This is a genomic window from Neobacillus terrae (assembly GCF_011393025.1).
GTDB lineage: Bacteria > Bacillota > Bacilli > Bacillales > Cytobacillaceae > Neobacillus_A > Neobacillus_A terrae.
The window spans coordinates 115,343-173,013 of sequence record NZ_JAAOEO010000005.1; the positions used below are offsets into that span (position 1 = coordinate 115,343).

At 36.9% G+C, this 57,671-nt stretch carries 54 protein-coding genes, 4 pseudogenes and 2 riboswitches (1 of these 60 cut by a window edge); of the genes and pseudogenes, 23 read left to right on the top strand and 35 right to left on the bottom strand.

Going from position 1 to position 57,671, the window contains the following annotated elements:
* The first annotated feature begins 97 nt into the window (after positions 1–97).
* The 11 genes and pseudogenes from G8761_RS08910 to G8761_RS08960 all read left to right on the top strand — a co-directional run.
* Positions 98–394 carry a hypothetical protein gene (locus tag G8761_RS08910; protein ID WP_166025736.1) on the top strand — a complete coding sequence of 99 codons (297 nt, stop codon included), beginning with the start codon at positions 98–100 and terminating at the stop codon, positions 392–394.
* Between the two features lie 521 nt (positions 395–915).
* Complete coding sequence (locus G8761_RS08915; protein WP_166025738.1) at positions 916–1,554, top strand: response regulator transcription factor; 639 nt, start codon at positions 916–918, stop codon at positions 1,552–1,554.
* Positions 1,555–1,566: 12 nt separating this feature from the next.
* On the top strand, positions 1,567–2,673 hold the full coding sequence (locus G8761_RS08920) for a sensor histidine kinase (protein WP_166025740.1): 1,107 nt from the start codon (positions 1,567–1,569) through the stop codon (positions 2,671–2,673).
* Positions 2,674–2,904: 231 nt separating this feature from the next.
* Entirely contained in the window at positions 2,905–3,840 is a 936-nt protein-coding gene (locus G8761_RS08925) for an ABC transporter ATP-binding protein (protein ID WP_166025742.1), read from the top strand.
* Between the two features lie 13 nt (positions 3,841–3,853).
* On the top strand, positions 3,854–4,981 hold the full coding sequence (locus G8761_RS08930) for an ABC transporter permease (protein WP_166025744.1): 1,128 nt from the start codon (positions 3,854–3,856) through the stop codon (positions 4,979–4,981).
* Position 4,982: 1 nt separating this feature from the next.
* Positions 4,983–6,128 carry an ABC transporter permease gene (locus G8761_RS08935; RefSeq protein ID WP_166025746.1) on the top strand — a complete coding sequence of 382 codons (1,146 nt, stop codon included), beginning with the start codon at positions 4,983–4,985 and terminating at the stop codon, positions 6,126–6,128.
* Positions 6,129–6,288: 160 nt separating this feature from the next.
* On the top strand, positions 6,289–6,492 hold the full coding sequence (locus tag G8761_RS08940) for a hypothetical protein (protein ID WP_166025748.1): 204 nt from the start codon (positions 6,289–6,291) through the stop codon (positions 6,490–6,492).
* A gap of 191 nt (positions 6,493–6,683) precedes the next feature.
* Entirely contained in the window at positions 6,684–7,745 is a 1,062-nt protein-coding gene (locus G8761_RS08945) for an LLM class flavin-dependent oxidoreductase (RefSeq protein ID WP_420800235.1), read from the top strand.
* 285 nt (positions 7,746–8,030) lie between these two features.
* A complete protein-coding gene (locus G8761_RS08950; protein WP_166025750.1) occupies positions 8,031–8,855 on the top strand; it encodes an alpha/beta hydrolase in 825 nt (274 codons plus the stop codon).
* Between the two features lie 646 nt (positions 8,856–9,501).
* Positions 9,502–9,604: riboswitch (purine riboswitch) on the top strand.
* A 178-nt stretch (positions 9,605–9,782) separates the two neighbouring features.
* A complete protein-coding gene (locus G8761_RS08955) occupies positions 9,783–10,964 on the top strand; it encodes a nucleoside transporter C-terminal domain-containing protein (protein ID WP_420800242.1) in 1,182 nt (393 codons plus the stop codon).
* A 136-nt stretch (positions 10,965–11,100) separates the two neighbouring features.
* Positions 11,101–11,235: pseudogene (locus tag G8761_RS08960) on the top strand (nucleoside hydrolase); the annotation flags it as partial.
* 246 nt (positions 11,236–11,481) lie between these two features.
* On the opposite strand, the gene G8761_RS08965 reads toward G8761_RS08960, so the two are convergent.
* From G8761_RS08965 to G8761_RS08990, 6 genes and pseudogenes are all read right to left on the bottom strand, one after another.
* Positions 11,482–12,489 (bottom strand): ABC transporter substrate-binding protein, encoded by a 1,008-nt coding sequence (locus G8761_RS08965; protein WP_166025754.1) that lies wholly within the window; start codon positions 12,487–12,489, stop codon positions 11,482–11,484.
* Positions 12,490–12,512: 23 nt separating this feature from the next.
* A complete protein-coding gene (locus G8761_RS08970) occupies positions 12,513–13,280 on the bottom strand; it encodes an ABC transporter permease (RefSeq protein WP_166025756.1) in 768 nt (255 codons plus the stop codon).
* The gene (locus G8761_RS08975) at positions 13,270–14,016 is read right to left on the bottom strand and encodes an ABC transporter ATP-binding protein (protein WP_166026188.1); all 747 of its coding nucleotides are present in this window, start codon (positions 14,014–14,016) and stop codon (positions 13,270–13,272) included. The genes G8761_RS08970 and G8761_RS08975 overlap by 11 nt, the downstream gene beginning before the upstream one ends.
* A gap of 7 nt (positions 14,017–14,023) precedes the next feature.
* On the bottom strand, positions 14,024–14,695 hold the full coding sequence (tenA, locus tag G8761_RS08980) for a thiaminase II (RefSeq protein ID WP_166025759.1): 672 nt from the start codon (positions 14,693–14,695) through the stop codon (positions 14,024–14,026).
* A gap of 4 nt (positions 14,696–14,699) precedes the next feature.
* Positions 14,700–15,992, bottom strand: a complete 1,293-nt coding sequence (locus G8761_RS08985; protein ID WP_166025761.1) for an acetylornithine deacetylase — start codon at positions 15,990–15,992, stop codon at positions 14,700–14,702.
* Positions 15,993–16,088: 96 nt separating this feature from the next.
* Positions 16,089–16,189: riboswitch (TPP riboswitch) on the bottom strand.
* Positions 16,190–16,399: 210 nt separating this feature from the next.
* Positions 16,400–16,611: pseudogene (locus tag G8761_RS08990) on the bottom strand (GMP reductase); the annotation flags it as partial.
* 77 nt (positions 16,612–16,688) lie between these two features.
* Between G8761_RS08990 and G8761_RS27820 the strand changes: the two are divergent.
* Positions 16,689–17,738: a 5'-nucleotidase C-terminal domain-containing protein gene (locus tag G8761_RS27820; RefSeq protein WP_166025763.1), complete on the top strand. Its 1,050-nt coding sequence runs from the start codon at positions 16,689–16,691 to the stop codon at positions 17,736–17,738.
* Positions 17,739–17,971: 233 nt separating this feature from the next.
* Here the strand turns inward: G8761_RS27820 and G8761_RS09000 are convergent, their stop codons facing one another.
* From G8761_RS09000 to G8761_RS09010, 3 genes are all read right to left on the bottom strand, one after another.
* Positions 17,972–19,858: a S53 family peptidase gene (locus G8761_RS09000; protein WP_166025765.1), complete on the bottom strand. Its 1,887-nt coding sequence runs from the start codon at positions 19,856–19,858 to the stop codon at positions 17,972–17,974.
* 280 nt (positions 19,859–20,138) lie between these two features.
* Positions 20,139–21,116, bottom strand: coding sequence for a glycosyltransferase family 2 protein (locus G8761_RS09005; RefSeq protein WP_166025767.1), 978 nt, complete (start codon positions 21,114–21,116; stop codon positions 20,139–20,141).
* Positions 21,117–21,183: 67 nt separating this feature from the next.
* Positions 21,184–21,735 (bottom strand): hypothetical protein, encoded by a 552-nt coding sequence (locus G8761_RS09010; RefSeq protein ID WP_166025769.1) that lies wholly within the window; start codon positions 21,733–21,735, stop codon positions 21,184–21,186.
* Between the two features lie 704 nt (positions 21,736–22,439).
* Between G8761_RS09010 and G8761_RS09015 the strand changes: the two genes are divergently transcribed.
* The gene (locus G8761_RS09015) at positions 22,440–24,371 is read left to right on the top strand and encodes an LTA synthase family protein (protein ID WP_166025771.1); all 1,932 of its coding nucleotides are present in this window, start codon (positions 22,440–22,442) and stop codon (positions 24,369–24,371) included.
* An 86-nt stretch (positions 24,372–24,457) separates the two neighbouring features.
* Here G8761_RS09015 and G8761_RS09020 read toward each other — a convergent pair whose 3' ends face one another.
* Positions 24,458–24,706, bottom strand: coding sequence for a hypothetical protein (locus tag G8761_RS09020; RefSeq protein ID WP_166025773.1), 249 nt, complete (start codon positions 24,704–24,706; stop codon positions 24,458–24,460).
* Between G8761_RS09020 and G8761_RS09025 the strand changes: the two are divergent.
* Positions 24,688–24,858, top strand: a pseudogene (locus tag G8761_RS09025) (IMP dehydrogenase); the annotation flags it as partial. The gene G8761_RS09020 and the pseudogene G8761_RS09025 overlap by 19 nt on opposite strands.
* 345 nt (positions 24,859–25,203) lie before the next feature.
* On the opposite strand, the gene G8761_RS09030 reads toward G8761_RS09025, so the two are convergent.
* The 3 genes from G8761_RS09030 to G8761_RS09040 all read right to left on the bottom strand — a co-directional run bounded on the left by G8761_RS09030 (position 25,204) and on the right by G8761_RS09040 (position 29,119).
* Positions 25,204–26,367: an MGDG synthase family glycosyltransferase gene (locus G8761_RS09030; protein ID WP_166025775.1), complete on the bottom strand. Its 1,164-nt coding sequence runs from the start codon at positions 26,365–26,367 to the stop codon at positions 25,204–25,206.
* 380 nt (positions 26,368–26,747) lie between these two features.
* Positions 26,748–27,335, bottom strand: a complete 588-nt coding sequence (locus G8761_RS09035) for a VTT domain-containing protein (RefSeq protein ID WP_166025777.1) — start codon at positions 27,333–27,335, stop codon at positions 26,748–26,750.
* Positions 27,336–27,427: 92 nt separating this feature from the next.
* On the bottom strand, positions 27,428–29,119 hold the full coding sequence (locus G8761_RS09040) for a DUF6044 family protein (RefSeq protein WP_420800243.1): 1,692 nt from the start codon (positions 29,117–29,119) through the stop codon (positions 27,428–27,430).
* Positions 29,120–29,610: 491 nt separating this feature from the next.
* On the opposite strand from G8761_RS09040, the gene G8761_RS09045 reads away from it, so the two are divergent.
* The 3 genes from G8761_RS09045 to G8761_RS09055 all read left to right on the top strand — a co-directional run bounded on the left by G8761_RS09045 (position 29,611) and on the right by G8761_RS09055 (position 32,708).
* Complete coding sequence (locus G8761_RS09045; RefSeq protein ID WP_166025779.1) at positions 29,611–30,084, top strand: divergent PAP2 family protein; 474 nt, start codon at positions 29,611–29,613, stop codon at positions 30,082–30,084.
* Positions 30,085–30,657: 573 nt separating this feature from the next.
* The gene (locus tag G8761_RS09050; protein WP_166026192.1) at positions 30,658–31,566 is read left to right on the top strand and encodes a VanW family protein; all 909 of its coding nucleotides are present in this window, start codon (positions 30,658–30,660) and stop codon (positions 31,564–31,566) included.
* Between the two features lie 32 nt (positions 31,567–31,598).
* On the top strand, positions 31,599–32,708 hold the full coding sequence (locus G8761_RS09055; protein WP_166025781.1) for an AbrB family transcriptional regulator: 1,110 nt from the start codon (positions 31,599–31,601) through the stop codon (positions 32,706–32,708).
* A gap of 29 nt (positions 32,709–32,737) precedes the next feature.
* On the opposite strand, the gene G8761_RS09060 is transcribed toward G8761_RS09055, so the two are convergent.
* From G8761_RS09060 to G8761_RS09130, 16 genes and pseudogenes are all read right to left on the bottom strand, one after another.
* Positions 32,738–33,253, bottom strand: a complete 516-nt coding sequence (locus tag G8761_RS09060) for a phosphatase PAP2 family protein (RefSeq protein ID WP_338000932.1) — start codon at positions 33,251–33,253, stop codon at positions 32,738–32,740.
* A gap of 450 nt (positions 33,254–33,703) precedes the next feature.
* On the bottom strand, positions 33,704–34,399 hold the full coding sequence (locus G8761_RS09065; RefSeq protein WP_243449952.1) for a polysaccharide deacetylase family protein: 696 nt from the start codon (positions 34,397–34,399) through the stop codon (positions 33,704–33,706).
* 66 nt (positions 34,400–34,465) lie between these two features.
* Entirely contained in the window at positions 34,466–35,605 is a 1,140-nt protein-coding gene (locus G8761_RS09070) for an MGDG synthase family glycosyltransferase (protein WP_166025785.1), read from the bottom strand.
* Between the two features lie 96 nt (positions 35,606–35,701).
* Positions 35,702–36,100, bottom strand: coding sequence for a phosphatase PAP2 family protein (locus tag G8761_RS09075; protein ID WP_243449953.1), 399 nt, complete (start codon positions 36,098–36,100; stop codon positions 35,702–35,704).
* 368 nt (positions 36,101–36,468) lie between these two features.
* Entirely contained in the window at positions 36,469–37,068 is a 600-nt protein-coding gene (gene uptA / locus G8761_RS09080) for an undecaprenyl phosphate transporter UptA (RefSeq protein WP_166025789.1), read from the bottom strand.
* 98 nt (positions 37,069–37,166) lie between these two features.
* Entirely contained in the window at positions 37,167–37,856 is a 690-nt protein-coding gene (locus G8761_RS09085; protein ID WP_166025791.1) for a response regulator transcription factor, read from the bottom strand.
* Positions 37,834–39,309 carry a sensor histidine kinase gene (locus tag G8761_RS09090; protein WP_166025793.1) on the bottom strand — a complete coding sequence of 492 codons (1,476 nt, stop codon included), beginning with the start codon at positions 39,307–39,309 and terminating at the stop codon, positions 37,834–37,836. The genes G8761_RS09085 and G8761_RS09090 overlap by 23 nt, the downstream gene beginning before the upstream one ends.
* Positions 39,310–39,330: 21 nt before the next feature.
* Complete coding sequence (locus G8761_RS09095; protein ID WP_166025795.1) at positions 39,331–40,065, bottom strand: ABC transporter permease; 735 nt, start codon at positions 40,063–40,065, stop codon at positions 39,331–39,333.
* Positions 40,066–40,791, bottom strand: a complete 726-nt coding sequence (locus G8761_RS09100; RefSeq protein ID WP_166025797.1) for an ABC transporter ATP-binding protein — start codon at positions 40,789–40,791, stop codon at positions 40,066–40,068.
* Positions 40,792–40,925: 134 nt separating this feature from the next.
* A complete protein-coding gene (locus tag G8761_RS09105) occupies positions 40,926–41,825 on the bottom strand; it encodes a hypothetical protein (RefSeq protein WP_166025799.1) in 900 nt (299 codons plus the stop codon).
* A 754-nt stretch (positions 41,826–42,579) separates the two neighbouring features.
* Positions 42,580–42,837: a DUF2382 domain-containing protein gene (locus tag G8761_RS09110; RefSeq protein WP_166025801.1), complete on the bottom strand. Its 258-nt coding sequence runs from the start codon at positions 42,835–42,837 to the stop codon at positions 42,580–42,582.
* A gap of 481 nt (positions 42,838–43,318) precedes the next feature.
* Positions 43,319–43,683: pseudogene (locus G8761_RS28040) on the bottom strand (YsnF/AvaK domain-containing protein).
* A gap of 2 nt (positions 43,684–43,685) precedes the next feature.
* Positions 43,686–43,835 (bottom strand): hypothetical protein, encoded by a 150-nt coding sequence (locus G8761_RS09120; RefSeq protein ID WP_166025803.1) that lies wholly within the window; start codon positions 43,833–43,835, stop codon positions 43,686–43,688.
* 90 nt (positions 43,836–43,925) lie between these two features.
* Positions 43,926–44,051, bottom strand: a complete 126-nt coding sequence (locus G8761_RS27620; RefSeq protein ID WP_275940691.1) for a hypothetical protein — start codon at positions 44,049–44,051, stop codon at positions 43,926–43,928.
* Between the two features lie 160 nt (positions 44,052–44,211).
* The gene (locus G8761_RS09125; RefSeq protein WP_166025805.1) at positions 44,212–44,763 is read right to left on the bottom strand and encodes a CBO0543 family protein; all 552 of its coding nucleotides are present in this window, start codon (positions 44,761–44,763) and stop codon (positions 44,212–44,214) included.
* Between the two features lie 201 nt (positions 44,764–44,964).
* Complete coding sequence (locus tag G8761_RS09130; RefSeq protein WP_166025807.1) at positions 44,965–45,435, bottom strand: GNAT family N-acetyltransferase; 471 nt, start codon at positions 45,433–45,435, stop codon at positions 44,965–44,967.
* Positions 45,436–45,665: 230 nt separating this feature from the next.
* On the opposite strand from G8761_RS09130, the gene G8761_RS09135 reads away from it, so the two are divergent.
* On the top strand, positions 45,666–46,352 hold the full coding sequence (locus G8761_RS09135; RefSeq protein ID WP_166025809.1) for a Dph6-related ATP pyrophosphatase: 687 nt from the start codon (positions 45,666–45,668) through the stop codon (positions 46,350–46,352).
* A gap of 373 nt (positions 46,353–46,725) precedes the next feature.
* On the opposite strand, the gene G8761_RS27095 is transcribed toward G8761_RS09135, so the two are convergent.
* Positions 46,726–46,935 carry a hypothetical protein gene (locus G8761_RS27095; RefSeq protein WP_166025811.1) on the bottom strand — a complete coding sequence of 70 codons (210 nt, stop codon included), beginning with the start codon at positions 46,933–46,935 and terminating at the stop codon, positions 46,726–46,728.
* 507 nt (positions 46,936–47,442) lie between these two features.
* Here G8761_RS27095 and G8761_RS09145 point away from each other — a divergent pair.
* Together G8761_RS09145 and G8761_RS09150 are read left to right on the top strand one after the other, a co-directional pair.
* On the top strand, positions 47,443–47,814 hold the full coding sequence (locus tag G8761_RS09145; protein WP_166025814.1) for a cyclic-phosphate processing receiver domain-containing protein: 372 nt from the start codon (positions 47,443–47,445) through the stop codon (positions 47,812–47,814).
* 168 nt (positions 47,815–47,982) lie between these two features.
* Positions 47,983–48,189, top strand: a complete 207-nt coding sequence (locus tag G8761_RS09150; RefSeq protein WP_166025816.1) for a hypothetical protein — start codon at positions 47,983–47,985, stop codon at positions 48,187–48,189.
* A 189-nt stretch (positions 48,190–48,378) separates the two neighbouring features.
* Here G8761_RS09150 and G8761_RS09155 read toward each other — a convergent pair whose 3' ends face one another.
* From G8761_RS09155 to G8761_RS09175, 5 genes are all read right to left on the bottom strand, one after another.
* Positions 48,379–49,260, bottom strand: coding sequence for an RNA polymerase sigma-70 factor (locus tag G8761_RS09155; RefSeq protein ID WP_166025818.1), 882 nt, complete (start codon positions 49,258–49,260; stop codon positions 48,379–48,381).
* A gap of 18 nt (positions 49,261–49,278) precedes the next feature.
* Positions 49,279–50,442, bottom strand: coding sequence for an NAD(P)/FAD-dependent oxidoreductase (locus G8761_RS09160; protein ID WP_166025820.1), 1,164 nt, complete (start codon positions 50,440–50,442; stop codon positions 49,279–49,281).
* 521 nt (positions 50,443–50,963) lie between these two features.
* Positions 50,964–52,139, bottom strand: coding sequence for a M20 family metallopeptidase (locus tag G8761_RS09165; protein ID WP_166025822.1), 1,176 nt, complete (start codon positions 52,137–52,139; stop codon positions 50,964–50,966).
* Positions 52,136–53,371 carry a Zn-dependent hydrolase gene (locus G8761_RS09170; protein WP_166025824.1) on the bottom strand — a complete coding sequence of 412 codons (1,236 nt, stop codon included), beginning with the start codon at positions 53,369–53,371 and terminating at the stop codon, positions 52,136–52,138. Before G8761_RS09170 ends, G8761_RS09165 begins: the two co-directional genes overlap by 4 nt.
* A gap of 19 nt (positions 53,372–53,390) precedes the next feature.
* Positions 53,391–54,596 carry a hypothetical protein gene (locus G8761_RS09175; protein ID WP_166025826.1) on the bottom strand — a complete coding sequence of 402 codons (1,206 nt, stop codon included), beginning with the start codon at positions 54,594–54,596 and terminating at the stop codon, positions 53,391–53,393.
* A gap of 885 nt (positions 54,597–55,481) precedes the next feature.
* On the opposite strand from G8761_RS09175, the gene G8761_RS09180 reads away from it, so the two are divergent.
* From G8761_RS09180 to G8761_RS09190, 3 genes are all read left to right on the top strand, one after another.
* A complete protein-coding gene (locus G8761_RS09180; protein ID WP_166025828.1) occupies positions 55,482–55,985 on the top strand; it encodes an Lrp/AsnC family transcriptional regulator in 504 nt (167 codons plus the stop codon).
* Positions 55,982–57,190 (top strand): aminotransferase, encoded by a 1,209-nt coding sequence (locus G8761_RS09185; protein WP_166025830.1) that lies wholly within the window; start codon positions 55,982–55,984, stop codon positions 57,188–57,190. Before G8761_RS09180 ends, G8761_RS09185 begins: the two co-directional genes overlap by 4 nt.
* Before the next feature lie 263 nt (positions 57,191–57,453).
* On the top strand, positions 57,454–57,671 hold the beginning of the coding sequence (locus tag G8761_RS09190; protein WP_166025832.1) for a GNAT family N-acetyltransferase. The gene runs 229 nt beyond the window's last position; 218 of the gene's 447 nt are visible here — the first part of the coding sequence; it begins with the start codon at positions 57,454–57,456; the stop codon falls past the right edge of the window.

Sequence of the window (57,671 nt, forward strand, 5' to 3'; positions counted from 1 at the left end):
ATTCAACATTTAATTGGTTAACTGTTAGTTATTTCAAACCCTGTTAAATTATACAAATCATTTTATTGTATAATTAAAATACAAGGGAGGGCTGTGAATGAGAGTTATATTAGAATTAATACGAATCATTTTGATATTTGGATTTTTTGAAGGTTTATTTTATACTGTTCTAAACAATATGTACAAATCATTTGGCGTAACCCAATATGAATGGTTTGGTTATTTAGGTACTTTGTTATTGTTGTTTATTATTTACAGGAACAAATGGCAATTTACAGGTTACTACAATGGAAAAGGAAGAGTAAAGCTACCCCCGAAAGTTACTAATTTTCTAGCATCCTTCTCTGTACTACTATTAATTTTGCCTCCCATTGTCAAATACATTTTACGGTAAATCAAGAAAAGTCAGGGTAAACCAGCTAAATGCGGGTTTACCAAAATTTTTGTAGAAAAATCAACATTAAAGTTTAACAGAGCCATTTTAGTTAAAAATAATTTCAATGGATCAACAACTAGCTGTCTTAAGAGTAAAAATCTATGTGAATCAGAACTTTAAATATATAAAACAATCAAACTCCTCCACCATCTTCAACTATACCACTTCCAATACATTTTATCTAAATTTTCTGTGTTTTTAACTTACACTCAAAATATTTCATTAAAAGTCCTGTATTTTTCATTCAATCTTTCTTATACAAGTCAATAAAAGTAACATTTCCTTTAATTTAATGAATAAATACCTTTCATTTTTGCCCTTTTTTTATACAAATTCTCTTGTTCTTCAGCTGTTCTGTTCAATTTTACTTCTTCTTATTTATTTCTGTAAATACTCCTCAAAAAACCTTCTTTCTGTTATGTTAAAGGTATATAATACCAATTTTTAAGGATGTGACTGGCAGGGCTTCCTGCTGATGTATGAAGATTAAAATTTTGATAGCCGATGATAATTCTTTTATACGGGAAGGTATGAAGATCATTTTAAGTACCTATGGTGACTTTGAAGTATTGGCAACGGTGGGTGATGGCAGCGAGGCAGTCAATTACTGTCAAATCCATGACGTAGATATTGCCCTGCTGGATATAAGGATGCCTAATATGAACGGTGTTGAAGCAACTAAAATCCTGACTGAAACAACGAAAACAAAACCGGTAATTCTTACGACATTTGATGATGACGAATACATATTGGATGCAATTAAAAATGGCGCGAAGGGCTATTTATTGAAAAACACAGATCCGGAACGGATTCGTGATGCGATTAAAAGTGTGTTCTTTGGAAATACAGTTATGCAGGATGTTGTTCTAGATAAGATTAAAACAAATATGACTTACGGCAGGAAGAATGAAACAAAAGTAGATAAGAGTCTTTTTACCGAGCGGGAAATGGAAATTATGTCCCTGATTGCAAAAGGCTATTCCAACAAAGCGATTTCTAAACAAGTGTTTATATCTGAAGGAACGGTTGCCAACTATATTACCTCAATCTTAGGAAAAACAGGGCTGGAGCACCGAACACAGATTGCCATTTACTATCTCACCGGTTCAGTAGAATAAGAGGTTTGGATTATGGAAATATGGATCATTTTCAGTAAACTCATTATTATCCTATTTATTGGTTTTTCCTATGTTCATTCTGAAACTGGCAATCTCGCGTGGAGTATACTATTAATTCTTCTATATATTAGCATGAATATTCCCCTCTATCTGGTACGAATGGAAAAAATAAAACTCTGTATACACTTGGGATCGTTTATTCTCATTTGTTATTCCATTCAGGAAGTGAACCCGCTGTTCCTGCTGCTGCTGCCAATGAATTTTTATGAAGTGTCAGCAGCTTTCTTCGAGAAAAGGTGGCCTCTTTTGCTGGTGGGACTGCTGCCTCTTTTTTTCATGGAAGGAAATCAGGCTGTTTACGGATTAACGGCCCTCTTTAGCTTTTTAGTCTTTTTTATGACCGGCCGATATACTGAACGCCTGACCACATATGAGAACAAACTCGACAAGATGAGGCTTGATATGCAGCGACTTTCGAAAAGCCTGAATGAAAATCAGGAATATGTTAGGCAGTCGGAATATACTTACCGCCTCGAGGAACGGAACCGCATCTCCCAGGAAATTCATGACAGCATTGGCCACTCCATGACTGGCGCACTGATTCAAATGGAAGCCGCAAAGACTTTAATGGCCATCGACCAGGCCAAAGCTGCCGAACTCCTTCAAAATGCCATTAACATCTCCAAGGAAGGCATTGAGGATATCCGGATTACTTTAAAAAATATGAAGCCACCAACTGAGCAAATGGGCTTGCAGCGTTTAAAGCTGCAGCTAGAGGAATTTTCTATCCAGCACCAGCTGCGGATGCCGTTTGTGTATAAAGGTAATATTGATTTGATTACGCCGATTCAATGGAAGATTATCACTGAAAATATCACCGAAGCACTGACAAATTCATTAAAATACTCAGGTGCTACTGAAATTTCTATTGATATCCATGTGTTAAACAAGCTGGTTCGGGTCGAAGTCAGGGATAACGGTAGTGGGATTGGTTCGGGTAAAGTGGTTAAAGGGCTTGGGATTGTCGGAATGGAAGAACGGACAGCCTCCATCAAAGGCACCATCATAGTAGATGGTACCAATGGATTTTCGGTTACCACCCTCCTTCCGATTGTCTAATGAACATTATCATTTGAAAGACATGAAATTTCTCATGTGAAAAGGGTGAACTAATGCACTTATGCTGGTTCACCCTTTTTCCTTATAATGACAATACATAGAACAAATTAACATTGAAAACACATGGAGTGTGAAGAACTAAACACCGGTGAACCGCCAGTTCTTCATCTGGTGTACGAAGGTCAAGAATGCTAATTGGCGCGGCACGATAAAACTATATGAGGTGAAATTATGAATGTGTTAGAGATTAAAAATTTAACGAAGAAATTTGGCGATTTTATTGCTGTTGATAATATGTCGTTGGCAGTTCAGGAAGGAGAGATTTTTGGTTTCCTAGGATCAAATGGTGCTGGAAAGAGTACGACGATTAATATGATTGCCGGTCTCCTCCAAACCAACGGAGGGGAAATTAAAATTCTAGATAAAAACATTGCTTCTCATAGCAAGCTTGCCAAAATGAATATCGGGATAGTGCCACAGGATCTGGCCATTTATGAAGATATGACAGCTTACGAGAATGTAAGATTCTTTGCAGGGTTATACGGACTCCGGGGTGCAGAACTGAAGGAACGAGTTGAGGAAGCACTGGTGTTTGTTGGTCTCCTCGATAAGCAAAAAAGCTTACCGAAGGACTTTTCTGGGGGGATGAAACGCAGGCTGAACATCGCTTGTGCTATTGCCCACCGTCCAAAGCTAATTATTATGGATGAACCAACGGTTGGGATTGACCCACAGTCAAGGAACTACATCCTGACTTCGGTCCGTAAGCTCAACGAGATGGGCTGTACGGTCATTTATACAAGTCACTATATGGAAGAAGTTGAAGAGATTTGTTCCCGTATAGCCATCATGGATCACGGCAAGGTCATTGCTGAAGGAACAAAAGAGCAGCTGAAAGCCATTATTACTGATACAAGAGATATCTGGGTTGAAGTGAAAAATACTGAAAACCTCGAAGAAGCAGCTTTAAAGGAAATTAAAGGCGTTAACTCCATTTCTATTGAGGAAAACGTAATCAAAATTAATTCCCAATCTGAGGTAAATAACCTGAACCATATTATTCAATTTTTTATAAGCAGATTGATTGAAATCCGCTCACTGCAGGAACAGGCGCCTAACCTTGAAACGGTCTTCCTTACTTTGACCGGCAGAAATTTAAGGGATTAAGGAGGAAACCATTATGAATATCTTTAATATTGCGCTGATTGAATTTAAACATACCATCCGAGATGTGCGGACTTTGGTATTTATGCTTGCCTTTCCCATTGTGATGATGCTGATCCTTGGCACTGCTTTATCTACCACCTTCGACAAGAACATCAAAATTGGCAAAATCAATGTATTATATACCGAAAAAACTGACATCAGCTTCTCTTCCCCCTTCCATGGGTTTATAAAAGAAGCGAAAAAGCAGGATATCCATTTTAAAAAAGCTCCACACGGTTTGGATGGAAAAAAGGCAGTAAAGCAAAACCATTATGATGCCTACGTTGTCGTCACAGATAAAGGTGTCCAATTTTACGGCAGTGAGCGGAACAGCATTCAGGCAAGTATCGCAGAAGGTATGCTATCCGCTTTTACAGATAAATACAACCTGATTACGGAAGTAGCAAAGGAAAAGCCTGACCAGGTGCAAACCGTCATGGCAAGTGTCAGCACCACTCCAGGCAGTTATGTAAAGGAAACTTCCCTAAATGCTGATAAAGCACCCGGTTCCATGGACTATTATGCTGTAGCGATGACCACCATGATTGCCTTATACAGTGCAATATCTGCCAGTAACCTTATTAGAGGTGAAAGAATCCGCAACACTGCGGTACGTTTAGTCATTGCACCCATCAACAAAATGGAGATTTTCCTGGGTAAAATTCTTGGCAGTCTTGCACTTAACCTGGTTTGCATCATGCTTGTAATGGCGTTCAGTCGTTTTGTTTTCGGCGCAGACTGGGGGGTCCATCCTGGAATGGTCCTACTGATTCTTTTTACAGAAGTGTTCCTGGCAGTCAGCTTCGGACTAGGAATTAGCTATATCATCAAAGCTGACCAAGGTACACGAACTATTCTCATGATCATTCTTCAGCTTTCTTCCTTCTTTGGCGGCGCATATTTCAGAATTGAAAACGCGGATGGGATTTTAAGGTTTATCATGAATTTATCTCCCCTTACCTGGGCAAGAGAAGCTTTAACCAAAATTATTTATAACAACGATTTAACTGCCGCACTGCCTGTCATTTCATTAAATTTAGGTATTTCACTGTTATTCCTGCTGTTCGCAGTTGTTGCATTTAGACGTCGGGAGGGCCTATAAAATGAAAGAAGTTTTATGGCTAGTAGCCAATTCATTACGTTCGATCTTTACGAATAAGCGGAGAATCTTCTCCTATGTATTAGTGCCATTACTGGGAATCTTCATTGCCTTTATGGCATATGGCGATACAGGTCCCGCCAAACTTCATGCCGGGATTGTAGATTTGGATAAAAGCACCCTTTCAAAAAATACAACCAGCTTTATTGCAGGCCTCGATAATATTAAGGTGAGTAATGTATCTCAAACCACTGTCAAAAATAAAATTTCTTCCGGTACCCTGGATTGCGCGATTATTCTCGAACCGGGCTTTTCAAAGGCTATTATGAACGGAGAGAAACCGGAGATAGAAATTGTATCCATTAAAGGCGCTCAGGTCACTGCTTTTATAAAAGCCTATCTTAATAACTATATAGGAAATCTTCATTCGTTAAGCACTGCTGCAAATGGGGATACGGCTGTCTTTAATACTCTCTATCAAAATTACAAAAATGCAGAGTTTAAGGTTTCTGCTCATTCTTTAAAAGATACTTCGAAAAACAATGATATGACCATTCAGACGATTGGCTTCCTGCTTATGATCATGCTCAACTCTGCAGGCGGTTTATCAGAATTAATTTTAAAAGAAAAAGAAAACCGTACCTACTTTCGGTTAATGTCAGCGCCTATTGACGGCAAAAAATATGTTCTTTCCAACATCATTGTCAACATGGTGATCATGACCATTCAAGTCGTAGTAACCTTGACAGCTATGACGCAAGTGTTTGGTATATCAGCGGGAATTCCGTTTTGGGAAATGACCGGTGTGATGATGTTTTTCGCCCTTGTTTCTGTTGGATTATCATTGGTGATTACGGCTTTTGCCACTAGTTCGACTTCCGCAAGTGCATTGCAAAACCTGATTATGACACCAACCTGCTTGCTTGCAGGATGTTTCTGGCCAGTAGAAATTATGCCGAAAACGGCACAAAAAATCGCCGATTTCCTGCCGCAAAGATGGCTGCTCGACACTCTTACCGAGCTTCAAAAAGGTCATACTCTCGGCAGCCTCTCCTTAAATCTTGCAACCTTATTCGCTTTTGCCCTTGTGTTTTTTATGATTGCCATATATAAGTTTGGGCGAAATAACAATGTTAGAAGTTTTATTTAAATAGAATGAAGGGCTTTAATCTTAATAGATTATGGCCCTTTTTAAGTTATTGGATAATCTTAAATAAGCGGAGTATTCCCTGCTCTTCTTTTTCAAATAATTGGAAATGGATTATAATAATATCATAGACTTTTTAGTTAAACTTTCGGGGGCGAAATGAATGTGGATTTTTATTGGAATAGTTGTAGCAGCAATTGCCATTATTCTAACAGCAAATAATTTAGAGTCAGGCAGAGCCATTGGACTAGATAGAGGAGCAATGCTTAAAGCCGAATCAAATATGGTCATCTGTACCAATTGCCAAACCAAAATGAAGCGGCAAAAATATGAACAACAATGCCCGAATTGCAAAAAGAATTTCTAAAAGGACCAAGCATGTTTTTTTGACACCTGCTGGTCTTGTTCACCTACTCGTCAATTGCATCCATCTTTAGTGAGATTCGCCTTCTCAGTTCATTCCTACAAGATCAAAAAATTAACATTGTAAATACCTTTTTTAAAAAATTGAATAGTATTTAAGCAAATGCATGTTACATTATTGTGGAGGAGATGAAATTGACGGCAACAAGTGAAAGTGGTATGGAAATTGGAATTTATACATTAGCGGATTTATACCCCGATCCATTAACAGGGAAAACCGTAAGCGCAAAGCAGCGAATAGACGAAATAATCAAAGCAGCAAAAATGGCGGATGAAGCAGGTCTGGATGTATTCGGCGTTGGAGAACATCACCGTTTAGATTACGCGGTATCCGCACCGCCAGTTGTGTTGTCAGCCATTTCTCAAGTCACAAAACGAATTAAGCTGACAAGTGCTACGACTGTTTTAAACACCGTAGATCCTGTTCGCTTATTCGAGGATTTTGCAACGCTAGACCTTCTATCAAACGGGCGGGCCGAAATCATTACCGGGCGTGGGGCTTTTTTAGACTCCTTCCCCCTCTTCGGATATGATCTTAAAAATTATGACGAGTTGTTTGAAGAACACATGGAGCTTTTACTAAAGCTAAATAAGACGGACCTGGTTACCTGGAATGGCCGGTATCGTTCCTCATTAAAGGACGCAGAAATTTCACCGCGTCCTGTTCAACAAAAGATTCCCGTATGGGTGGGTGTTGGCGGATCTCCGGAAAGTGCAGAACGGGCGGGCAGATTAGGTACAGGGTTAGCGATCGTGGTACTTGGTGGTGATCCAAGTTATTATAAGCCATTAGTTGACCTATACCGGGTAACTGCTGCTCAATCCGGGAATGATCTTGAAAAAATGAATGTTGCAGTTACCGGACACACTTATATATCGAAAACAAATAAGCAGGCAATAGACGAATTTTACCCCTATCATTCGAATTATTGGCAGAACCTTAATCGCCATCATGGGATAAATAAAACCTTCTCCAGAACCGAGTTTGAACTGATGTCTGGAAAAGAAACAGCCCTTTTTGTTGGAAGCTCACAGCAAATCATCGAAAAAATCATGCTCCAATACGAGCTGTTTGGCCACCAGCGGTTTATTGCCCAAATGGACATTGGTGGTATGCCCTTTAATAAAGTTGCCGAAAATATTGAACGTTTGGCAACAGAAGTAGCACCCGTTATACGAAAAGAAATAAGGAAATAGTACATTGAATATCTTTTTTTAAAAAATACCTCTTAAAATGCCCCAGTCTTTGCCGATTGATTTTAAAATTTTAACTGTACAGACTAGCTTATTGAAATTCTTTCTAAAAAATAATTTCTTCTATACATTTTTGAAAAAAAGATTAAAACCCACTTGACTCATCGGAATAGTTTAATATATGATTGGATTACTTTAATATTTAACGCTGATTGGAAAACCAAAGGCACCTAACCCAGGTATGTGGTAGGTGCTTTTATTTTATATAAATGAAAGGAGTAAAAATTTATGGCTGAAAATTTTCCCATCATTATACCAGGAGCTGAGCCTTTCTTCTTTAAAGGAAACAGTACTGGAATTCTCATATCTCATGGGTACGCAGGCACCCCGCAAAGTGTCCGATTTTTAGGGGAATATATATCATCTAAAGGATACACTGTTTACGGTATAAGATTAGACGGTCATGGAACTGATTATATAGATATGGAACATTGCAATTATCAGGATTGGATTAAAAATTTGGAGGAGGGATATCAGTTACTCAAACAGTTTTGTACTGAAATCTTTATCATCGGGCAATCAATGGGAGGCACTCTTACATTGAATCTCGCATCCGAATTTCCGGATATCAAAGGTATAATCCTCATAAATGCAGCAATAAGCACCATTCCGATTATGAATGAATATAAATCTAAACAACACCCACAATTTATTGAAGAAGGACAGCCAGATATCAAAGCAAAAAATGCGAATGAAATAACCTATACCAAAACGCCTTTAAGGTCTATAAAGCAATTGCTTTCTTTAATGGATCATACCCGGAATAAGCTACATAGCATTCACTGTCCAACATTGGCTTTCCGTTCTAATGAGGATCATGTTGTACCACCAGAAAACACAGATTATATTATCAACCATATCCATTCAGAAGTTAAAGAAACCATCCGCCTATGTAATTCCTATCATGTCGCTTCATTAGACAATGACAAAGAGTTTATTGCTGAACAAAGCTGCCTATTTTTAGAGAAGCATTCGGCGAAAGGTAAAACTGACCAATCGGATATTGCAACCCCAGTCTCGTCCAGTACACAAGGCCCAATTATTAAAAATTAATACCTACTCCCCTCCTGCTATAAAAATTAGAGGGATAGTTTTGATGTAATTCCCACTAAAACAGGAGGAATACTTTTATTTTACTTCACTGACTTGGTTCAGCGTGCTGAAATAGTGACCTTTTCTAGTTCCCACTTCATTTCTCCTTAGCAATGGGCACGAGAAATGGTTATTTAAATAATTGGCTCTTTTAAACTTGACTGTTGATTTTCGCTCACGGCGCTCGCTTTCCGCGGGCGATCCGGGAGCCTCCTCGGCGCCTTGCACCTGCGGGGTCTCCCATGGCCCGCTTTTCCCGCAGGACGTTGAGATTGCATCGGTGAATCGTCACCGCACGAAGAAAATGCAAATGCATTTTCGAGGATCTCGCCTATTTTGCTCACAGTTTCTTCAAATTGGAACAATCTCTGAGAATAGAGCCATTTTTAAAAATAGCTATGCTGCATTCCACGGGCACAGTTATTTTTATTTATTCAATTAAAGGAAGAAATTAGATTTGCAGAGATGAAAATATTAATTGTCCTATAATCCTCTACAACTACTCCCCCTTCTAAAAATTTATTATCGTAAAATTTATACTAAAATAACAATTACAACATTTCCTAAACATCTTGATATATTAAAGTTTAAAGATATACTGATATCTATCCTATTAATTTAATATCCTTGTATAATATCAGTGTTCATGGTCTGATAGTTTCTACCCGGCAGCCGTAAAGTGCAGGACTACGAGGAAGTGTGCTAAATATTAGTGTTGAAGTTTCTTTGGTTCATTTGAGTGTTACTGAAGCGATGTTAGATACCTTGCTCTTATTTTTCATGCTTTCTGTCCTTTGGCTGAAAGTGCGAAAAATAGGAGCCTTTTTTGTATAAGGAAAATGTTTATAGGAATAATATTTATGGGAGGTTATAACCTTGTATTTTCTGATGAATGCTATAGGAGTTTTAGTTGTATTGGGAATAGTTTATCTATTATCACCAAATAAACGAAATGTTAAGTGGAAATTTATCGTGTTGTTATTAATTGTAGAATTTCTCATTACATGGTTTATGTTATCTACTAAGATTGGAACTTGGACTATCAATAAAATAGCCTCTTTCTTTACATGGCTTATTTCCTGCGCCAATGAAGGAATTTCTTTCGTTTTCCCTTCGGCTATGGCTAATGAACATGTGGATTTCTTTTTTAGCGCCTTGATGCCTATCATTTTCATCATTACATTTTTTGATATCCTTTCTTATTTCGGTATTCTGACTTGGATTATTGACAAAGTCGGCTGGTTAATTGCAAAGGTTTCCGGATTACCGAAGCTTGAGAGCTTCTTCTCTATCCAAATGATGTTTTTAGGAAACACAGAAGCGCTTGCCGTCGTCCGTCAACAGCTGAGTGTATTAAGTCAGCAGCGTTTGTTAACTTTTGGAATAATGAGTATGAGCAGTATCAGCGGATCCATCATAGGCGCTTATTTATCAATGGTTCCGGCGACTTATGTATTTGCAGCTATACCGTTAAACTGTTTGAATGCCCTATTGATTGCAAACATGTTAAATCCCGTTGAAGTTAGCAAGGAAGAAGATATCGTATTTGTACCTGAGAAAGGTCAGCGTAAGGATTTCTTTTCAACAGTTTCCAACAGTATGCTTGTTGGTATCCGTATGGTTATTGTCATTACAGCCATGGTTATCGGTTATGTAGCACTGACGGCGGGTTTAAATGGAATTTTAGGATTCTTTGTTCATGGATTAACCATTCAGAAAATTTTCTCCTTTATTTTTAGCCCATTCGCGTACCTGCTCGGTTTGTCTGGTAAGGACACCATGTATGTCGCTCAATTAATGGGGATTAAACTTGCTACTAATGAGTTTGTGGCCATGCTTGACCTTAAGGATAAAATTAGTACCCTCGCTCCGCATACAGTAGCTGTTGCTGTGACCTTCTTAACGTCATTTGCCAATTTCAGTACAGTGGGAATGATTTATGGAACCTTCAATTCGGTCGTTGATGAAGAAAAATCTCATATAATTGGAAAAAACGTCTGGAAGTTACTTGTAAGCGGAATGGCAGTTTCCCTGATGAGTGCAATGGTGGTTGGACTGTTTATATGGTAAAGAAATGAGTTGCGAATGCAGCTCTTTTTTTTTGGAGATCTTAATTGAACCAGGTTAGAATATCCCTAATTTATATAAAGAGAAAGATTCTCCCTATTTTTGAATAGTGTAGGAGTGAGTAAAATGGAGCGATACAATGAAAAAAAAAAATTTATTATTTGGTGACCATGGAATTGACGACTCATTAGCAATTATTTATTCACTCATGAACCCAGATTTGGAGCTGGTTGGTATCGTAACAAAAGAACAAACAACAGCAAATGCTTATTACAATTCTAAATTCGTAGATGAGTATTATAAAGTCATGTTACGAAGGTAAGAATGGTTGAGAGGAAACGGGGAATGGCTTCGTTTTTAACTTAAGATGGTATTTTTAATGTAATTCCATTGGTTTTTACCTAATGGTCTTGAATTTATTAGAAATTGATCGTGATGTTTCTTAAGTAATACTTGTAGGTCCACAAACCAGGCATAAAAACAGGTACCACCCAACTTATTGAATGGTACCCGGTGCCTATTATAGATTTACAAATGCATCTTTACTATTAACTTTCGTTTTTACTACCTTGTTGTCCTTCAGCCACTTTGCAACGTTCTTCCATGTTTGTGGATCTTGATAACCAAATGCTTTATCTTTTGCATCCATTAAAGGAAGAAGGATTTGTAAGCTCTTTGTTTCAACATCCTTATCCAGCGGAGACGATTTATCTGCATTCTTCAATAAAATAGATAGACCCTTTTCTGGATTTTCCTGAACATATTTTTGTCCCTTTGTGATAGCAGCCATAAACTTTTTAAACACTTCTGGTTTTTCTTTAAGTCCTTTTTCGCTTCCAACCAAAACTAATTCATAATAATCTGGAACGCCATATTCCTTTGGGTTTAATGCAAGCATTGGGTGGCCCTCTTTTTCGAGCAATAATTTCTCATGATTGATATAACCGCCGATAAGCGCATTTGTTTTATTCGTTGCCATCGCCGGAATCAAATCCCATCCAACGTCGACCATTTTAATTTTCTGTGGATTACCGCCGTCAGATTTTACCATCGTTTGAACAATGGCCTCATCCAATGGAATCGAAGGATATCCAATTGTTTGACCTTCTAAATCCTTTGGTGATTTAATCGGACCATTAGCAGGAACCATTAATTGATTTAATGGGTGACGAACAAGTGCAGCGAATGATTTAACAGGAATATTTTCTCCTCGTGCTACAAGGACCTCTGGTTGATAGCTGATCGCCATGTCGACCTGGTTGGCAGCAACCAATTTTAACGGATCGTTTGTATCAGCTGGCATCTTGATATCAACATCTAATCCCTGTTCTTTAAAATATCCCTTCTCCTTTGCTGCAAAAAGTAAGGAATGAACGGCATTAGGATACCAGTCCAACATTATAGTAACCTTCTGAACTTTATCCTTTGATACCTTCTTATTGCCTGCCTGGTTATCCTTATTTCCAGCACTACAAGCACTTAATAATAGTAAAAACAAACTAAGTATAACAAAAAAACTTTTTTTCATTTCCTTTTACTTCCCTTCTGCTTTTAACGAATTTTATTTTTCAATAATTGCTTTTCTACCAAACCAATTAGTAAAAAGAGCACGATTCCCATTAATGACAGCAAGAATATGGAGGCAAACACGGCATCCGCCTGCAAATTGCCAGACATTCTTCTACTAAAGTATCCCAATCCTTCACTCGCACCCAGCCATTCTCCAATCGTGGCCCCGACAACACAATAAACAACAGACATTTTCAGTCCAGAAAAAAAGGCAGGCAGCGCCAGAGGTATCTGGACTTTCTTGAAAATTTGCCAGCGATTGGCCCCCATGGTTAACAATAATTCCCGGTACTCTCCTCCCCCAGTTTTAAGCCCATCATATGTACTAACAACGATGGGGAAGAACGCTGTTAGTATGGTAACGGCAATTTTACTCCAAATAGAGTAGCCGAACCACATGATAAAAATAGGAGAAATCGCAATCAGCGGCACTGTTTGTGAAATAACGAGAAATGGATAAAGTACTTTTTCTAACGCACGGGAAAAGTGCATGCCAACCCCAATTATCACACCGCCGATTAAGGACAGGATAAAACCAAGCAATACCTCTTTTAAAGTGGCAGGTAAATGCTGTTCCAGCAAAAGCTGCCGGTTTTCCATCAATGATTGCCAGATGGATGTGGGAGCAGGCAAAATAAAAGATGGAATAAATCCTTGTTTAACGACCCATTCCCATACACTTATAAGGAGAACAACAACCAATAGAAACAGGCCATAGTTCTCTGCCCAATTCTTGAATCTACTTTTCATTGTGAATCAGCAACTCCAATTCTTTTCTCATAGCAATGAACTCTGTTTGATAAATAAGTTCAGAACGTCTCGGCCGCGGCAACTCCACCTTTAATTCTTTTACCGCTCCTTTATCTAGCAGAAGATAAATTCGATCGCTTAACAGAATCGCTTCTTCCAAATCATGAGTGATGAACAATACTGTTTTTTGCAGATCTACCCAAAGTTCTAACAACCAGCTGTGCATATTATGCTTCGTCATTGAATCGAGGGCGCCAAACGGTTCATCAAGCAATAATAGTTTTCTGCCAGTCATGATCGTTCTTAAAAAGGCGACCCTCTGCTTCATTCCTCCGGATAGTTCATGGGGATAAGCATTTTCATAACCTGCCAGGCCAAACCTGGCCAGTCCTTCACTTATTTCACTCATTTTCTCTTGCTTTTTTTCCTTGCTAAGCTCAATTGGTAGCATAACGTTGTCTACAACAGTTCTCCACGGTAAAAGCAGATCCTTTTGGGGCATATATCCGACTTTTCCTAATCGCTTTCCAAATTGTTGGCCATTAATGCAGATTTGTCCTTTATCAGGCTCTAATAATCCAGCAATCAGTTTGAATAAGGTGCTTTTCCCTGAACCACTTGCGCCAATAACTGAGACAAACTCCCCTGGCAGCACATTCATAGAAATGTTTTGAAATATGTACTTTCCCTTCTCTTCACCGGGAAAAGCATACGAAAGCTCTTTTATTGATAAAATTTGTGAACTAGACAGGCCACTCGCCCCCCTGATAGACCATATCCCAGAACATATATTCAAACCTGGATGTTGTCAGGAAATGATCTTCGAGGACGTCTAGTTCTCTCTCAGGTTTCCCATCAGTCAATTGGTCTAACAAATCAATCAGCCAGGTGGCCAAGGAACCAAATTCATCTGATGAATACATTTTGATCCATTCACCATATAAGGGTTGCTCTTTTGATCCTGGATACTTTTCAGCAAGCATCTTGCCTATCTCCCAATAGCTCCACATACAAGGCAGCAGTGCAGAGATTAATTCTTCAAGAGAACCATTCTGAGCCACATTTAGCATATAACGTGTATAGGCTAAATTCATTGGTAGTGGCTTCGTTTCCTCAAGCTGTTGGTTGGTAATACCAAATCGTTCTGCATATTGGCGGTGCAAATCCATTTCCCCATGCAATGTCTCATGAAGCAGCTTTGCAAAAGCGGCCATCGTCTCGATATCTTTAGCCTTGACCGCACCTAATGCAAAAAGCTTGGAATAGTCGATTAAAAAGACATAATCCTGTTTCATGTACCGAATAAACGATTCAACAGGCAATTCCCCTGTCCCCATCCCCACCACAAAAGGATGCTGATGAGTTTTTTGCCATATTTCATTTATTTTTTCATAAAGAATGTCAGTAAACTTCATATTCCTATTCCTCTTTTCTACTATTGCACCACTTGGCAATAAATACAGCTAGTACTTTAGTAAAATCTAATAATTGACGCAGTTCAACCTTTTCATTAACAGAGTGAGCATCTTCTAATGTTCCTGGCCCAAAAATGACGGTCGGAATTATTGCTCTTCCCAGCCATCCAGCATCAGTGACAGTGGATGACATTCCTATTGTTGGTTTTTGGGCTAATAATTTTTCATACGAATAGGCTAAAAGTTGTGTTCCAGGGTGCTCTGGATTTATCTCTAAGGAAGGAAAAATTTCTCCACGATCCTCAATCATCGATTTTCCCCCCCAATTAAATTTGGGAGGATTTTCCCTTAACCAGGGATCTGCTGCGGCCACAGCGCTGATAAGCTCTTCAATATCCTTGATAACTACTTCATAATCTTCATTAGGATAAAAATGTACCGTAATCCAAAGAGCACAACAATCAGCAACAAAAGCAGCATGTCTGCCACCTTCAATAACAGCAGGATTGATGGTATTAACACCAGGTTCAAAACCGGGATAGCTCTTGGTAACTGCCCAGTGACGTTCGAGGTCTTGCAGCCCAGCAATGATTTTCATCATTTTTTCAATCGTGCTGGCTCCCTTCACCCCTCCTCCTGCATGGATCATTTTCCTTCGCAGACCGTCGTGAAAAGTTTCTTTGCTTTCAATTGTTATCCAGCCGGTAATGACTCCGCCTTGTCCTTGAATATGTAAATCACTTGTATCAACTACCACTGCATAGTCAGCAGTATATCCTTTTTCCGTACAATCGAGTGTTCCTGCTTCACCTACTTCTTCTCCAATAACTGACTGAAATTGTAAATCTCCTTTCAGTGTTACACCGAGTTCTTTTAATAACTTGATCGGAATCAGCGATGCTGCAATGCCACCTTTCATGTCGGCAACGCCACGTCCATAAATATATTGATCTTTAAAATAGGTACTAAAAGGAGATTTACTCCATTCTTTATCATCTCCAACTTCCGCTACATCCACATGCCCATTTATGATCAAACTATTATATTGCTCAGAAGCATTTCCTTTTAAAATCCCAACAACATTAGGGTCTCCTGGGTAAACATCCCACTTTTCCGTTTTAAAGCCCAGGTCTTTTAAGTAGTCTTGAATAAATTCTTGTACGTCATTTGTATTCCGGGCAGGCGGACTTACTGTTGGGAAAGAAATTAATTTGGTAAGAAGCTCCATTAATTCTTCTTGTCTTGATTCCACTTCGTGTGCAATTTTTTGAGATAAATCTCCGGATACAGCCTTCATTTTCTTCGCTCCTTAATAAAATACAAAATAAAAAACCACCCACTTCCAGAGAAATGAATGGTTTGAAGGTTAATGTCATAATAAATTAGGCTGACATAAAGATTCGCTCCACTTCCCTCCGCTGGTATTATCCAGATCAGGTTCAAAGGGTCTAGAACAATGTTCTATCTCAGCCAAAGGCCCCCCTAGTGTAATTCGATCATAATATTAAGTTGGAATATAGTAAACTATAGCACACGATTAAAAAATGTAAAGTAATCAGAAAATCGTTTTTAAATTACAATTCTTTTCAATCCAGCACCGGTCAGCTGCTCAGCAGTTCATTTACTCCATGGAGCGAGTAGATAGATAGTATCCACCAAGCATTAACCATTTTTATCCACAATTAAAATAGGTTTTCCCGCTTTTTAATATACTTTATCACCATTAAAGATTGAATTCTTTACAATAACATAATCTACAGTACGGTTGCTGACAGCTTATTTCCCCCCGCATAGGAAATGGAGGATTGAAGATCCTCCTTCATTTCATTCAAGGTATCCTTTAAAGAACCTTTATACTCAACATACATCTTTTTGCCTTCGACATTTTTCCTTTGACCCTTTTGAAACTCTGAAGCATATCTGCGCAAATGTCATTAATTCCGACACTAAGAAGCCAATTCTGCCTCCTTATATGATTAAAAAAGTCCACGGTGTGGAAATTGGTTTTATTGGAGTTGTAACAACTGAAACCCCTACTATTACAATGCCTTCAAACGTAAAAGACATCGAATTTACAGATGAAACTGAAGCTATTAATAAATATGCAAAAGAGTTAAAAAAACAAGGTGTAAAAACGATTGTTGTATTGGCACATGATCCAGGAACTTCTGCAAATGATGGCTCAAACGCAAATGGCCGTGTCTATGATATTGATCAAAATACAGATCCTGAAGTGGATTTTATTTTTGGCGGCCATAACCATGCGTACATGAACACCAAAGTGAACGGAAAATTAGTTGTTCAAGCATATTCTAATGGTACCGCCTTTGATTATGTTCATCTTTGGATTGATCCAAAAACGAAGGATGTAGTGAAAAGTGATGCGGAAATTGTAAATACCTATCAGGATGCCATTCAGCCTGACTCTCAGGTTAAACAAATGATAGATGATGATGAGGCAAAAGTCGCTCCTTTAATTAATCAAGTCGTAGGCAGCGCAACAACAGCATTAACACAGGATCAGAGTATAAGCGGGGAGTCAAACCTTGGTGATTTTATTACTGATGCACAGCGTGCTTCCACAAATGCTCAAATTGCCATTACTAATCCTGGAGGCATTCGTGCTAATATCAACAGCGGAGAGATTACTTGGGGTGAATTATTCACTGTTCAGCCATTTAATAATCAATTAATTACAATGGACTTAAATGGAGAACAAATTCGTCAGGCGTTAAACCAGCAATGGGCTACAGGCCGTATGCTCCAAATTTCAGGAATGAAGTACTCTTATGAAAGCACATTAGGAACAGACAAAGTCGTTTCATTGACGCTTGAAGACGGTACACTAATAGAACCAAACCAAACTTACTCCGTTACAATGAATTCGTTTTTAGCCAGCGGCGGTGATGGATTTGCTGCTTTTACTTCAGGTAAAAATCAAGTAACCGTCCAAGTAGATTTAGATGCTTTAGTTCATTATATACAAAAACAAACAGCTCCGATAAATGTAACAATAGCAAATCGTATTCAAAAAATAAAATAAAGAAGAAAGACATTTAACCTTAGCTCCTATAAAGAGTTAAGGTTATTTTTTTATTCAATTTGAATGTTGAGTTGTGTCCGAATATTTTTCTTCTCTTCTTCGCTAAGATTTCCCAGCCCTTGCTACATACCTTTAGCAATTATTTTTTATAACTTACTCTTAATCTATAAACCCTAAACAATGAAAAAGCCTGCAAAGAGAAACTCATTGCAAGCTTTCTAAAAAATATAAAATTATTTACCGAACTTTTCAGCGAGTTTAGTTACATCTGGTGTACCTAAACCAGTTGCCTGATTATAGATAGTGCTTGGAGTTCCGGTATAATAGCCGTTATCATTATTTGCGCCAGCATCATTTAATGGGTGTAATGGAGAGTCTTTTTGCTGGGCATAACGATAGATTTGAGGATTCCAGAAACCAACTTGTGTGTGGTCTGCACTATTAATCAATGCCGTTAAACCATTTAACTGAGGCGAAACGAAGCTTGTTCCGCCATAGACAGCATAACCGCTGTTTTGGCCAGGAGCACCTGGATCGCTTAAGTATACATAATAACCTGTGTATGGGTCAGAATTCATGGATAAGTCAGGCATGTTACGTCCTGAATCAGTACCATGAATCACTTTTGGGGTACCGTTAAATCCAGTTACACTTAAGAAGTCATCACTTATCGTGAAATCCTGTACGGCAGAATAATGATTTACTCCTTTGACGCCTTTTTGATAGTCCGGAGTCGGGAAGAGCTTGCTAAAGCCGCCTCCGCCACCTTCTACTAACCTTGTTAACGGTAAATTTCTTGCTTTAAAATAATTACCAAGATAATCCCAGCCCCAGGCGCGCTCTTTGTCTACTGATACAGTTATACCTGTTGATGCTGAAGTGAAGTGGAATGGCAGGGTTGTACCTCCCGCTGCAGTGATATATGGGCTGTCAGCAGGATTATCTACAGAGAGATCATAGTAACCATTTCGTCCTGTATCATAGGCACCTGCATCCCCTGCCGCTGCAAACATCGAAATTCCCTGCGCTGCAGCCTGCATATAAAGCTGGTTAAAGCTTTCCGCATATTCAGGAGTTTCTACATTTTGCTGTACACCCATTTGCAGAATCGTTTCGCTTAATCCCCAGCTCACTGATAGAGTTTGAACTTTGTTATCATTAATCGCTTTCGCAAAACAATCTACAAATCCCGTATCAGAATTCGGTGCCAGGTAGGCCTTAATGTTAGCCTTCGGCGCAAGTGCTCCGGATTGCTGTACATCTAAGGTTGTTTCATCATATCCATCCCAGCCTGTTCCGCCATCAACATTAATTTTTTCAATACGATCTGGTTTAACATTAATCCCCATTTGATCCCAGAAGGAATATGCATCATCAGAATTAAAGTCTGCTAAGCTTACAATACCAATTGTCTGCCCTGAACCATCAGCACCTTTGCTATATAAAGGACCTACATTGTATTGCTTGATTAAATCCTGCGGTGTAAGGCTAAGAGGACCACTCGGACTGTTGTTGTCTTCTGGTGCAATTGTATCGGAACGCTTGATAGAATTGGCCTTGAAATTGGAATAATCACTCAGCCCTAAGATGCAGAGGATATTTTCTGCTACATTTTTTGGGGCAGTTGGATTCCTTTTTGTCGCATGAAAGTATTTCCCTTTGTAACTTGCTTTTTGGATATCGACATTAAATGCCTTGTTAAATTGGTCGACAGTACCTGAAGCCGTAATAATCAAGTTATCCTGATAGACTTTACTTGTAATGCCAAAATAATTCAAATATTTAGTGACTGCAGAGACTTGACTAGATGATGGAGCGAAATTTTCCTTAAAATCATTAACACTTAAGTATTTTCGGAAATGTATGCTGTATTTGTCGGTGGTTTCATTAATGTAGTGAGCGAGCCCATCTTTGTTTTGGAGTTTCATTACAATGTCTACGGTTACAACTGTGCTTGGGTCCAGGTCGCCAAAATAATTGGCATTCCCCAAAATTCCTGCCCCGTTCCCCTGCTGAATCGCTACTTTGTCATTCTGTTGTGCAAACGAAACTGCTGGCAATGTCCCTAATAATAGGGAAGCTGCCGTCCCAATAGTCAAAGCTGATTTCTTCCACTTCATTTTCTTCGCCCCTTTATGTAATATAGCAAGTATTTAGATTATCTAAATTCTTACTATATTAATAATTCGGGGGTTAAAATTAATATCCCTTTCAGGCTTCCGCAAAAAACGAACTCTTTTGAAAATTTAATCATTTTTTAATCTTAATCTAATATAATAAATTGGTCTTTCATCATTTGCTGCAGGAATGTAAGATATTAACCCAAAAGACGGTATTTATTTTATAAAAACTATGTCCGAGAAGTTAAAGCCGCTTAGTTGTTTGCAGTTTAACTCCGAACTAAACTATATTTTTTTCCATGGTGTTTGAAGTGTATCTATCAATTTCTATTACATACTTTGGACGCCTTTTAACCTCGCTATATATTTTACCAATATATTCACCGATGATTCCAATACCCAAAAGCTGCAGGCCTCCGACAAACCAAATAGATAAAATTAATGAAGTCCATCCAGATTGAGTATGACCTATAATTTCTTGTATTAAAGCATATCCTCCAGCAAAAACACTTAAAACCAATGAAAGAAAGCCTAGGAAAGTAACAAACCGGATTGGAGCAACACTAAAGGAAGTAATCCCATCAAAAGCAAATGCGAGCATCTTTTTTAAAGGATACTTGGACTCACCTGCAAACCTTTCTCTTCGATCATAATAGACATTGGTGGATTTAAAACCCACCAATGGGACTAGTCCCCTAAGAAAAATATTTGTCTCCTGATACTTAAATAGCTCCTCTAATGCACGCTTACTCATTAACCGAAAATCAGCATGGTTGGGAACAAGTTTTATACCGATCCTATCCATAAAACGATAGAATCCTAGAGCAGTATTCCTTTTAAAAAATGTGTCAGTATCACGCTTATCTCTTACACCGTATACAATATCGTATCCATCCCAATATTTTTCAACAAATGAATGTATTACATTGATATCATCCTGTAAATCTGCATCCACTGATACTACACAATCCGATTGTTTTGCAGCTGTTTCGAGCCCAGCAATCAGTGCGTTCTGGTGTCCAACATTTCTGGCAAGCTTTAACCCTGTAACAAAGGATTTAATTAAACTTTCTTCCTCAATTATCTCCCAGGTTCTATCTTTGCTTCCATCATCCACAAATAAAATTTTACTTTCCTTTGAGACTAGTAAATCTTCAATCAGGTCGTTTATTACTTTAGATAGCTGGTTTGAAGTCTCCTTCAATACCTCTTCTTCGTTAAAACAAGGAACAACAATTGTTAAAATAGGCTGATTCATATAGAATCCCTCCTTTTTTAAAAAGCAAAATCCTGAAGTAATATCTCTTAGATGATTCCCCCACTCTTTACAGTATTTTTTTGGTCATTACTTCTTCTATAAAGTAACTAATTTCATTTTTGATATATTGCTCGAATGAATTTAATTTTTCTCCATTTAAAATCTTTTTAAGCATTGTATTTATAAACATACGGTTGCCTTTATCCTGGATTTCGTCCTCTAATAATGATTGAATTATGTTTATAAGAATGTTTTTTTGGTTTAACTTCAATTCTTTATCCAGTGCTTTATACTCTTGTAGCTCAACCGAGGCATTTCTATTTTCTTTTTGTTCAAAAGAAATCTTGTCTATTCCTTCCACTATTTTTGGATTACCAACTAATAAAATACTTGAATTTCCAGTAAGTATTTCGAAAGTACCAATTATTGTATCATTATCACTTGTTATGATAGTGATTTTCTCTTCAGTATAGTTTAAGGTTTCCGCAAAACTTATCACAGTTGGATGGACATTCAGTTCGACTTCAAGGGACTCATCTCTGCCAATACTAGATAACCTAAAAGTACCTTCGAATACTGGAATTTCATCCCCGTTTAATAACACCTTTTTTATATCCATTATTCATTCCCCATTCGCTTTCATTTGAATTTATTAAGCAATCAAAAATTTTCTAGGGTATGTTTTTTTGTCCTTTATATATTGTCCCACAGGTTAAAGATACCCATCTCTCATAAAAATCCTCTAAAGGAATTCTTAAATATTTATTAAATTGCTTACTAACTGTTTAAAATATGTGTTAAAGGTGTATTTTAAAATTGTCCTCTTTAATAAGGTTTGTTTAATTATTCATAAAAATATAATGCTTTGTTTATAGTTTGTTCATATATTAAACTTAAGATAATAATTGTTGCTAGGGCAAAGCAATGCTTAATCCCCCCCTTTTTTTATATAAAAAATGCCAGGTATCTCCTGTGGGAGGCGCCTGGCATTTTTTTTTGATTCTTATAGACAATAGTTATGATTAGAAAAAAAGGGTAAATACTTTGGTGAGAAAAAAACCTTTAAACAAAATTCTAAATTTCCAAGTTAAAATTACGATTTTGGAAATGCATTTATTCCTTAATAGACTTTTCCCGATATCATCCATTGCGGCTCTAAAGAAAAATAATAGCGCTAATCTAATTCACTAAATACTTTTCACCCTTGTTATTGTTCTGATAATATAAGGTGTATTTATAAACATTAAATGAAATTTGCTCTAAATCAGATAAAGATGTTTTTTTAATTTACTCGATTGTGTTTTCAGGGAAAGGAGATTCATAATGGAGAAGATTATTTCTTTTAACAAAATAAAAAAAAGCCACATTGCCTTTTTTACCGTTGCGGTAGTCCTGTTTTGGATCAAAACGTATGTGTCTTATCAAATTGAATTTAAATTAGGGATTGATGATAGTCTACAAAAATTTTTATTAGCAATTAACCCTCTCAGTTCCGCTTTACTATTTTTGGGATTCGCTTTACTTTCTAAAAACCATACAAAAAAATGGTTGATTATCATTCATTTCTTATTGTCATTCCTTTTATATTCCAATATTGTCTATTATCGCTATTTTACCGATTTTATCACCGTACCTGATATTGTACAGGCTTTTTCAAATGCCAAGGGTTTAGGTAGCAGTGCAGCATCATTAATGTACGCAACAGATATTTTTTATTTTACAGATACGGTCATCTTAATCATTCTTGCTTTAACTGTATTTAAAAAAGCCTCTATTATGAAGCAAAAAACTTTTAAGCTTGTTTTTTTATTCGCCACCGGCGTTTTTCTCTTTAATCTGGCATTGGCGGAAAAAGACCGGCCGCATTTATTATCACGTTCTTTTGATCGAAACTATTTAGTTAAGTATTTAGGAACTTATAACTTTACTATTTTGGATGTTCTGCAAAATATCAAACTTACCAGCATGAGGGTAATGGCAAGCAGCAGTGATATTACCACTGTAGAAAACTATAGAAGAAATCATTATTCTGCTCCAAATCCAGCCTATTTTGGAAAAGCAAAAGGAATGAATGTTATTTATGTTTCGTTAGAATCATTCCAAAACTTTATGATTGATTATAAAATGCCGAATGGACAAAAAGTAACTCCCTTTTTGGATTCTTTAGCTCATGATGGAAGTACCTTCTACTTTAATAACTTCTATCATCAAACCGGACAAGGAAAAACATCTGATGCTGAGTTTTTAATGGAAAACTCTTTATATCCCTTATCTTCTGGAGCAGCATTTATTAATAAGGATCAAAACACATATCAGTCAGCACCGACGATTTTACATCAAAAGGATTATACAACTGCAGTATTCCACGGTAATTATAAGGAGTTCTGGAATCGTAACGTGATGTATAAACAATTAGGTTATGAACACTTTTTCGATGCAGCTTATTACGATATGTCAAAGGGAAATATAAAGAACTTTGGAATGAAGGATAAACCCTTCTTCCAGGAATCCATCCCAATGCTGGAAGGTTTAAAACAGCCGTTCTATACTAAATTTATTACCTTATCAAACCATTTCCCGTTTGAAATGGATCCGGGAGATACTAACTTCGCTGCTGGAGATTTTGGAGATGCAATTGTAAATAATTATTTTCAATCTGCACATTATATGGATCAAGCACTTAAACAGTTTTTTGATTCTTTAAAAGCAGATGGGCTTTATGATAAGTCAGTAATTATCCTTTATGGAGATCATTACGGAATCTCAGAAAATCATGCAGAAGCGATGGCAAAAGTCTTGGGGGTTCCTGCAATTACCCCAGTCATTAATGCAAAGCTGCAACAGGTACCATTATTTATTCACGTACCCGGAGTAAAAGGCGGGATACAGCATCAAATTGGCGGGGAAGTCGATGTTCGCCCAACACTTCTTCATTTATTAGGAATTGACACAAAGAAATATATTGAGTTTGGTTCAGATTTATTATCACCACAGCATCGAAATTGGGCATTATTTAGAAATGGCAATTATGTATCAAGCAAAGTTACCCAAATAAACGGAAGATGCTATGATACAAACACAGGGAATTTAAAAATCGACCAGACTGCTTGTAAATCCATCAACGAACAGGTAATAAATGAACTTAATATGTCTGATAAAGTGGTTAATGCAGATTTATTACGTTTTTACACACCAGCAGGGTTTAAACCGATTAATCCTGATGATTATCAGTATTTAGGTCCTAATAAAAAATAACCATTCGTTCTAGGGAATGCCCATAAGCATTCCCTAGTTTTTTTGTTCGAATTTATTAAGATCTTCGTTTATTAGCAATTTTGTTATTAGAAAATCTTGGCATTATCCAAGTCCTTTTCGGCAGATGCCTTAGCTATGCTTATCACGCTCAAAACGGCACATCCTCGAAAAAGCTTTGCTTTTTCTTCGTGCGAGGCAAAGCTGACGTAGCTTTCCTTGTCCTGTGCCTTTCGCCTGACTAGGACTTCCTCGGAAAAGCTGGTGCTTTTCCTTCGTGCGATGTTATCGCTGACGTAGCCTTCCTTATCCTGCCCGTCTTGAATTCCCGAACTCATCAAAAGACCGTCAAGGAAGACTATTGGCAGGTGCAGCCGTAGGAGTTACAAAAGATACAATGAAACGTGTAGAAAAGCTTGTAAAGGCAAATGTTGATGTCATTGTAGTAGATACTGCTCACGGACATTCCAGAGGTGTAATAGAAACCGTTAAATGCGTTTAGAATTTATGGATATAAAATCTGATAAGCTAAAAGAGATTCCTTTTAGCCTGTCCGGGTAAGATCCTGGATTCTGACTCACCCTTCCTCTTTTAGCGTTCCTCTGTCCGAATAACCCCTTCATTCAGACAAGCTCATACACTTTTCTCGTTCCCTTGTCAGAATATCACCTTCATTCAGACTCGCTCTTCCTCTTTTTGCTTTACAATGTCAGAATAACCCCACCATTCGGTCTAGCTCTTACTTTTTTTAGCTTACCCTATCCGAATATCATCTGAATTTCATTGAGATTTCTATTTTTTTGCACAAAAAAAAGATCGCCTCAGCGATCTCAGTTTAGTTCAAAAATTTATTTAAAGCCAGAGCGAAAGAAACTCTTCTTTTCTTAATAGGTTCAAATTCCTCTGCTTCTACAGAGACAAGAAAATTCAAAATATCTTCTGCTGCATGTCTGTTGATGAATTCTTTCTGTGATTTGATGATCGAAGATAACCGTTTCTCATCATGGTCTAATAATTCTTCCATTATCGATGTAAGATTTTTAGTGTCCTGGCAAAAGATTCCTAAATTATGCTTCTCGGCAAACCTTGGATTATCTTTTTCTTGCCCTGGTAAAGCGCCTGTAATAATAATTGGTAAATTAGTCGCAATACACTCAAACATTACATTTGGGCTTCCTCTAGTAATCGCAATATCTGCTGAAAGCATCAATTCTTGAATATTCTTTACAAAGCCATAAATCTTGGCACGATCTCCGAAACGACCCTTTAAAGAAGATTCCAATTCCACTTTTAATGTTTCATTTCTGCCCGCAATCATACTTACGGTACAATCAAAATGTTCAAGAAGCTCTTCTGCAATGGCGCTCATATTGCCTACACCTTCACCACCGCTCATCAATAAAAAGTTGAAATTTGATTTCCCGTTTTTCCGGAAATTGGTTTGGGCATTAAATCTTTCCCGAACTGGAAATCCAACTACATTGATTTTTTCTTCAGGAACCCCAAATTCTAAACATTTTTCTTTTGCTTCCTCGGTAGGACTCAGGATAAAGTCCGCTCTTTTGTCTGCCCATAAAGGATAAATATTCACTAAATCCGCAATAAGGGTGCCAAAGGGAATGTGTATATTTTCTTTACGAAGGATATTAATAACAGAGCCATTGAAATTAGGATGAATCGATAAGATCATGTCAGGTTTTACTTCATTCAGTACAGCCAGTAAATTCTTTCGAATCATTACTTCGATAAACTTGTCCACTAGATAAGAATTCTTAGCAGAGAAATGCCAAATCGCGTTCCAAAGCTGGGCAGAATATCGAGTAATTGGTCCATAAGATTTACCAATGTTTAATAACGCGGATCCACCTAAAGCAAAACCGTCAACCACATGTATATCAACTTGTGTATTCACACCAATTTTTTCTTGTAATGATTCAGCGATACTTTTATGTCCATGACCAGTATGGTCCGAAGAAATGACCAGAATTTTTTTATTCATAGATTTCAACCCTTTCTATATTTCTTTCCTATTTACTAACTCCATCTCTTCCTTCTCCTTAAAATGTCTTTACAAGGATAGGAGTTTGTAAATGGAATGGCTTTATCTATATTTATATCAAGCGAATATAATCACTTGATTTATTTTAAAAACGCATAGCTTGCTTTTAGAAACCTTACTATTTTCCATTTCATTCATAATGTCTTAAAGTAAATGATTTACTTTTTACACTTTTAACTATAAACCTTTTTTATTAAGAAATTATTAAATTTATCAATTTAGGTAAAAATAAAGAAAATCCCGCTGAAAAATAGTATGAACCCAATGATTTAAATATCTTTATTAATTTTTCTAATATAATATTTTCAAAATAAATGAACCTACATGGATTTAATTTTTTTAGTTCTATGCTGTTTAATAAAAATGACTGTAGTGATCATACCCAAAAGAATGATCAAAATTATTAATAATAGAAATAAATGATGATATTGCCCCCAAAAGATATTAGCATATCTTCCCAATAAAATAAAAACAATTATCCACAAAAGAGTACCTGTTGAGTTATAAAAGGTAAACTTCCAAAAGCACATTCGATTTATACCAGCTAAATAAGCTGAAAAAACTCGAATTCCTGCAACAAATTTCCCCCCAAAAACCAAAAGGACACTGTATTTTTTAAACTTTTCATCCGCAGTGTTAAATTTCTTATCTGTAATTCCTACATATTTTCCAAATCGCAAAATAAAGCTTCGTCCTAAAAAGCGGCCAATCATATAAGCAATATTGGAGCCTATTAGAGTTCCTGAAAGGGTTACAAGAATCAGTGGCATAAATGAAAATGTCCCCTGTTTCCATTGTATGCCTGATAAGGTAAGAATAGTTTCTCCAGGAAAAGGAACCCCTACCATTTCAAGCAAAAATGCAAAAAAAACACCTGGATATCCATACTGTTGTATATTAAAATGCACTCTAATACCCTCCAGAAACTAGTAAATGAGTTTTCTAAGGACCAAATAATAAGGAAGGAGAGGCATTTTGAAGTATCTCCTGTATCCTCTTTTTACAAAACTCTATATAAATATATCCGCCAATAGTATTCCTTTTTATGAAAGATCCTTTGTAGCTCCAGGTGATTTTCACTGGCGTTTTGTATCCGGACTGTGGAAAGAATATAATCTCCACCCATTTTTTTCAAAGCTGCTGTATTTAAATCCAGGTTTCGGATTACTTTTGATGAATTTCTCGAAAAAATATAATTTTCTCCTAGTTCATTTACGAATACATAACATCTTCCACCCCACTCATCAAAATATTCCTTTAATGTGAGGTTTTTATCTAGTTCAGGAGCAATAATTTTTCGAAATTGATGCTTATATGACAAAGGGTAAAAATTATTATAAGTATCAAGTGTATAAAGTCCATTATATTGGGCAATTGCAGGATGAAGTCCGATGCTAATGACCCTATAATCCTGAACCGGTTTTCCAATATATTTCTTGATGTCCTCAAATTCCTTAACTGCATAAAACTGCTTAAAAGAAGGAGAATGACGGTAATAAATTTCCTCGTTTGATGGAAAAAGAACACAAAGCTGCAAAATGGCAAAAAGTATAGCAAATATACGCCATTTTTTATTAATCCTCCACAATATTTGAAGAGAAACTGCGAATAAAATATAAATGAACATCGGTCTTAAATAATGATAACGGGAAAAATTAAAGGTGTTTAAAACATTTATTTTTTGCTTTAAAGGCCCCCACCCTTGATACCACCAAAAGGAATACCATACAGATAACAAAAAGTTTGCCAGATGTAACCCGATAAATAGCTTTTCCTGTCTCCATCTTTTTTGAATGATAACTATAATAAGTGCAATCAAAGCGGTTGGGAAGATAATGAACTCATATAGCGTTTGATCCTGGTTATGTCCAATAAAATAGTTTTTGAAGATTAGCCCAATCGTCTGATAGAAGGTATTTTTTGACTCATTAAATTCCGAACGATTCGTTTTTTCGGTTGTAAAAATTAGCGATGCGATAGTACGATATTCAATGGCCATATAGAGGAGAGTCATATACAGAATGGAAAGGAACATTCTAATCTGAGCTTTTTTTGTTCTAATGGCATCAACAAGCCAAAATACACCCATTGCACTTAAGAAAAAGAAAAAACCTAACATGAAAGTAGAATAAAACGGCAACAGGGTAAGCGTAATCCAACTCTGCCTTGTTTTCACATGATACCGCAGATTTAAAAATGCCCATAAGGCTAAAGGCATTCCTAGTGTACTCAACATGCCATTAGGCCAAAAAGGAGTTAGAGAAAAGGTTAAGGCGGCGGCAGCTCGAATAATTCCCTGTTCCTTAGGTTTAATGATATAGTCTTTTAAAAGTAAATACATTCCTAAGAAGGCTGTAAACCGAGTAATTGCTATATTTAATCCATAAGCAGTAACCGGGGGGAAGAACCGAAACAATTCTATAATGCCGTAGTATTCGGAATAAAGAGCATTTCGGGATAATTGCCCGTTTATGATTTGTGGGATATTTGCATTAAGAGGACCAAAAAGCTGCCCGCTACTCATTAATACTTTGTACCAGGCTACATTGGAATCCAGATTATCATGAATCCTCATATGTGCATCTTGTCCAAGTACAAAATATGGCAACACCCAAAGTGCAATAATAAAAATTGCAATCAGTAAATATGTTTTCTCTTGTTGAAATAATTTTTTAAGCTTTAGTATTGACATGAATTCCTCGATTCCTTTTTGCTTTGCTTTTTTAAAGCTGTAAATTTTATATATTAAATAACGGAATAAAGATGGAAAACCGACCATATAGAGAATGTACTCTTCTATTTGGAAAGTTTTCATATAAACAAGAAAGGACTCAATGAACAAACCTGGCAACCAAATAAGTTATTACATCAATTTTTAATTTAACACCTAATTTAAAAATAGAACGTAATTTAATAAATTTTTAATAAAACAATAACGAACAGTTTATATTTTACTGAAATAATTCTCCTTTTCTGGCTGCAAAGCTTGTTTAGTGTATATCCCCCAATAAATATTTTTCAAGGAATTTTAATATGGTATATTTTAATTCCACGGTTTCTTTTTTTCATTTACATCAGGAAGACGCTATGGTAAATTCATTTGGTTTAGAACAAAATATGATTATAATCTTTTTGAAGGCGTTGATTTGATTTCACAAGCCTTCAACATTTTAAGGAGGCAACATGTTTCTATCCTATCCAATTTTATCTGCTCTTTTGGGAATGCTAATCGCACAAATAGTAAAAATCCCCATTCATTTTTTAATATCCAGAGAACTCAATTGGAAATTAATGTTTAGCACAGGTGGTATGCCAAGTTCTCATACTGCAACTATTATTTCTTTAACTACGGCAATTGGATTAACTTCTGGTCTTTATTCTGATGATTTTGCAATTTGTATTGTAGTTTCCTTAATCGTGATGCATGATGCTACAGGTGTTAGAAGACATGCAGGGTATCATGCTGAGGTTTTAAATAAATTATTAGTTGACTTCAATCGTTTAATTGATACACTAAAAGACCCTAACTTGAAGAAAACAGAGTCCAGAGAGAAATTAAAAGAATTATTAGGGCACCAGCCGGCGGAAGTGTTTTTTGGTGCATTTACAGGAATCTTGGTAGGTGTTTTGACTTATTTTATATATCCTTTTCAATAGGAAATAATACACAAAAAACCTATATTAAATAACCCATTAGTAAATGGATTATTAATATAGGTTTTTTTCTCGATATATAAACATTATTCAAATTCTAAAAAAGACTTCACCACAAATAATAGCCAATATAATAAGAATATCGATTATGATTAGCGTCTTTATCAAGTAGTTCATAATATTGGATCCTTTCTTTAATATTATCAACCTGATATTAAACATTATATTATTATAAAGTAAAAAAATTAAAGTAAGATTAAAAATTCATCTTTTTAAATATTTTTCTTTGGCAGAGCATCTTTTACTTAGAACAGATAAAAATTATCCCTGTGGATGCCACTTACTTACGTCTTAAGGTTTAATCCTTCCTAATGCATCTAATAAGTCCTGGGGAATGCCAATTTTTTCTATTAATTAGTTCCTAACGAAACTCACTGATATCCAAAGAACCGTCATGAGGAGTCCGATTTGTTTACAAAAAACCCATAACATTTGATTTCAATAATACATTGTTTTTTCATATTACATAAAATGAAATTTTTTACTCATAATATTATGAGGGAGGTATTAATGAGTATGAATGTTACTTGGGTGATTGGATTTTTATTATTTTCTCAACAAGAACCTATGCCACCGGACAACAATTTAGTACTCACTAGGAACGGGCAGCCTATTACAATGGTTAATCCTACTGATTTATCGAGAAGCTATCCTTTTTTGCCTATTATAGATACAGAAAAATTGGATAAAGTTATTGACCAAATCGATAAAAATGCTTTAAAAAAACCTACAAATGCCATTATAGATCCATACGGTAATATGATACCAGAACAATTGGGTTATGGATTAAATCGTCAACTTTTTACAGAACAGGTGTATTCTTATTTATTTAACAATGCTGCCTCTAAATTAGAGATCCCAATACAAACCATTTATCCAAAAGTTGACAGTGAATTGCTTGCGGAAATTCGAAATAAAAAAATTGGAGAATATACTACAATCTTCAATTCTTATAACAAAGAAAGAACCAAAAATTTGTTTCTTGCTGCACAAGCTATTAATAATTTCGTTCTGTTCCCAGGTGAGGTTTTCTCCTTTAATAACATAGTTGGAAAAAGAACTTCTGAAAAGGGATATTTGCCTGCTCCTGTCATCATGAAAGGGGAAATATCAGAAGATATTGGTGGTGGAATCTGTCAGGTATCGTCTACCCTTTTTAATGCTGTAGACAATGCTGGCTTAAATATTATTCAACGCTTCTCGCACAGCAAAGAGGTTCCATACACGCCACCTGGGCGGGATGCCACAGTAAGCTGGAATGGACCTGATTTTGTCTTTAAAAACAAATACAATCAGCCGGTTCTAATAAAAGCCCATACCTTACGGAATAATTTAATTATCGAGATATTTTCATCTGATGTCATTAACTATAATCCTAAAAAGGTACCATACCTTCCGCTGCAACAAGGTAACCCACCTAAGTAACAGCATCATTTTAAAAGAGCAGGAGAATTTTAATGCAAAACCTCAGGCTAATGCTTCAGAATGTTCCTTTATTAACAATTAGTTCTTTAGGAGGCCTTCTTTTATACACTACAGGAATATCAATAGCCTGGCTGTTGGGAAGTTTGTTTACAGCAAGCATAATTTCGCTTATTTTGAAACCTGGAGGAAAGACTTCCAGGACAAACAAAGGCATACACCCTTATTGGCGGCAAATCGGACAAGCTATTTTGGGTATACAATTGGGACAAAACCTTCATTTTTCCAGCTTGAATACTTTTGAGGATCACTTCATCCTCATTTCCTTAATGTTAATGATGTCAATTGCTGTGGCACTCCTCTCTGGAATGATGCTGTGGCACTTCAGCAAAGCAAGTATGATTACCTGCCTTTTTGGAACGACACCCGGGGGAATGTCCGCGATGCCTGCAATTGCTGAAGAGGCTGGCGCTAATGCTCTGGTTGTAAGCTTAATCCAAACCATCAGGATTTTATTTGTTATTGGAACCGTTCCTTTTATTGCAGGAAAAGTGAATAATCAACTACATATAAACCTGCCGGATAGTAATCATTCTAATCTTGAATATTTCCCCTTGCTATGGACCATTCTGTTGATTATAGGATCAATTATAGGAGCTGAAATGGGAAAAAGATTAAAATTGCCTGCTCCCTGGCTCGTCGGAAGCATGATTGGAGCGTCAATATCCCAATTGATTATTACTTATTTTTATAAGAATGACGCCTTCCCTTTCTGGCCGCACATTATAGTCATCCTGGCACAGGTTTTGATTGGAGCTAGTATCGGTTTCCAGGTAAAAAAGGAAATGTTCAGGGGCTTAGGAAGAATTATTTATGGCGGGCTGGCGACTTCGTTTTTAATGGTTACAGTCATGGCCATTTTTTCTATATGGATTTCAAAAATAACTAAAATACCATTGGTTACCTGCCTCTTAGCTTTTGCTCCAGGCGGGGTAGCAGAAATGGCATCCACTTCTATGGCCCTCAATGCTGACTCTACTTTTGTGGTTACCGTCCAGTCCCTTAGATTAATTGCCGTTTTAATTCTTATGCCCGCCATGTTAAAGTTTATCAGCCTTCAGGCACCTATTAAAACACATCAATAGATGATAATACCTTTGCTTTTTTATAAGAGCTATTTACCTTCATGTCCTGAATGAAATCTTTTGTATTGTTTTTCTTTGTATAGCTGAAAGACCCAAATGGCAATGGCCAGCCAGAAGCCGCTTGCAAAATAACCGGCTATAATATCACTTGGATAATGAACACCTAAATAGATGCGGCTGATTCCAATAGATAAAATAAAGAAAATGGAAATAAGAATAAGAACAATGCGGCCGAACCTGTGGGGAATATGTCTCCAAAGTAAAAAGGCAATCATTCCATAGACAGTAAAGGCATTCATAGCATGGCCACTCGGAAAACTGTATCCAGTTATATCAATTAACCGATGAAGATTTGGTCGAACACGATGAAAAACTTGCTTTAATACTACATTTAAAATAGCTGAACCAGCGAGAGCTGCGATAAAAAGAATTAATTCTAAACGATGTTGAAGAACTTTATACAGTGTAAATAAAAGGACGATGCTTATAAACACCACACATGGCCCTGACCCGATAAATGTAAAAAACTTCATAATAGCAGTCAAAGACGGAGACTCCCCTCCTTGTATAAACGCTATAATATCACTATCAAAATCAATAATCTTTTTATCGCTAATAAACAAGTCAATTAAACTAAAACCCACCAACGACACTAGACTTATAATAAATGCTATAAATAGATGCTTTTTTAAACTCATACAATGATCCTTTCCTTATGTATTATTAGACGTACGCCAAACTTTTTCATTTAAGATATAAAAGACACGCATATTTTATTAGTTACACAGAAAAATTGTAGTTACAGAGTTTGTAAATGGTATATCTACAATCACAAAGAAAGTAAAAGCAGGACCCCTCCAATTGGCTCCTGCTTTAATTTCCTCTTTTAATAAACATATGATTCACCATTAAAATATTTTTTATTATTTTTAATCCTTTCCCAAGATATATATAAATTACTTCCATATACCTCTTCATCCTTTACTTCAAAGAACTCATAAAATATCATCAATTCTCGAGCAATGGAAGTTTCGATTTTTTACTTCCATTAAAACATCCTTTAATGCATCTATTGTATTTCGTGGGGCCTTTTCATCTGCCCCAAAGGTTTTCCCACAGTCATGCAAAAGAATAATATCTCCCTTTTTCACCTTTGAAAGAAGAACTTTCTTTACTCGTTCCTTTCCTCCGGCAGTTTTCCAATCTCCCGCCATTAATGACCATAAAACTATCTTATATTCCTTAAGTAAAAAGTAATCAAAAATGTTTAATAAACCCCAAGGCGGCCGGTAATAAGTCGGCCTTTCTCCAGTTATTCCTTCTATGATTTCTGCGCTTCTTTTCAAATCCCTTCGTACCTTCCAAGGAGACATAATCCAATTTGATCGATGCACATAATTATGAAGCCCTATCAAATGGCCTTCCTTATGGATCTGTCGAATTATCTCGGGATATTTCTCAGCCTTTGATCCAAGAACGAAAAAAGCAGCCTTTACATCGTTGTCCTTTAGAATATTCAGCAACTCGGGAGTATAAATTGGATTAGGTCCATCATCAAAGGTGAAAGCTATACTTTGAGAATCGGAATTTTTCTTAAATCCTCCCGCTCCAATTATTCTTGATATAAAGAAAGGAAGGAGTGTGTAAAATAAAAGCAGAATAAGGGAAAAAAATAATAATATCATTAACATACTGCTGTTCACCTCAGTTGCTGAAGCTCTTTTTTAGAGCAAATAAATGCGTGCCTATGTTTATATCTAATTATTTTGTATGCTTTGTAAAATAGCTTTTACCGGATCCTGTGGCAAAATCCATCGGTGATATGCCTTCATTCTTAATTTTAAATTTGTTAGATGCTTTGGATCACAGACCAGGCTATAGAGCAGTGCACTTAAATCTTTTTCATTTTTGGCGGTTACCGCCATTCCTTCCCGGAGAAGAAAATCGGCATTATCTTCTTCCTGCCCTGGCAGCGGCTGATAAATCAGCATGGGCAATTCCATCTCAATAGCCTCAGAAGTCGTTACGCCTCCCGGCTTTGTTATCATAAGGTCTGAAACCGCCATTAATTCAGCGACATTTCCACAGAAGCCGACAATTCTAATTTTGTGAATGGAATTCTTAAGCCTGCTTTCCAGCTGGGACTTTAACCTTCTATTTCGGCCGCAAACGATGATGATTTGTATTGGTTCCGGTAAATTTCTCCATGCTTCCAAATTGGAGAAACCCTTTCCGATTAAACCATCACCCCCACCCATAACCAATAAAGTAAACCTTTTGGGATCAAAATCATACTTTTCAGCAATAGTAACTCTTGAATATTTTTCATAAAATTGCTGCCGTATCGGAATACCAGTGTCTTTTATCCTTTCAGGGTCCACTCCAAGTTTAACTAACCGTTCACCTATCTCTTTCGAACCAACTAAATAAAGGTCCGTGTTTGGATGCAGCCAGTAGGAATGGTCTGTATAATCCGTTATTACAGTAATAATAGGGACATCTAATAGTCCCTGTTCCTTTAATTTAGACATTATCCCGGCCGCAAAAGGATAGGTACTGACGACAGCTGTAGGATTTATTTTTTTAATAATCTCCAAGACAGGTTCCAAACCTGAAGATAGGATGGAATTTAACTTTAATGAGAAAGCATTAGGTTTTCGTGTTGATTTGTAAATCAAACTGTATAAAAACGGAAGCTTTTTAATACCCCTAACATACAGGAAATGACCCAGAGGATTTAGACGTGGATGTATCCATTTCATAATATCCATAGTTTCAGTCTCCATTTCTGAGTACGAACACTCAACCGATTCTGTTATAGCTTTTGCAACCTGCTTATGACCATCTCCAAAGTTGGCAGAAAGAATAAGAATTTTTTTCTTTTTACCATTTCTCATTTCATTCCCTCCCAACCTTCAATAGAGCACAATGAATACTCCATAAGCTATCTCGTTTTCTATGAATGTATCGTTTTTTTTTCTCGAAATAAGGTTTTAAACTTTAGTATATAAATTAATTAAAAAGCGAATTAACCCAGCAGCCTTTTCAGATTGGTTCACAAGAGTATAGACTGCAAACGCAGAACCCGTACCTATTAACATACCGGCAATTATGTCTGCCGGGTAGTGGACACCTGTCCAGACGCGGGATAAGGAAATACCAGCCGCAAGAAGAAGCCAAACCCATCCTTCACGTTTTTTCCACTGCCATATTGCTGCTGCGATAACAAATGCGGCTGTCGCGTGGTCACTTGCAAAGGAATCGTTCTTAGCATGTGGTATCAGCCAATTAACATGATGATGTACAAACGGTCTGTAACGATATATAAACATTCCAATCAATACATTGATAGCCAGTGCAAGACATGCAGCGAGACATGCTTCTACTACCATTCTTCTATTCTTGCTTTCTGAGATTTTATAAAACCAATAAAATAATAGGCCAGCAAAAAAGATATATTCAGCCCGTTCAGGAACAAAAGGCGCAAGCGCCCTGGTTAGCCCCAACAGGCATAAGACGAATCACGTAGGAAATCCTGATTTCTGAAGTGATTTGGCTTATGACCCCGAGGGGCTGGGCGCTGGAGCTGGATTACAATAACCTTGTTCGGAGTTTTCCACAAGGTGAAAATCTATAATTTCCTAACCGACAAGAAAAATCATCAGAGGATTTAGAAATTTCTCCGTTACAGCCAGATGATTTATAAATTGAAACGCATTGAAATCCATTTGTGAAAACATGATGATTACCTCCATTGCTTTTAAGCATTCGTCTTTTTCTTCTGTCTCCATTTGAATAGTAAATATAAAACAGCCAAAATAATGGCGATAATAATGGCAGGCTGTACAAATGGTTTTGCCGCTGTGTTAATTTGATCCCACTTGCTGCCTAATGTCATTCCTAAATAAAGAAATAATGCCGTCCATGGAATAACTGCTAGCACAGTGTATAAGGCGAATTTTGAAACTGGCATACGGGCAATGCCTGCTGGTATGGAGATAGCATGTCTAACAACCGGAATAAACCTCGCTGTAAAAATAACTCCAGTTCCATATTTGTTAAACCAATTTTGTGCAACATCCAAATGATGAGGCCTGATCAATAAGTATTTACCGTACTTATCCAAAAAAGGCCTTCCTCCGTAGCTGCCCAGCCAATATAAGAATAATTGGGCAATCGTTCCGCCAATCGTGCCGGCAAAAATGGCACCCGCAAAACTCATTTTTCCCAATGAAATTAAATAACCCCCATAAGCAAGAACTACCTCGCTTGGAATTACTTCGACCATTAATCCAAGGGCTATTCCCAGATAACCCATACTTGATAACATTAAAAACAATGAATGGATAGTATTGCTCATAGTTGACCTCTGCCTTTTTATTTTTAGATTTTGATTAAACATCCTGTTGATTTGCATTCCAAACAATATCGCTTTAACAGTGCTTATTTTTAAAATTCTTATTCTCCCTTAAAGCGATATCCTGCTCCCCATACCGTTTCGATATATTGGGGGTTTGAGGGATCTGTTTCTATTTTTTCTCTTATTTTCCTTATGTGTACTGTTACAGTTGAAATATCTCCCAGGGAATCGTACCCCCATAACCGCTCAAATAACTGGTCTTTGCTAAAAACATGGTTCGGGTGGAGAGTGAAAAAGGTTAGCAGATCAAATTCCTTAGCCGTAAAGTTTACTTCATGGTTATTTACATAAACCCTTCGGGAAGCTTGATCAATTCGTAGACCCCTTATCATAATGGTGTCACTTTGCGTATCCTTTCCAATTAACCGATCGTAGCGAGATAAATGGGCCTTTACCCTTGCAACTAATTCACTTGGACTGAACGGCTTTACAATATAATCATCTGCACCTATACCGAGTCCGCGGATTTTCTCATAGTCTTCTTTTTTTGCAGTCACCATAAGGATGGGAATATCCTTTTTTGAACGAATCGATTTGCAAATTTGGTAGCCATCTATACCTGGGAGCATAAGATCCAGCAAAACGAGGTCTACTTCCAGATTTAATGCCATTTCCAGCCCTTCTCTTCCTGTTAAGGCAATTTCCACTTTGAATCCATCTATCTCAAGATAATCCCGTTCCAATTCTGCAATGCTTTTTTCATCTTCAATGATTAAGATCGTTTTCATCCTGTTCACCTGCTTTTTTTAGTGTAAATGAAATTGTGGTGCCTTCACCTTCACTGCTTTCTGCCCAAATGGATCCATGGTGTTCCTCTATAATTCTTTTAGCAATCGATAAGCCAAGGCCGCTGCCACCCTTTTCAGTTCCCCTAGCTAAATCAGCGCGGTAAAAACGGTCAAATATTAAAGGCAGATTTTCAGGAGAAATGCCAGGTCCATTATCTTTGATACTTAGCTGAATATGTGTTTGAATGTCACATAAATGAAAGGAAAGTTTTTTATTTTCCTTTTCGATATATTTTAAAGAGTTATTAACAATATTGGCTATGACCCTTTTAAGATGCTCCCTGTCACCCAACACTTTATACACTCCGTTTTTTTCAATTTCCAATAAAACTTCCGTATACTTATCCTCTACATCAAATTGAAGTTCCTCCACAAAGTCTTGGATATAATGATCAAACTGGATTTTTTCAAAAAGAAATGGGAGTCTCTGTAAGTCTAGTTTTGAATATAAGAAAAGCTCATCAATCATATGGTCAAGATCAATCGATTTATTGTAAATCGTTTGGATATAACGGTTCATTCGATCAGGACTATTCGCAACGCCATCGCGGATTCCCTCCACATAACCCTTAATTGTGGTAATGGGTGTTTTTAAATCATGTGAGATATTGGCAATCAGTTCTTTACGGTTTGCTTCATAAGCAGCTTGCAATTCCATGGATTCTTTTAGCCTGACTCTCATTTCATCAAAGTCCATTGCAAGCTGTCCCAACTCATCTTTTGATCTTGGTTCAATTTCCACATGTAAATTTCCATCCTTCATTTCTTTGGCAGCTTTTTGCAGCTCCCTAATTGGACGGATTATACTTCTGGAAACATAGTAAGTTAATAAACCATTTGTGATGATTAAAATAAGAATTAAGCCGATAAATAATCCTGGAAAAAAGGAGCGGACAAACTTAGCGAGGCTGCTCGCATCGGAAATAAAAAATAGAGAACCCTCAGCACCATTCCGAAAGAAAAAATCAAGCTGTTTAATAGAGACGAATTGATGGTCAATTCGTTCAACGGGGTCTATATCACGATAAGCACCGAACCGTGGAAGCTCCGCTGTATCTAGACCTTTTAACGTCTCAGAGAGATAAGTTATCTTTTTCCCATTGCGGATGACCAGGGATGAACCGGATTTTTTCAACTCCTTATCAATCTTGTTTAAATACGTTGGATTTAAAAATAAACTTGGGTCTTTAATCGATTGGCGGTGCAAATCCAGAAAAAATTCATCTTTTTTGGACAAATCTATTTGATGCTCGGGCGGCAGATAAATATTTCGAAGCTCCTTTACATCTCCTCTAAACAGCAAAGCTACCAATAAGGCCGAAACAATAGCAAAGAGGATTGGGATAAAAATCATTGCTATATAAGACAGCAATAATCTCAGGCGAATTGACATTTATTCCACCGCTTCCTAAACTTAAAATTCTTTCTTGCTGAATTTATAGTATCCCAGTGTATAGAACATGGCACACCAGGAAAGCAAATACAAGCATCTTCCCATTACCAGAGTATTAAGTCCGCTATTGATCCATCTTTGGTACCAATTGGTGTCATAGGTTGGAAGCCAGCGTGCCAGTCCTGGAAACAGAAAATTCACCACCATCATGGCCAAATAAAGGATAATTGAAAAAGTTAAAGCACGGCTGCCTGATCCTATCCATTGAACCAGGAACATGAATAACAGGCCGAGAGCCATTAATGGAATCCATGATAGCATAAACGAAACAACTGCTAAAAACAAACCATGCACGGTAAAGTTTTCAAGCCAAATCGCGCCGGACAGAATAGAAGAAATACAAATAATAAGAAGAAGTGCGAGTAAATAAAGCCCGGTGCTGATCGTTTTCGACTTGAATATTTTCATCCTTGAAATTGGCCGTACCAGCAAAAAAGAAAGCGTCTTTTGCTCCTGTTCTCCAGAAAAGACATCACTAATGGCCAATGCCAGTAATAATGGTAAATAAAAAGAAACAGCAAGGCTAAGCATTACAAGTGGAAAGCTTTCTCCGTCAAATGCCGTAAAACTGAACCGATTCTGCAAAACATTAATGATGGGACCGGCTACTAGTGGCAATAGTCCTGAAATGACCAATAGAGCTATAGCAGACCGCTTTCGAATTAATTTCATCCATTCATTTCTTACATTCAGCATTTACCCCACCTCTTTTCGTTTCTTAATACAATCAATATAAAACGATTCAAATGTCTTATTTTTTTCTAATTCATTTTTTGTTGCTTCTCCAATAATTTTTCCTTTTGAAAGGATAGCAACTCTATCACATAAACGTTCTACTTCTTCAATCAAATGGGTTGATAAAATAAAAGTAACTCCTTCCTCTTTTGCCAATCTGGAAATGAGGTGCTGAAAGTCTAGTTTCCCTTCGATATCAAGGCCATTTGTTGGCTCATCTAGTATAACGAAAGAGGGCTTGGCCAATAACGCTGCAGCCAGATATAACCTCTGGCGCATTCCGGTTGAAAAGGACTTAAGCTTTTCATTCTTGTGTTCTTCCATTCCAACCCATTCAAGTACTTTTTCAATCCTGCCTGTTTCTATTTCTGGATATAAACGTGAAATAAGCAAGAGGTTCTCGTAACCAGTCAAATAATCGATTGCTTCTACACCGCTAATTAAAGTTCCAACAGATTTAAGGGCCTGTTCAAATTGCTCTTTTACATTATGCCCGTGAATGAAAATTGAGCCGCTATCAGGCTGGCATAAAGCAACGATGCATTTCATTAAGGTAGTTTTTCCAACGCCATTAGGTCCTAGCAGACCAAACACTTCACCCTGATTAACAGTCAAATTGATACCTTCAATTCCTCTGCCATTTTTAAATCGCTTTGTCACATTCTGCACTTCAAGGATTTTTTTCATGTTGACCCTCCTTTTTTAGAAAAACTTGGCATTCGCCAAGTCTTTAGGCGCGCAAAGCCGCAGTTTCACTTATTAGCCAAAGAAAGGCAGAGAGAGAAACTCCCTCTGCCCTTAACAATATTTAATTAAAGTTATTAATCTTCATGTCCATCATGGCGATCTTGTACTTTCACAACTGTCTTACCATTTAAATCAATAGTACTTGCATTTGTTTTATTCAAATTATCCAGATTACTTGAAATATGAAGCACTAAATTATGTTCTTTACCACTTGCATCAGTTCCTGATACATATACGTCAGCCTTTTGGCCTGTTAAGTATTGGTCTGGGTTCACTTCTCCTTTAAGGTCAACCCTGGAAACAGAAATATTTTTTACTAATTGAGGGATAGATGGTTTCAAATCAGCAAATTGAAGTGGTCCGAATCCTTCATGAACTTTTTCACCGGTCTGCTGGTCAAGGTTTTTAAGGAAGAAAGACATAACCGCCTGTCCGACAGCAGGGATTTCATTCTTCGATAGGTCAAGTTCCAGCTGAGTATTGCCGTTTGGCAATTGTTTGCTTGTCACACTGTCCTGATAGTTTTTCGTTAGGGCATCAAAAATAGCTTCGATGTCTTTTTGCTTTTGTGCAGAAAATGATTCTTCCTCGTGTTTCTTTTTGGAATCATCCCACTTCTTTTCTCTTTCTTGTTTTACATAATACTTGTTATCTTTGCTGCTTTTCACAACTGATTGTTGATTATTATTGTAGAATTCTACATTTGATTTTTGACCATTATTAATGACAGATACTGTGCTGCTTCCACTATCAGCCTTCAAATTTTCTTTGTTTAACGAGTTCACACTGTAAATGACCGTATCGTTATCCTTTAATGAAGCTTGTACATTAGCAGTAAAGCTATTTACATGCTGAGTCTTTTTTACGGATGTTTTAAAAAGATCATAACCTGAAGCAGACGCAGATGCAGACAAAACACCTCCTGCCATTAGCAGGCCGCTGATTCCAACGGCTGAGAGAATCTTAGTATTCATTTCTTTTCCTCCTTTATAATATTTTGGTACAGGATAAGGATAGCCATAAACTCTAAATAAAAATTAAACTAATTCTTAAATTTTTCTTAAATCTTTTAAACAACGTTGAATACAATAACAAAGGAAGTATAACAACCATAGGTATCAATGGAAATTTAGAAAACTCGGCCATTGCCGTGCCTTTGGCGTTGGGAGAGCCGTAGTTGCGCTTTTGCGTTCAGAATTTATAAATCTAAATCCTGATTAGGTAAACAAAATGACGCCGGTACAATACCGAGGTCACCTATATGTAACATAGGTTCATTTAGGAAACATCCGAAATATAGGTTATTTATCAAATTAATCAACAGGGACTTGTACTAATTAGTTATAGTATTGATAAAAATAAAATCTCTTGCCTAATGATTTCTTTAATATAAGTTCAGCCCACTATTCAAATCCGTTTATCATCTCTTGATCTCTGCCTTGAATGAAATAGTTCTTATCACTCTCTTAAAGATGTTCCGCCTTACCCTTTTCAGTCGTTATTATTTAAAACAGAACTAAATTTCCTAGTACAATAGCGAAACGTAATTCACAAGACTTTTTCGAAATACTATCTCCTTTAAAAACACTCTAAATATTCATTAACCCACCAACATTTTAAATTATACAAAAAAATCGATTCTGTTTTCTCATTCATTCATACTGGATAATTGATCGTCTATCAATACCTTTATATCTCCAACGGTTTCTATATGAACCTTTTCTTCCTTTACTGTTTCAATAACATGTATAATCTCTTCAAATTGTTTTTTATAAATTTGAACATCCTCAAGACGGTAGGGTGTAAGTTAACCTCTATCCGGTCTTCACTTAATGGAATCCTCGTTGTTTCAATCTGTCCATCCTTCTCCCCTTTTTGGTTTAATTTCTTTTTCTCAATGATTAACTCTTCATGGGTTACTGGAACGATAATTTGCTTTTCCTCTGTATAAGTTCTTTTATAAATAGAAACATCAAACAGTTTCAATCCATTTTTTGTTTACCTGTATTTCTTCCTTATGTAGTTCAAATGACACTTCGTCGTGATCAATATGTGCTTTTTTCTTCTTTTCAGACACCTAAAACTCCTCCATAGTAAAAATAGTGAAAACACCTTTTCATTAACTTGATATGAAAAGGTGTTTTTATATAAAAATAAGAATTATAAAATCTTTTGACCCTAATAATTGTCTGGCTCCAGCCCCAGCGAGTTTTCACCACTGTAAATCTTCCTTGAGTATCTTGCATCAAGTATGACCTTTAGGTGATACTTGGTGCAGCTAGTGTCCATCCCACTTCTCCCTACGATAAGCCAACATCGTACTTTTTAAATGCTCCTGCGCCACAGCATATTATAGGAAGCTTATGTTCAGCTCGTCGCAAAGCTACATGTTGTCAATTCATAAGATAAATAACAGGAAGTTTACTCAAGCAGTTGCTTCGCTGAACGGGCGCTTGGGCTTTTCTTATTAACTGTTATTTATATCTTCAAAGCCTGAATCGTCAGAAACAATATCAACACTTCCTGTGGTATTCACGTGGGCCTCTTCGTGTTTAAGTGTTTCTTGTACCTGCTGAGTTTCCTCAACTTGACGTTTTGAAGCATAAATTTCTTCCGTTGTTACCGTGTACTTATTTACTTCGACCTGCTCTGACTAACAGGAATATTTATGGTTTCTTCGGAAGTGATGGTTGAATCGCTTCGTTCATTATTCAATGGTGTTCTTTTTATAACTACTTCCTCATGCATCACAGGAACATACACGGTTTTTTGTTCTTCTACTATTTCCTTTGAGAGAACTACTTCTCCGGCACTAACACTATTCTTCGTTATGTCTAACTCTTCTTTATGAAGCTGTAATGAACCGCTAGATGATTTCCCTGGGAACTTGCACTCATTTCGTTCCCTTGATTGCTCTTATTAATTTGGCTGTTATTATTTTCAGCGTTTTTTTCATCGCCAAATAAATCTAAAAAGTCTCCCATAAATATCTCCCTCGAAAGTGTTTAATGTAAAGCTTTTATATAATGATATCTCATGAGGTTTTTTTTTCTTTTTTAAAATGTCCCCTGCTGCTATTTATTTTGGCTCTTTTGAGCTCTTAATGCTATTTTTTCAAGTCCAGTTGCCGCAAATTCCACATCTGTTTTTGGCATCGCTTTTTTATGCTTAAATTGGTTATTCTTCTTGTCTTGAGCCATTATTTCACCACTCCTGTATCCATAATGTAAATTGCCAGGCATACCACCTATCTAGTACCCACAATTAGTTTGCTTTCTTTTTTGGAAAGGTATTCTTCTTCATTCCTGCTTGAAAAATTCCGCCTGTTATAATGAACTTTTAACATTGTAGAAAAAACACTCACTCAGTTCTCTTCATTTTTTCTAAACATTTATCAATGATCCATTTAACTAAGGAGGCCTTTAATATATAAATCGGAAAGGAGTAAATATATTTCCAATTATCTAATTTGTAAATACCTAACCGAACTGAGATAGGTTCAAAAATAAATGCAAAAATTGCTGCTAAAACAGCATTAGCGATTAAAAATGATTTCCATTTTTTAAATTTCTGGTAAATAAACATATGCATAACTACAATCATTCCGTAGTCTACTGCACTTAATCTTGATACTAAATAGGTTAGTTTATAAGGATAAGACCAAAGGGAAAGATTTACCCCAATATCGTCCATCAGACCAATTAAGATTATTAATAAGACACCGAACAAAAGAATCTCTTTTATTCTTTTTCTGTCTACAAATTTCACCCATATGATCCAGGGGACAATTAATACCAAGAGAAGTAACCACCATTGAAAAGAAAACAAATCGTGGTTTTGCCAATATTGGTTTTCCATTTTCTCCAATTCAGTATGCTTACTATGGATTTTATCAAAACTGGGATATGACAAGTGTGCACCCCTTTCCTTATGTAATATTTCCAAATGATTATTGAATTAGACTACATCAATTGAAAGGATTAATACCTCTGTTATTAGAATGAAACAAATGAATATTGAAGAAAATATTCTCGACTTGGTTTTTTATACTTATTTTTCCTAAATAAAAAAGGACTGCTGACTGCAATCCTTCGTATGCTATTGAATAGCCAATTAACAAATTTTTTTATAATGGATAAGGGTAGAATTTTCATTAAGGCTGCGTTTATCACCAACCATCTGGAAGCCCATTTTTTCGTATAAATAGCAGTTTCGTTCTTCCTCTTGAATAGTTCTTAATTCCCAGCTTTCTGCCTGCGGGAACATTTCCTGAATCAAGGCTATCGCTTTTTGGGCAATGCCCTTTCCTTGATATCCCGGTGAAATAAACATTGGGCTAATCCAAAACTGTGTATCTTCCTTCCAAAAAATACACATAGCTCCTACAAGAATATCTTTGAACAGGATTTTATAAAAACCGCCATTCGAAAAATTTATTCTTGTCTTTACTCTATCTACACTTTCATTTGCAGGATTCGTATTGTAATCCTTATATTTTTCAAGCAAAGGCTTAAAAGCATTGACCTGAATATCAAATATAGCATTCGCATCCTTCTCAGACGCTTTTTCTAGTTTTACATCCATTTTAATTCCCTGAGCCTTTCAGTTGTTTTTTAAAAAAATAACAGTTACCTACCATTAAATAGTTACCATCAGTCCTAAAAAGGACTATTCAGTCTATTTTCCAATGTTTTATATTCGATTCAGTATGTGTATTCTCCTTTTTCTTTCATACTAATATGAGAATATTTATGGTATCTTTTTTATAACCTATACCTCTTTTTTTAGTAGATTGATAGATTTGGAGGGTTAAAATGAAAAAGATTGTGGTTAGTTACAGTGGCGGGAAGGATTCAACCCTTGCTTTGTTTAGGATTCAAAATAGTCAAGACTATGAAATAGACTCCTTACTTGTAACCCTGACAGATGGTTTTGACAGGGTTTCTGTACATGGAGTACGTTATGAGCTGCTTATGCTGCAATCGGAGTCTTTAGGTATTCCATTACGGGAAGTAAGGATACCACAGGATTGCTCAAATGAAAAATATCAGCAAATCATGGGTAAGGCTGTTGAAGAAATGGAAGCTGACGGTGTTACTCATATCGTTTTCGGGGATATTCACCTTGAGGATGTAAGGGAATATAGAGAGAAAATGCTTAATGGAACAGGAATTACACCCTTGTTTCCGCTATGGGGAATTCCTGTAAAGGAGTTAGCAAATGACTTTATAAACAAAGGTTTTAAAACGGTCTTAACTTGCATTGATCTGGATAAATTAGATAAAACTTTCTCTGGCAGAGTATATGATTGGGAATTTATAAAAGATTATCCAAAAGAAGTGCTTGATCTCTGCGGAGAAAATGGAGAGTTTCACACCTTTGTATTTGACGGTCCAAATTTTAACTTCCCTATCGAATACAAATTAGGTGATCAAAGAGTTACTCCGGACTACTTTACCAAGAAGGACAGGTTTCTATATGTTGATGTAATACCAATTTAGATGCCGAAAAAGCGTCCTTTTTAATTTGTGTTTTGGAAAAGATAACCAAGTGAATACAAAAGGATCTTTCCCGATAAGCAAAAATGGTGGGGCTTCCGTCTGTTCCTTTTTCTTTCTTTTTTAGATATTTGTCGTAGTCATCCTCGGAAAAGCTAAAGCTTTTCCTTCGTGCGATGCGGATGCTACCGAAGCTTTCCTTGTCCTGATTTCTGAAGTGATTTGGCTTATGACCCGAGGGGCTGGGCGCTGGAGCTGGATTCCAATAACCTAGTTCGGAGTTTTCCACAAGGTGAAAATTTATAATTTCATAACCGATAAAAAAGGTGCCAACTTCTCTTTTATAGAAATTGGCACTTCGTTTATTGACTATACGTTATCGTGCCGCTTTTGGCGGTTGGCACAAGTCACATTTACGTTGGTTATTATTTTTAAATTTCGTAAATGTTTTTTCGAAGTTGCTGCCACAAGCACATTGAAATAGTAACTTTTGAGAAAAGCCCTGATATTCCCTCGATAGAAGCTTACTTTCCGAATTGTTTTCAACAAATTCTTTAATTTTACCTATCGTCCATCGTTTATTCATTCTTTTACACCTCAATATTTTATCGCTTTGCGGAGGCTGTTTTTTTGGCATCCGTTCTTATAAGTAAAAGTCGTAATTATCCTAAGTTCCTAATTATAACATGAGAAGGCAACCAATTAAACAGATGGAAGGTCTTTTTAAAGTAAACTCACACATTACTTCAATAGAAAAATTCAATAAAAAGAGCCTAATCCTGCGGGGGATTCTATAAGAAAACTTTTATAGACCTTCTTCTACTTACCCTATCTGTTTGTTCTACCATTTTAATGAACTTACACTTTGTGGACTTTCACCTTTTGAAATAGCATGAAGAAACTTGTTCTCTCGTGGTAGTTGAAGAAGAACTCGTTAAAGTTTTATTTTAAAAAGGGTGTAATATATTAGCTTTTTATGGCGAAAACACCTCGTTCTTTCTTTATTGTGTTACACTTAATACAGATAAACATATTATCTGGGGATGATTCGACTATCATTAGTCAGCCCTTGTATAATGGAAGGAGTGTATGAATGGAAACAATTAGTGTTTTCCTAGATGACTATCGAAAAGCACCCAGTGGTTATGTACTAGCCGAGACTATTGATGAGTGTTTAGAGCTATTGTTAAACTTTGATATTAAACATCTCTCTTTGGATCACGATTTATTAAATAAAACTAGAAATGGTTTTATGCTTGTTCAAAAAATGGTTAAAGAAAAACTGTTCGCAAAACACATAACAATTCATTCTGCCAATTCAGTCGGCGGTAAAGCAATGTACAACTTTTTGAAGCAAGCACAATGTGATTATTTAATGCCCCCTTCCATTACTGTATCCTTAAGACCGCTGCCACTACATTTCTTCCCGCCAAAGGTTCTTCAACGTTATTTAGAAATACGGTAAACTCTTCTCATTTACATTTCACCTGGATATTCTTTTTTAATAAATCTGTTAGTTGGAAATTTAAAAACTAGAAAAAGTACCCCTTTTATTCCTTCATAAAGAAAATATTTATCTATTTAATTAGAGGTTAATGAATTAGTTATTTACTCAATTCAATGGGGGACTATTATGGCAACTCTTTTAGAAAATCTGAAATTTTCATTAATAGAGACACGCCAGAGGTATACAATACTTAAGGATAAGGGTATTGATTCAATGCGAACGGTTTATCCTGCTATCCCTTACAATCTTGAATTATATAATCAACTTTTAGATACTTTGCCCCAAGAGATAGCCCGACTGGAGCAAAGGATTCAAAAGATAGAAGCACTTTAAACGTCTGCCAGTGATGGTGGACCTTTTTCATTCTACCCTCCTTAAAAAGCAAATAAGGAACTGCCAAAGCAGTTCCCTTAGTTAACATAAACAATCAATCGTTTAACAAGCCTGGTTTCTTAACATGCGTATTAATAAAAAAGTAGAAATGGTTCATAGAGGAATCGAACTCTGTGTTTCTTCGCTAAATTAGTGCCCTGGAAGAGACACATGTTGTAGTTTTTCTGGATTTCTCACTATATAGATATCTGCAATGTGGCTGTTTTTTACATGGAAACAAATAACCGTTTTGACATTGTCCTCCCCACTTACTAAGAGTCCAGTTTCACCATTTACATTAACCCTTTTAAAAATGGGTGGCTTCTCCACATTAAGATTATGTGAAAGTAAATTTCTGATAAAACGTAAAACAAGATCTTTGGAGCATATTGGCTTTAAAGCTGCATAGACTTTTCCGCCACCATCAGAATACAGTGTTATATCCTTATACAATAATTCTTCTATTCTTTGAAAATTTCCATGATGTAAAGCTGTTATGAATATCTTTATAATTTCGTCTTTTTTTGGATCAAGCGATTCTTCCACCTCTTCTTTTATCAGAGGAAATTTGATCTTTACCCTGCTGAATATTTTTCTGCAAGTTGCTTCACTTCGATTCAATATTTGAGAAATTGTCTTATAATCATAGGCTAGCACTTCCCTAAGAATAAAAACGGCTCTCTCCATAGGTTTCAATTTTTCCAGCATGAGCAGAATGGCAAATGATAACGCTTCTCCATTCATCACTTCAGTTAAAGGATCGTTCTCGTTTAGAATTAATGGTTCCGGCAGCCAGGGACCAGTATAGGTCTCACGTTTATACCCAGCTGATTTTAAATGATCAATACATTTGTTTGTAACCATTTTACAAAGGTAAGCCTTCTTATTTTCCACATGTTCCATCGTTTTTTCAGCTGCCTGGACATACACATCATGTACGATGTCTTCTGCATCAGAAACAGTGCCGAGCATCCGGTAAGCAATCGAAAATAGAAGCGGCTGAAACTGAGAATAGAGTTTCTGTAACCCCAATATCTTTACCTCCTTCATTCAGCGGGCAATACTGGCAATATTCCATGTATACTCTCTTATTTTTTCTGCCAGTTTACCTGAAAGCACGAAATCAACTCCCCATTTTTGTGCCCAAACAAAACCATCTTTCGGACCGAGCCCTATACAAATAAGATCAGGATAGGTTTGATGTACACTTGCTTGATCTCCCCTAATATGTGATTTCATAATTTGGGCAAGTCTTTGCGCCTGAGATATTGCCTCCTTGCAGCTCATTGCTGCAACCGTCCCGCTTATAGGGTCAACCACATGAATGCAATCTCCAATAGCATAAATATTCTCACTTTTGACTAAGCGATACCAGGAATCCACTTTTATTTTTCCTTCTTCGGTGAGAGAAAGACCTAAATCGAAAATGCTTGGATGAGGTTTTAACCCGACCGTCCAAACACATACATCCGCTTTGAGTTCGGTATTGTCAGAGAATATAACTTTACCATCTAGGAATCTTTCAACCTTCTTGTTGTGCATAACCTTAATACCGTGTCTCATTAGTCTGCTCTGAAGCCGTTTCCCGATTTTTTCAGGAGCTCCATATAATAATCTCTGTTTATCATTAATAAGAAATACTTCAACACTGTTAGGTTTTCTCCCTGCTTTTTCAGTTTCCTCTTTTAGCCATGACCCTACTTCTGCTGCAGTTTCGATACCTGTAATCCCACTTCCGGCTATAACCACTCGAAGATTACTCTTGGCTGATAACATCTTTTCCAATAATTGTTGACGAATACATTGGGCGCTTTCTAAACCTTTGAGCGAAATTCCTCCACGTTCTGGATCCGCTTCTCGCACGACGCTGCCTAAGGCGAGCACTAGCCGGTCAAAATCCAGATGAATGACTGATTCATCCTCCCTGGTAATGAGAACGTTTTGCTCTTCAGAATTAATTGCTGTTAACTCTCCCTGAATAAACTCAATAACTGAGCGGCAATAATGCTTGAGAGGAACATGTAAATCTGACACATTTTCATTAACAATCCCCTTAAATAATTTTACCTTTTTAAAATGGAAAGTATTTTTATCAACTAAGATAATTCTTATGTTCCTCTTTAGCTCCTTATGGAACTCTTTCTTCAGTGATTCTATAAGGTTAATCCCGGCGTACCCGCCACCGACAACCACTATTTTTATCACATTTTCCATTGCAATCGTCTCCTTTTAATCGTTCTAAACACATGACGATTAAAGAAGCCACTTTGTGACAGATATGAAAAAAAACATAGTTGCATTCTGCTTTTCATCACTACGAAGTCCGGCTCGGGTACGACATTTCGATTATTACCTCTTTTGTTGAACTCCACTGGGTCTCAATAAGAAAAGCACAAGCGCCCGTTCAGCGAGGCAACTGCGTGAGTAAACTTCCTGTTGTTTCTCCTCTGAATTGACAACATGTAGCTTTGCGACGAGCTGAACATTCGCTTCCTTGAATCGGCTATGGCACAGAAGCATTTAAAAAGTTCGATGTTGACTTATCGTAGGGAGATGCGAGATGGACACTAGCTGCACCCAGTATCACCTTTGGTCATACTTGATGCAAGACTTCAAAGACGCTTTTCAAGGTTGAAAACTCGCTGGGCGCTGGAGCTAGACAAATTAAAAGGTAAAACTTTATACTTTCCTATCCATTAAAAAAGGAAGCCCTTTGAAAGGCTCCCTTGATAATATTACTTATTTAAATAGTTCCAAGCGTATTGAGCGTATAGCTCAGCCCCTATAGTAAGTGCGTCTTCATCAATGTTGAATTTGCCATGATGGTGTGCCCACTCAGTATCTTTTTCTGGATTGCCACTGCCCACAAGAGCAAAGCATCCAGGGACTCTTTCAAGATAGTCGCTGAAGTCCTCACCACCCATTGTTGGCTTTTCAAAATAAACAGCATCTTCCCCAAAAACCTCTTTGACAATCATTTGAGCCAGATTTGCACTTTTTTCTTCATTTATCACTGCTTGTGTTCCCCGTATATATTCAACATCAGCCGTTGCACCATATGTAGCGGCAACATTTTCAGCATAATGCCTAAGCTGGGATTCAATATGATCTCTAGTTTTTGGATCAAAACAACGAACCGTACCTTCAATGACTGCATTCTCGGCAATAACATTAAAACGAGTGCCTACCACCATTTTTCCTATTGTCAGAACAGCAGGCTTTTGAGCATCAATGGTTCTTGAAACAACTGTTTGTACATTCATGACAAACGAAGAAGCCACAATCGCTGCATCTATACAATCATGGGGCATAGCACCATGCCCCCCTCTTCCTTTAAATGTTACTTTAAATAGATCAGCTGATGCAAATGCGGGTCCAACAGGACAAGACACTTTACCTGTTGGCATTTGTGACCAGATGTGAATTCCGAATACGTTGTCCACACCATCAACAGCCCCTTGTTTCACCATAGCTTTTGCTCCCTCTGCTACTTCTTCCGCAGGCTGGAACAAAAAACGGACGGTTCCTGGCAATTCATTCTTTTGTTCATTTAAGGCTTTGGCAGCAATGAGAAGCATTGCAGTATGTGCATCATGGCCACAAGCATGCATTTTTCCTTCTGCTTTTGATACATAAGGCAAATTTTTATTTAATTCTTCTACTGACAATGCATCCATGTCACCTCTCAAAGCGACTGTTTTCCCTGGCTTTCCACCTTCAATTGTGGCAATAACACCAGTCGGTTTCGTTCTTCGATAGTGAATACCTAGATTATCAAGATATTCACAAACAAAATTAGTTGTATTCTCTTCTTCCCAGGAAAGCTCCGGCTCGCTGTGCAGCTTTCTTCGTAAAGCTTTCAATTCTTCATCATAATTTTGTATCGACTCTTTTATCTTTACATTAATCATTTCTCTTCTGCCTCCGTTAGTTTCTTTGTTGTCTCATATAGAATTTGTACTGCCTTTGCAATATCTCCCGCATCGGACCATTCCTCTGGGCAATGGCTTAATCCATCCTTACTAGGAATAAACACCATACCCACGTCTGTAAAATCGGAAAAGACCATAGCGTCGTGCCCTGCCCCACTGTTAATGGAGCAATACGGTATCTCTAGATTACGACTCGATTCTTTCAAATGGGCAATAATCTCTTGGTTCATCACCTTGGGCTTCATATATAAGCACTGTTCAGCCGAAATTCGGATTACATCCTGACTATATAAATCTATTAATTCAGTCATTTGACGAACTACATTCTGTATATGTTCCTCTTTACTCGAGCGGATATCGACTGTGAAGACCGTTTTATTAGGAATTACATTTGCACCGTTTGGAAATACATTTAATTGGCCAGTTGTTATAACGGTACCTTCTCCTTCCTCAATGGCTAAAGTAGGAAATTGAGCAATCATCCTGGCAGCAGTCACTAATGCATCTGATCGGCGTGCCATGGGGGTAGTACCAGCATGTCCAGCCTTTCCTTCTACCGTTACTTTAAATTGGGTCAAACCCACAATAGCTTCTACAACACCAATGGGAATATTTTTTTCCTCGAGTACCGGGCCTTGTTCAATATGTAATTCTAAGAACGCCTTGATGGTTTTTGGATCTCTCTTTTTAGGAAGAGAGGGGTCTAGACCAATATTAACCATTGCTTCTTCAGTAGAAATTCCATCTTTATCTTTTAAGTTTTTGAAATCTTTTTCACTTAGCAGGCCTGTAATACCTCTTGAACCCATTAATCCGCCGCCAAACCTTGCCCCCTCTTCTTCAATAAGTGCAATCACCTCAAGGGGGTATTTTGGTTTCAGCTGTTTCTGTGCAAAAAGGGCTGCCACTTCAAGAGCAGCTACAACTCCGGCAGGACCGTCAAAGGAACCTCCATTAGGGACTGAATCAAAATGTGAACCGATTAGAACGCTTGGTGCATCTTTAAGAGTCCCATTAAGTTTGCCAAAAATATTGCCAAAACCATCTTCACTGACTTGTAATCTATATTCGGTCATTTTATTTTTTATATATTCCCTCGCCTGTTTGTCCTCTTTGCTATATGTCAGCCGCGTCGTCCCAACTCCAGGAGTAGCTGTAAATTTACTTAGTGTGTCAATATGCCCCTCAATACTTGCTCGAAGTTCATCCATTCCTTTTTCCTCCGATCTTTTACAAAAATTTCACCAAAATACCTGCTAAAACAACCGATACAATTGTTACTGTGATAAAACCACCAACAAGCATAGATGGCAGCATTTTGTTTGTTAAGACTTCTTTTTCTTTTTCATCATTTGTTAAGGACTTGATTACTTCATTTGTAATGATGTAGTCAGCCGGAAATCCATATAAGGCCGTTAAAGAAACGGCAAACGCCATTTCTTTACTAACTTTTAAGGCTTTACCTGCAAAGAATGAGAAGATATACATTCCTATCACACCTAAAATAATCGTACCAACAAGAGGAAATAGAATTTCTAGCATCATACTTGGTGTTGCCTGTTTTAATCCATCAAAGATGAAAAGCATAAGCGCCATGATGGCTAAACCGAACCCATTTGCTTTTTGTAATACCTGTTTTTCCAAGAAACCGATACTTTTTGCGATAACCCCAAATAATAAACAAAGGACAAACGGGCTTATAGAAACAACAGGTGCTAATAGAGTTGAAACTTCATAAGCAAGAAAAGCGACAAAGGCAAGCCTCAAAAATTTAAAAAAGTCTGTGTTATATTTCTCCGGCATGTTTTTAAAAATCTTTAGATCAATCGGTGCGGATTCTGCTGTAGCTGCTATTTCAGCGGATGCTTTTATTGATTCTTTTTCTGTCAATTGACCATTACGATATTGCTTAAGGAGTCTTTTTCCTTCTTTCTTCAACATAATGGAGGTGAGTGGATATCCTGCAAACCCTTGCATAACGTAGATAACAATGGCGAATACCGACAGAGAGGTGAGCCCCGCTTCCTTTGCTCCTTCTGACATAATTAAGGCAGATACAACACCACCAACTAAAGGAGGTATTGCGACAACTATTGTTTTAAAACCAAAAATTAATGTTCCAATGCTGAACAAAAAGGCAATGATTCCTAGTATCCCAGAAAGAGCAATTACAACCGTTTTCCATTGATTTTTTAACTCTCGCAATGATAACAATGTTCCCATATTGGTAATTAAAAGATACATTAACATGGTTGCAACAACTGGTGGTACACCGGCGATCGAAACAATATCTTTAGGAAAAAAGGTCCAGTATCCAGCGAGAAAAAGGACAGCACAGATAAAAATGGACGGTACCCACGCTTTGGTTCGTATAGCTACCAAATCCCCAATAAATAAAATAAAGATGACAATAAATAATGCTAGCATTTGAGACATAAATACACCTTCGCTCTCTATGATGAAATAAAATCCTTTCGTTTAACGAAAAAGATTTAATATTAGAATAATAATATAATTATACTTTTCAGTCAATTTAAACTTTTCGAATTATAATGAAATCGTTTTCATAAAAGCTTTCTTACGATTGGTATAAGTAGCGACTTTCACATTTAAAAAACCTATAATATTATTGCGAAAATAACTGACGAGGAGTAAAGCAAAATGAATCTATAAAAATAGAGCTGCACTGCAGCTCTATTTTTATAGAAACCTTTGAGAAACATCGGATAGGCCTTTTACGAAATATCGTCAACTCTCTCAATATAGAAAGCGAAATTCCTACTTTACGACAGAGAAAGAACTTATATATCAAACTCTCAATACTTATTTATCACCACTCTATAGATCGATGAGTTAAACGCTCTCATTTTTATTTAACCATCAAGCAGGCATATTTTTTTAAGGGTTAGTATTTTTCTATTATATAAGTTACTTATTTTCATGGTAGCTATATAACAAAAATGCTGCCTTGAATAGTAATAGTCTTAGCTCCTCTCCTTTCTAAGAATGCATTTTCCTTCTTTTGATTTAGGTGATACAATACCTAAAAGTACAAACATTATAAATTTTTCGATCTCTAAATCGTTAAGGCGACAAAGAGATAAACCAAGATTATTAAAATGGGCGTATTAATTTAGGTTTTAACTCTTTTATTCAAGGTTAAATGAAAGATTATTATTATTTAGTTAACCATTAAGTTAATATTGATACACTTAAATCAATTGCCAGGTTAACTAACGAAGGGTATAGATGTATAAAAAATAAACCTTTTTTAGCATTCAGTCTTTATTTTTATCTTATGTACAGTTCAGGAGGCATGAAATGAAACTTAGCAGTGAAGAAATAGAAATTTTGAAAATCCTTGAGGAAAATAATAAAATCCCGGTAGAAACCATTGCTTCTATGGTTCTATCCAACGAGGAAACGGTCAAAAAAACGATTCAGAAATTAGAAGACGAAAAAATTATTATCAGTTACCCGACATTGATTGACTGGACTAAAGTGGAAGGCCAAGAAAATGTGGTCGCCATGATTGATGTAAAGGTAACACCTAAACGGGGAGTCGGGTTCGACGATGTAGCTGAACGAATTTATCGATTTCCAGAGGTGTCCTCCTTGTATCTCATGTCAGGTGCTTATGATTTATCGATTACTGTAGAAGGAAAATCGATGAATCAAATTGCTGCATTTGTATCGGAAAAATTATCAACAATCGAAAATGTCATATCCACCACTACTCATTTCATGTTAAAAAAATACAAGCATGACGGTGTGGTTTTCGACCGCGGGAATGACAAAGACAGAAGGATGGTTATTACACCATGACCATGAATTATTCTTCCTATATTTCTGAGTCTGCAAATCAGCTCAAGCCCTCCGGCATCCGGAAGTTTTTTGATTTAGCTGCAGGGATGAAAGATGTCATTTCCTTAGGAGTTGGGGAACCAGACTTCGTTACTCCCTGGAATGTACGAGAAGCTACCATTCTATCAATAGAACAAGGTTTTACCTCCTATACGGCTAACCCGGGATTGCTGGAACTAAGGGAGGAAATCTCTTCTTACCTTCTGAACATTTTTGGTGTCAGTTATAAAGCCGAAAATCAAATCCTTGTCACGGTTGGAGCCAGTCAAGCGCTTGATTTATCTTTCCGTGCCATTTTGAACCAAGGCGATGAAGTATTAATTGTGGAACCGGCATTCGTCTCTTATGCCCCGTTAGTTTCCATTGCTGGCGGTAAACCCGTACCCATTTCCACATCACCTGAAAATGGTTTTAAGGTAACACCTGAACAAATTGAAAAGGCGATAACGGATAAAACCAAAGCTATTTTGCTATGTTCACCTAACAATCCAACAGGCAGTTCACTAATTAAAAAAGAGTTAATGGAAATTGCTAGGATTATTGAAGATCATGATTTATTAGTGGTTTCTGATGAAATTTACGCGGAATTATCCTATGACGAAGCCTTTACTAGCTTTGCATCCATCGAGGGAATGTACGAAAGAACCATTTTAATCAACGGATTTTCAAAAGGATTTGCTATGACAGGCTGGAGATTAGGGTTTCTAGCAGCACCAGCCGAATTGGTTCAAGTAATGCTAAAAATCCATCAATATACCATCATGTGTGCACCCCATATGCTGCAGCATGGTGCCCTTGAAGCCCTTCGCAATACATACAGAGAAGTTGAAAATATGAGAAACAGCTATCGACAAAGACGGAACTATATGGTTCAATCCCTTAATAAAATGGGTTTGGATTGCCATACTCCCGGTGGCGCCTTCTATGTCTTCCCTTCGATCAAAGCAACTGGTCTTACCTCAGAGGAATTTGCAGAGGAACTTCTCATTCAAGAAAAAGTAGCTGTTGTTCCTGGTAATGTGTTCGGTGAATGTGGTGAAGGATATATTCGCTGTTCCTACGCAGCCTCAATGGAACAGCTTCAAGAATCAATGAAAAGGATTCAAAGATTCATTAAAACTAAAGGTGTTTCTGTCGAAAGCACGTTGGAACATCAAACTCTTTAAAAATTTGTATGGAGATTGAGTAGGAGAAACTGATCAGTCCCTTAAACTCAGTCTCCTCATTATTTTTAGAATTTAACAACCAAATTCCACTCCTTCCCCTGCTTTGCTCCTTGAACAAGGAATAAATTCCTGTACCCTCTTGAAAGTAATCCTGTTCCCAATTGTACAATTAAATACTCAGCTATTATAAGAATTAGTTCAAGCACTTACATCTTGGCGCTTATATATATTAAATCAGAGTATGTATATTCTGGGGTGCTGATATGACAATTAGAGTAGCGAACGAAATGGAGACTGATTATATTCTTAGGCTTACAGGACATGTAATAGAAGAAAGCACAAGAAGTCATTCCACTAATGATCCCTATGGTGGTTATAACATGTTTCTGCCACTTATTCGGAATGGTGCGTATTACCTTATAGAGGAAGAAAGTGGTTGGTTAAAAGGTTGGGCATTAATAGGTTTAGATCGAAGTTCGAT

Bases quoted from the DNA above. Each gene is read 5' to 3' on its own strand.
- G8761_RS08910 (WP_166025736.1), top strand. From the start codon at position 98: ATGAGAGTTATATTAGAATTAATACGAATCATTTTGATATTTGGATTT.
- G8761_RS08915 (WP_166025738.1), top strand. From the start codon at position 916: ATGAAGATTAAAATTTTGATAGCCGATGATAATTCTTTTATACGGGAA.
- G8761_RS08920 (WP_166025740.1), top strand. From the start codon at position 1,567: ATGGAAATATGGATCATTTTCAGTAAACTCATTATTATCCTATTTATT.
- G8761_RS08925 (WP_166025742.1), top strand. From the start codon at position 2,905: ATGAATGTGTTAGAGATTAAAAATTTAACGAAGAAATTTGGCGATTTT.
- G8761_RS08930 (WP_166025744.1), top strand. From the start codon at position 3,854: ATGAATATCTTTAATATTGCGCTGATTGAATTTAAACATACCATCCGA.
- G8761_RS08935 (WP_166025746.1), top strand. From the start codon at position 4,983: ATGAAAGAAGTTTTATGGCTAGTAGCCAATTCATTACGTTCGATCTTT.
- G8761_RS08940 (WP_166025748.1), top strand. From the start codon at position 6,289: ATGTGGATTTTTATTGGAATAGTTGTAGCAGCAATTGCCATTATTCTA.
- G8761_RS08950 (WP_166025750.1), top strand. From the start codon at position 8,031: ATGGCTGAAAATTTTCCCATCATTATACCAGGAGCTGAGCCTTTCTTC.
- G8761_RS08955 (WP_420800242.1), top strand. From the start codon at position 9,783: ATGAATGCTATAGGAGTTTTAGTTGTATTGGGAATAGTTTATCTATTA.
- G8761_RS08965 (WP_166025754.1), bottom strand. From the start codon at position 12,489: ATGAAAAAAAGTTTTTTTGTTATACTTAGTTTGTTTTTACTATTATTA.
- G8761_RS08970 (WP_166025756.1), bottom strand. From the start codon at position 13,280: ATGAAAAGTAGATTCAAGAATTGGGCAGAGAACTATGGCCTGTTTCTA.
- tenA (WP_166025759.1), bottom strand. From the start codon at position 14,695: ATGAAGTTTACTGACATTCTTTATGAAAAAATAAATGAAATATGGCAA.
- G8761_RS08985 (WP_166025761.1), bottom strand. From the start codon at position 15,992: ATGAAGGCTGTATCCGGAGATTTATCTCAAAAAATTGCACACGAAGTG.
- G8761_RS09000 (WP_166025765.1), bottom strand. From the start codon at position 19,858: ATGAAGTGGAAGAAATCAGCTTTGACTATTGGGACGGCAGCTTCCCTA.
- G8761_RS09005 (WP_166025767.1), bottom strand. From the start codon at position 21,116: ATGAATCAGCCTATTTTAACAATTGTTGTTCCTTGTTTTAACGAAGAA.
- G8761_RS09010 (WP_166025769.1), bottom strand. From the start codon at position 21,735: ATGGATATAAAAAAGGTGTTATTAAACGGGGATGAAATTCCAGTATTC.
- G8761_RS09015 (WP_166025771.1), top strand. From the start codon at position 22,440: ATGGAGAAGATTATTTCTTTTAACAAAATAAAAAAAAGCCACATTGCC.
- G8761_RS09020 (WP_166025773.1), bottom strand. From the start codon at position 24,706: ATGAGTTCGGGAATTCAAGACGGGCAGGATAAGGAAGGCTACGTCAGC.
- G8761_RS09030 (WP_166025775.1), bottom strand. From the start codon at position 26,367: ATGAATAAAAAAATTCTGGTCATTTCTTCGGACCATACTGGTCATGGA.
- G8761_RS09040 (WP_420800243.1), bottom strand. From the start codon at position 29,119: ATGTCAATACTAAAGCTTAAAAAATTATTTCAACAAGAGAAAACATAT.
- G8761_RS09045 (WP_166025779.1), top strand. From the start codon at position 29,611: ATGTTTCTATCCTATCCAATTTTATCTGCTCTTTTGGGAATGCTAATC.
- G8761_RS09050 (WP_166026192.1), top strand. From the start codon at position 30,658: ATGAATGTTACTTGGGTGATTGGATTTTTATTATTTTCTCAACAAGAA.
- G8761_RS09055 (WP_166025781.1), top strand. From the start codon at position 31,599: ATGCAAAACCTCAGGCTAATGCTTCAGAATGTTCCTTTATTAACAATT.
- G8761_RS09065 (WP_243449952.1), bottom strand. From the start codon at position 34,399: ATGTTAATGATATTATTATTTTTTTCCCTTATTCTGCTTTTATTTTAC.
- G8761_RS09070 (WP_166025785.1), bottom strand. From the start codon at position 35,605: ATGAGAAATGGTAAAAAGAAAAAAATTCTTATTCTTTCTGCCAACTTT.
- G8761_RS09075 (WP_243449953.1), bottom strand. From the start codon at position 36,100: ATGGTAGTAGAAGCATGTCTCGCTGCATGTCTTGCACTGGCTATCAAT.
- uptA (WP_166025789.1), bottom strand. From the start codon at position 37,068: ATGAGCAATACTATCCATTCATTGTTTTTAATGTTATCAAGTATGGGT.
- G8761_RS09085 (WP_166025791.1), bottom strand. From the start codon at position 37,856: ATGAAAACGATCTTAATCATTGAAGATGAAAAAAGCATTGCAGAATTG.
- G8761_RS09090 (WP_166025793.1), bottom strand. From the start codon at position 39,309: ATGTCAATTCGCCTGAGATTATTGCTGTCTTATATAGCAATGATTTTT.
- G8761_RS09095 (WP_166025795.1), bottom strand. From the start codon at position 40,065: ATGCTGAATGTAAGAAATGAATGGATGAAATTAATTCGAAAGCGGTCT.
- G8761_RS09100 (WP_166025797.1), bottom strand. From the start codon at position 40,791: ATGAAAAAAATCCTTGAAGTGCAGAATGTGACAAAGCGATTTAAAAAT.
- G8761_RS09105 (WP_166025799.1), bottom strand. From the start codon at position 41,825: ATGAATACTAAGATTCTCTCAGCCGTTGGAATCAGCGGCCTGCTAATG.
- G8761_RS09120 (WP_166025803.1), bottom strand. From the start codon at position 43,835: ATGGGAGACTTTTTAGATTTATTTGGCGATGAAAAAAACGCTGAAAAT.
- G8761_RS27620 (WP_275940691.1), bottom strand. From the start codon at position 44,051: ATGGCTCAAGACAAGAAGAATAACCAATTTAAGCATAAAAAAGCGATG.
- G8761_RS09130 (WP_166025807.1), bottom strand. From the start codon at position 45,435: ATGGATGTAAAACTAGAAAAAGCGTCTGAGAAGGATGCGAATGCTATA.
- G8761_RS09135 (WP_166025809.1), top strand. From the start codon at position 45,666: ATGAAAAAGATTGTGGTTAGTTACAGTGGCGGGAAGGATTCAACCCTT.
- G8761_RS27095 (WP_166025811.1), bottom strand. From the start codon at position 46,935: ATGAATAAACGATGGACGATAGGTAAAATTAAAGAATTTGTTGAAAAC.
- G8761_RS09145 (WP_166025814.1), top strand. From the start codon at position 47,443: ATGGAAACAATTAGTGTTTTCCTAGATGACTATCGAAAAGCACCCAGT.
- G8761_RS09150 (WP_166025816.1), top strand. From the start codon at position 47,983: ATGGCAACTCTTTTAGAAAATCTGAAATTTTCATTAATAGAGACACGC.
- G8761_RS09160 (WP_166025820.1), bottom strand. From the start codon at position 50,442: ATGGAAAATGTGATAAAAATAGTGGTTGTCGGTGGCGGGTACGCCGGG.
- G8761_RS09165 (WP_166025822.1), bottom strand. From the start codon at position 52,139: ATGATTAATGTAAAGATAAAAGAGTCGATACAAAATTATGATGAAGAA.
- G8761_RS09170 (WP_166025824.1), bottom strand. From the start codon at position 53,371: ATGGATGAACTTCGAGCAAGTATTGAGGGGCATATTGACACACTAAGT.
- G8761_RS09175 (WP_166025826.1), bottom strand. From the start codon at position 54,596: ATGTCTCAAATGCTAGCATTATTTATTGTCATCTTTATTTTATTTATT.
- G8761_RS09180 (WP_166025828.1), top strand. From the start codon at position 55,482: ATGAAACTTAGCAGTGAAGAAATAGAAATTTTGAAAATCCTTGAGGAA.
- G8761_RS09185 (WP_166025830.1), top strand. From the start codon at position 55,982: ATGACCATGAATTATTCTTCCTATATTTCTGAGTCTGCAAATCAGCTC.